This is a genomic window from Paenibacillus sp. cl6col (assembly GCF_900102125.1).
Taxonomy (GTDB): Bacteria; Bacillota; Bacilli; order Paenibacillales; family Paenibacillaceae; genus Paenibacillus_B; species Paenibacillus_B suaedae.
On the sequence record NZ_FNAZ01000006.1, the window covers coordinates 288358 to 346028 of the forward strand.

At 45.8% G+C, this 57671-nt stretch carries 46 protein-coding genes, 2 pseudogenes, 1 riboswitch and 1 other annotated feature (2 of these 50 only partly in view); of the genes and pseudogenes, 12 read left to right on the forward strand and 36 right to left on the reverse strand.

The features are described 5' to 3' along the window. The 15 genes from BLS15_RS17500 to BLS15_RS17570 all read right to left on the reverse strand — a co-directional run. A protein-coding gene (locus BLS15_RS17500) for an MFS transporter (RefSeq protein ID WP_090513005.1) crosses the window boundary here: on the reverse strand, nt 1–776 show its 5' portion. The gene continues 448 nt to the left of window position 1, outside the view; 776 of the gene's 1224 nt are visible here — the first part of the coding sequence; it begins with the start codon at nt 774–776; the stop codon falls past the left edge of the window. Beyond that, a complete protein-coding gene (locus BLS15_RS17505) occupies nt 769–1545 on the reverse strand; it encodes a DeoR/GlpR family DNA-binding transcription regulator (protein ID WP_090513010.1) in 777 nt (258 codons plus the stop codon). Before BLS15_RS17505 ends, BLS15_RS17500 begins: the two co-directional genes overlap by 8 nt. Nucleotides 1546–1712: 167 nt before the next feature. Beyond that, complete coding sequence (locus tag BLS15_RS17510) at nt 1713–3554, reverse strand: fibronectin type III domain-containing protein (RefSeq protein WP_090513015.1); 1842 nt, start codon at nt 3552–3554, stop codon at nt 1713–1715. 290 nt (nt 3555–3844) lie between these two features. Next, entirely contained in the window at nt 3845–5065 is a 1221-nt protein-coding gene (locus tag BLS15_RS17515) for a DUF4179 domain-containing protein (protein WP_090513018.1), read from the reverse strand. Next, nucleotides 5034–5630, reverse strand: a complete 597-nt coding sequence (locus BLS15_RS17520; RefSeq protein WP_021255988.1) for an RNA polymerase sigma factor — start codon at nt 5628–5630, stop codon at nt 5034–5036. Before BLS15_RS17520 ends, BLS15_RS17515 begins: the two co-directional genes overlap by 32 nt. A gap of 260 nt (nt 5631–5890) precedes the next feature. After that, nucleotides 5891–6871, reverse strand: coding sequence for a DUF4179 domain-containing protein (locus BLS15_RS17525; protein WP_021255989.1), 981 nt, complete (start codon nt 6869–6871; stop codon nt 5891–5893). A gap of 39 nt (nt 6872–6910) precedes the next feature. Then, a complete protein-coding gene (locus BLS15_RS17530; protein ID WP_021255990.1) occupies nt 6911–7885 on the reverse strand; it encodes a DUF4179 domain-containing protein in 975 nt (324 codons plus the stop codon). Nucleotides 7886–8008: 123 nt separating this feature from the next. Further along, nucleotides 8009–8554 (reverse strand): GNAT family N-acetyltransferase, encoded by a 546-nt coding sequence (locus BLS15_RS17535; protein ID WP_021255991.1) that lies wholly within the window; start codon nt 8552–8554, stop codon nt 8009–8011. A gap of 315 nt (nt 8555–8869) precedes the next feature. Then, on the reverse strand, nt 8870–9670 hold the full coding sequence (locus tag BLS15_RS17540; RefSeq protein ID WP_021255992.1) for an ABC transporter ATP-binding protein: 801 nt from the start codon (nt 9668–9670) through the stop codon (nt 8870–8872). 32 nt (nt 9671–9702) lie between these two features. After that, on the reverse strand, nt 9703–10398 hold the full coding sequence (locus BLS15_RS17545; RefSeq protein WP_021255993.1) for a FadR/GntR family transcriptional regulator: 696 nt from the start codon (nt 10396–10398) through the stop codon (nt 9703–9705). Nucleotides 10399–10532: 134 nt separating this feature from the next. Then, nucleotides 10533–11252: an SDR family NAD(P)-dependent oxidoreductase gene (locus BLS15_RS17550; protein WP_021255994.1), complete on the reverse strand. Its 720-nt coding sequence runs from the start codon at nt 11250–11252 to the stop codon at nt 10533–10535. A 27-nt stretch (nt 11253–11279) separates the two neighbouring features. Then, complete coding sequence (locus BLS15_RS17555; RefSeq protein WP_021255995.1) at nt 11280–12707, reverse strand: aminotransferase-like domain-containing protein; 1428 nt, start codon at nt 12705–12707, stop codon at nt 11280–11282. 213 nt (nt 12708–12920) lie between these two features. Continuing rightward, nucleotides 12921–13907 (reverse strand): helix-turn-helix transcriptional regulator, encoded by a 987-nt coding sequence (locus tag BLS15_RS17560; RefSeq protein WP_021255996.1) that lies wholly within the window; start codon nt 13905–13907, stop codon nt 12921–12923. Nucleotides 13908–14198: 291 nt separating this feature from the next. After that, nucleotides 14199–15395 (reverse strand): MFS transporter, encoded by a 1197-nt coding sequence (locus BLS15_RS17565; RefSeq protein WP_021255997.1) that lies wholly within the window; start codon nt 15393–15395, stop codon nt 14199–14201. A gap of 436 nt (nt 15396–15831) precedes the next feature. After that, entirely contained in the window at nt 15832–16965 is a 1134-nt protein-coding gene (locus tag BLS15_RS17570) for an exosporium glycoprotein BclB-related protein (RefSeq protein WP_090513021.1), read from the reverse strand. 349 nt (nt 16966–17314) lie between these two features. On the opposite strand from BLS15_RS17570, the gene BLS15_RS17575 reads away from it, so the two are divergent. Continuing rightward, nucleotides 17315–18250 carry a DMT family transporter gene (locus tag BLS15_RS17575; protein WP_028532751.1) on the forward strand — a complete coding sequence of 312 codons (936 nt, stop codon included), beginning with the start codon at nt 17315–17317 and terminating at the stop codon, nt 18248–18250. 221 nt (nt 18251–18471) lie between these two features. Here BLS15_RS17575 and glnS read toward each other — a convergent pair. The 3 genes and pseudogenes from glnS to BLS15_RS17590 form a co-directional block, all read right to left on the reverse strand. After that, nucleotides 18472–20126 (reverse strand): annotated as a pseudogene (gene glnS, locus BLS15_RS17580) (glutamine--tRNA ligase). 94 nt (nt 20127–20220) lie between these two features. Further along, nucleotides 20221–20476 (reverse strand) — a binding site (T-box leader). Between the two features lie 163 nt (nt 20477–20639). Then, nucleotides 20640–21782, reverse strand: a complete 1143-nt coding sequence (locus tag BLS15_RS17585) for a GerAB/ArcD/ProY family transporter (protein WP_090513025.1) — start codon at nt 21780–21782, stop codon at nt 20640–20642. A 15-nt stretch (nt 21783–21797) separates the two neighbouring features. Further along, nucleotides 21798–21971, reverse strand: coding sequence for a hypothetical protein (locus tag BLS15_RS17590; protein ID WP_231515130.1), 174 nt, complete (start codon nt 21969–21971; stop codon nt 21798–21800). 264 nt (nt 21972–22235) lie between these two features. Between BLS15_RS17590 and BLS15_RS28665 the strand changes: the two are divergent. Next, nucleotides 22236–22337, forward strand: a pseudogene (locus tag BLS15_RS28665) (ABC transporter substrate-binding protein); the annotation flags it as partial. A 66-nt stretch (nt 22338–22403) separates the two neighbouring features. After that, nucleotides 22404–22464, forward strand: a riboswitch (Fluoride riboswitch). A gap of 128 nt (nt 22465–22592) precedes the next feature. Further along, a complete protein-coding gene (locus BLS15_RS17600; RefSeq protein ID WP_051250003.1) occupies nt 22593–23858 on the forward strand; it encodes a voltage-gated chloride channel family protein in 1266 nt (421 codons plus the stop codon). A gap of 268 nt (nt 23859–24126) precedes the next feature. Here BLS15_RS17600 and BLS15_RS17605 read toward each other — a convergent pair whose 3' ends face one another. Next, entirely contained in the window at nt 24127–28686 is a 4560-nt protein-coding gene (locus BLS15_RS17605) for a non-ribosomal peptide synthetase (protein ID WP_090513028.1), read from the reverse strand. A 205-nt stretch (nt 28687–28891) separates the two neighbouring features. On the opposite strand from BLS15_RS17605, the gene BLS15_RS17610 reads away from it, so the two are divergent. Next, the gene (locus BLS15_RS17610; RefSeq protein ID WP_021256006.1) at nt 28892–29596 is read left to right on the forward strand and encodes a L,D-transpeptidase family protein; all 705 of its coding nucleotides are present in this window, start codon (nt 28892–28894) and stop codon (nt 29594–29596) included. Between the two features lie 254 nt (nt 29597–29850). On the opposite strand, the gene BLS15_RS17615 is transcribed toward BLS15_RS17610, so the two are convergent. The 9 genes from BLS15_RS17615 to BLS15_RS17655 all read right to left on the reverse strand — a co-directional run bounded on the left by BLS15_RS17615 (nt 29851) and on the right by BLS15_RS17655 (nt 40549). Beyond that, complete coding sequence (locus tag BLS15_RS17615; RefSeq protein WP_090513031.1) at nt 29851–31464, reverse strand: bifunctional metallophosphatase/5'-nucleotidase; 1614 nt, start codon at nt 31462–31464, stop codon at nt 29851–29853. Between the two features lie 140 nt (nt 31465–31604). Continuing rightward, on the reverse strand, nt 31605–33170 hold the full coding sequence (locus BLS15_RS17620) for a DNA-binding protein (protein WP_254777366.1): 1566 nt from the start codon (nt 33168–33170) through the stop codon (nt 31605–31607). A 191-nt stretch (nt 33171–33361) separates the two neighbouring features. Further along, complete coding sequence (locus tag BLS15_RS17625) at nt 33362–34228, reverse strand: NmrA family NAD(P)-binding protein (RefSeq protein ID WP_090513036.1); 867 nt, start codon at nt 34226–34228, stop codon at nt 33362–33364. A gap of 3 nt (nt 34229–34231) precedes the next feature. Then, the gene (locus BLS15_RS17630; protein ID WP_021256010.1) at nt 34232–34714 is read right to left on the reverse strand and encodes a hypothetical protein; all 483 of its coding nucleotides are present in this window, start codon (nt 34712–34714) and stop codon (nt 34232–34234) included. 131 nt (nt 34715–34845) lie between these two features. Beyond that, nucleotides 34846–35385: a MarR family winged helix-turn-helix transcriptional regulator gene (locus tag BLS15_RS17635; protein ID WP_090513040.1), complete on the reverse strand. Its 540-nt coding sequence runs from the start codon at nt 35383–35385 to the stop codon at nt 34846–34848. 129 nt (nt 35386–35514) lie between these two features. Then, nucleotides 35515–36378 (reverse strand): RNA polymerase sigma factor SigJ, encoded by an 864-nt coding sequence (gene sigJ / locus BLS15_RS17640; protein WP_090513045.1) that lies wholly within the window; start codon nt 36376–36378, stop codon nt 35515–35517. 35 nt (nt 36379–36413) lie between these two features. Continuing rightward, the gene (locus BLS15_RS17645; RefSeq protein ID WP_021256013.1) at nt 36414–37595 is read right to left on the reverse strand and encodes an NAD(P)/FAD-dependent oxidoreductase; all 1182 of its coding nucleotides are present in this window, start codon (nt 37593–37595) and stop codon (nt 36414–36416) included. 261 nt (nt 37596–37856) lie between these two features. Then, nucleotides 37857–39317: an oligosaccharide flippase family protein gene (locus BLS15_RS17650; protein WP_021256014.1), complete on the reverse strand. Its 1461-nt coding sequence runs from the start codon at nt 39315–39317 to the stop codon at nt 37857–37859. 92 nt (nt 39318–39409) lie between these two features. After that, a complete protein-coding gene (locus BLS15_RS17655) occupies nt 39410–40549 on the reverse strand; it encodes an amidase domain-containing protein (protein ID WP_028532747.1) in 1140 nt (379 codons plus the stop codon). Between the two features lie 214 nt (nt 40550–40763). Here BLS15_RS17655 and BLS15_RS17660 point away from each other — a divergent pair, with 214 nt between their 5' ends. After that, the gene (locus BLS15_RS17660; RefSeq protein ID WP_368087128.1) at nt 40764–41570 is read left to right on the forward strand and encodes a divergent polysaccharide deacetylase family protein; all 807 of its coding nucleotides are present in this window, start codon (nt 40764–40766) and stop codon (nt 41568–41570) included. A 96-nt stretch (nt 41571–41666) separates the two neighbouring features. On the opposite strand, the gene BLS15_RS17665 is transcribed toward BLS15_RS17660, so the two are convergent. Beyond that, nucleotides 41667–42320, reverse strand: coding sequence for a FusB/FusC family EF-G-binding protein (locus BLS15_RS17665; protein ID WP_021256017.1), 654 nt, complete (start codon nt 42318–42320; stop codon nt 41667–41669). Nucleotides 42321–42591: 271 nt separating this feature from the next. Beyond that, nucleotides 42592–43680, reverse strand: a complete 1089-nt coding sequence (locus tag BLS15_RS17670) for a DUF3626 domain-containing protein (protein ID WP_021256018.1) — start codon at nt 43678–43680, stop codon at nt 42592–42594. Nucleotides 43681–44088: 408 nt separating this feature from the next. Between BLS15_RS17670 and BLS15_RS17675 the strand changes: the two genes are divergently transcribed. The 3 genes from BLS15_RS17675 (at nt 44089) to BLS15_RS17685 (ending at nt 46043) form a co-directional block, all read left to right on the forward strand. Further along, nucleotides 44089–44415 carry a YkoP family protein gene (locus tag BLS15_RS17675; protein WP_235075155.1) on the forward strand — a complete coding sequence of 109 codons (327 nt, stop codon included), beginning with the start codon at nt 44089–44091 and terminating at the stop codon, nt 44413–44415. A gap of 177 nt (nt 44416–44592) precedes the next feature. Then, nucleotides 44593–44832 carry a hypothetical protein gene (locus tag BLS15_RS17680; RefSeq protein ID WP_139170685.1) on the forward strand — a complete coding sequence of 80 codons (240 nt, stop codon included), beginning with the start codon at nt 44593–44595 and terminating at the stop codon, nt 44830–44832. Continuing rightward, entirely contained in the window at nt 44829–46043 is a 1215-nt protein-coding gene (locus BLS15_RS17685) for an amidohydrolase family protein (protein WP_090513054.1), read from the forward strand. The genes BLS15_RS17680 and BLS15_RS17685 overlap by 4 nt, the downstream gene beginning before the upstream one ends. A 193-nt stretch (nt 46044–46236) precedes the next feature. Here BLS15_RS17685 and BLS15_RS17690 read toward each other — a convergent pair whose 3' ends face one another. Beyond that, a complete protein-coding gene (locus tag BLS15_RS17690) occupies nt 46237–48432 on the reverse strand; it encodes a penicillin-binding transpeptidase domain-containing protein (protein ID WP_175460796.1) in 2196 nt (731 codons plus the stop codon). 235 nt (nt 48433–48667) lie between these two features. Here BLS15_RS17690 and BLS15_RS17695 point away from each other — a divergent pair, with 235 nt between their 5' ends. Then, nucleotides 48668–48886 carry a cysteine-rich CWC family protein gene (locus tag BLS15_RS17695; protein WP_081819907.1) on the forward strand — a complete coding sequence of 73 codons (219 nt, stop codon included), beginning with the start codon at nt 48668–48670 and terminating at the stop codon, nt 48884–48886. A 113-nt stretch (nt 48887–48999) separates the two neighbouring features. Next, nucleotides 49000–49587 (forward strand): DUF421 domain-containing protein, encoded by a 588-nt coding sequence (locus BLS15_RS17700; RefSeq protein WP_021252384.1) that lies wholly within the window; start codon nt 49000–49002, stop codon nt 49585–49587. A gap of 107 nt (nt 49588–49694) precedes the next feature. On the opposite strand, the gene BLS15_RS17705 is transcribed toward BLS15_RS17700, so the two are convergent. After that, on the reverse strand, nt 49695–50306 hold the full coding sequence (locus BLS15_RS17705; protein WP_021252385.1) for a YqaA family protein: 612 nt from the start codon (nt 50304–50306) through the stop codon (nt 49695–49697). Between the two features lie 727 nt (nt 50307–51033). Here BLS15_RS17705 and BLS15_RS17710 point away from each other — a divergent pair. Then, nucleotides 51034–51804, forward strand: a complete 771-nt coding sequence (locus BLS15_RS17710; protein WP_090513063.1) for a hypothetical protein — start codon at nt 51034–51036, stop codon at nt 51802–51804. A 195-nt stretch (nt 51805–51999) separates the two neighbouring features. Here the strand turns inward: BLS15_RS17710 and uvrA are convergent, their stop codons facing one another. Continuing rightward, nucleotides 52000–54441, reverse strand: a complete 2442-nt coding sequence (gene uvrA / locus BLS15_RS17715) for an excinuclease ABC subunit UvrA (RefSeq protein ID WP_090513068.1) — start codon at nt 54439–54441, stop codon at nt 52000–52002. 220 nt (nt 54442–54661) lie between these two features. Here uvrA and BLS15_RS17720 point away from each other — a divergent pair, with 220 nt between their 5' ends. Beyond that, nucleotides 54662–55366 carry a MerR family DNA-binding transcriptional regulator gene (locus tag BLS15_RS17720; protein ID WP_021252388.1) on the forward strand — a complete coding sequence of 235 codons (705 nt, stop codon included), beginning with the start codon at nt 54662–54664 and terminating at the stop codon, nt 55364–55366. Between the two features lie 55 nt (nt 55367–55421). On the opposite strand, the gene BLS15_RS17725 is transcribed toward BLS15_RS17720, so the two are convergent. The 3 genes from BLS15_RS17725 to rpoD all read right to left on the reverse strand — a co-directional run. Then, nucleotides 55422–55982 (reverse strand): GNAT family N-acetyltransferase, encoded by a 561-nt coding sequence (locus BLS15_RS17725; protein ID WP_021252389.1) that lies wholly within the window; start codon nt 55980–55982, stop codon nt 55422–55424. A 157-nt stretch (nt 55983–56139) separates the two neighbouring features. Beyond that, nucleotides 56140–56724 carry an RNA polymerase sigma factor gene (locus tag BLS15_RS17730; protein WP_028532741.1) on the reverse strand — a complete coding sequence of 195 codons (585 nt, stop codon included), beginning with the start codon at nt 56722–56724 and terminating at the stop codon, nt 56140–56142. A gap of 275 nt (nt 56725–56999) precedes the next feature. Next, a protein-coding gene (gene rpoD, locus BLS15_RS17735) for an RNA polymerase sigma factor RpoD (protein ID WP_021252391.1) crosses the window boundary here: on the reverse strand, nt 57000–57671 show its 3' portion. The gene runs 225 nt beyond the window's last position; only the last 672 of its 897 coding nucleotides appear in the window; its start codon lies off the right edge, out of view; its stop codon occupies nt 57000–57002.

The following is a 57671-nucleotide window of genomic DNA, read 5'->3' on the forward strand; positions in this document are numbered from 1 at the left end:
CGGCCGATAACCATCGCCGTCCAATATACCGTAACCGTCAATGTTGCATCAGAGGTTGCGACGCCCCATCTCTCGATAAACAGGGATGGGAAGAAGTGCACAACAGACACTTCGCTTCCTCCATAGAGCATGAAGAAGAAGGCACATAGTACAAGGAAAGGAATGGACTTCCCCGAATAAGATTCGCGCTTGGTTTCGGATCCCTTAGTTACTGTGCGCGTCAACATCGTATCGACATGACCGAATGACATCCGCTGCCAGGCGATTGCCGTGAGAAGTGCGCTTATGCCGAGCAGCAGGAAAGAGTATGTCCATATCCCACGTGCGATTAAGAAGCTTGCCACGAATGGTATCATCAAGGCGCCGAGGCCAAAAGTAACCTCCAGCTTGCTCATCGCGATGGCTTGCTTCTCTTTGACAGCGACAAGAATAATGGTACCGATCCCTGACTCCACAAGCCCCGCTCCTGCCCCCGCAAATCCGGCTATCAAAATAACGACTGGCCATGGCGGGAGGAAAAACAGCAGCAGCTCGGCGCTAATCATCAGCAATCCGATCATAACTCCTCGTTTCCGACTGAATCTTCGAGAAATAGCAGGCATACTGAGAACGCCGAGCAACATGCCGACGAATTGGACGAAGACAAGTATTCCACCGTCCGTATAATTCAAGTCATAGTTCTGAAGCAGTTCAGGGAGCACTGCACCCATAATGACAAGTGTTACCCCAGTTACAATGTAGGATAGACAACCCATCCAAATTAGTCTGTTAATCATGGTGCACCTCTCTGTCAGCAATGATGATCTCAACGCCTATTTCATTTACATAACGCTGCCACTCCGCATCTGGCTCACGATCTGTGACGATAAAGTCTATATCTTCTAAGCCTGCAACACGATGGAACATCGTCTTGCCGAACTTGGAGTGGTCAGCAAGGACAATGACTTGGTCTGCGCTGCGAATCACCTGACGGATGACATATGTCTCTTCTTCAAAGTCGGTCGTCAGTCCATTCATGGATAATCCACAAGTGCCTAGGAAGGCCTTGTCAAAATGATAGTCGCTTAGCATCTCAATCGCCCGCGATCCATAAATCATGCGTTGATCATTGTTTAATAGGCCGCCAAGCAGCTGAATGCGAGCTTCATTCCTTGCCGCCATCATACCAGCCATGTCGATGGAATTCGTAACGATGACATTCCCCTTGGTCTTCATATGTTCTCCCACACACCGTACCGTCGTGGATGAGTCCATGTATAAGTAATCTTCGTCGTGAAGGAGAGCAGCGGCAACCTGACCGATCATCTGCTTGGACGTCGTCTCCTTCTGTAACCGTTGGCCGTAATTGGGCATTTCCTTCGATATGGTAGGCAGGACGGCTCCACCTCGTGTGCGAACGATACATCCTTGTTCCTCAAGCTTGATAATGTCCCTGCGTGCCGTATCTCGTGATATAGACAGCAGGTTGCATACTTCTTCCACTTCAATGCGCTTGTTTCTCTTCAGGTGCTCTAATATAGCTGCCAAGCGTTCCTCTTGAAACATGGATTCTCCCCTGTTCTGTTAAGTAAAGTTAAGTGTTAATAAGTAAATCTAAGTATTAATCATGATTATAAGCCATAAATGGGAAGTGTCAATAGGAGAAGCGACACAGTTTACCTACATGAAAAAAGGAGTTCTGATCGATTCAGAACTCCCCTACTTCCGTTCTATTAGGATTTGAGCTGCCACAGAGCTGGAACGTTAGACGGTTCCCAACCGAGCAATGAAGTATGAGCTTGCCGGCATACATAAGTCTTTTCGCCATAAGTGACTTCGTCGTTTGCCTTATAGCTGACATTTGGAGCCCATGGCTGAGCTCCGCCTTGTACATCTGTCGTTACTTGAACACTAGTCCCAGTGGAAACATTCCCGGCTGCATCCTTAGCAATTACGGTAAATGCGTAGTTTGTATTGGGCGTTAATCCCGTAATGGTTACGGTTGTGTCCGTCACATTGACAGCATTCGTTCCATAAGACACGGTATAGCCAGACACGCCGACATTGTCCGTAGAAGCCGACCAGCTGAGTGTTACTGAAGTTGCGGATTTTCCAGTTACCTGTAAATTACTCGGGGAGGTTGGAGGTGTTGTATCTCCACCTGATCCCGCTGGAGCTGTCTTCACCGTTAGCGGTGCGCTTGCAGCGGATTGGTTCCCCTTCGCATCCTTCGCAGTAATCGTGAAGGTATAATTCGTATCTGGCGTCAATCCCGAGATGACAGCATTCGGATTCGAAACGCTCACAGATTGAGTCCCATAGGAGACGGTATATCCCGTCACCCCAACATTATCTGTGGAGGCCGTCCAGCTGAGGCTCACACTGGTGGATGTCTTAGCTGTAACGATTACGTTTGTTGGTACGGAAGGAGGTTCCGTATCGGGAATAGGCGGAGTTAATGCATCCAGATAAGCACGATGACTGTTTGAGAATTCAAAGTTATTGAATTTATCCCAGTTCACTGACCATGTCATCAACCCACGGAAGTTCGGGTATCCAGTGGAGCTGCCGCGCGTTTTGTAGCTAGACAACTGTACGCCTTTCATGAGCGCATCAAGTGCTTTATGCACTTCTGCAACCGTAGTGAACCCGCCCCCCGCATTCGCATTTGCAGGCAATCCGAGCATAACTTGATCCTGACGCAGTGCCGGGAAGAAGTTGTTTGGATTTTTGGCAACAGGGAATCCGGTCAAGAGCATGTCGGCCATTGCCACATGGAAGTCAGCATTCCCCATCGTGTGATACTGATCATCCAGTCCTGTAATCGGGCCTGAGTTGTAGTTCTGCACTTGTAGCCAATCCAGAATATCGCGGGTTGCATGGATGACGGGCAAATAAGCTCCTGCGCGGTTGTCGCAGCTAATACAGCTGCCGCCATAGAAGGTATAGCCTAATTGAACGAAGAAGGTTTCAGGAGCCATGGTCAGGTAGAAGTTATCGGTTCCAAAGTGGTTATTAATCGTACGGAGTGCTGCAATGAGGTTGACGATAACTGGAGTGGTGGGATTTTTGAAATCACTGTCGCCAGCGTTCAAATAGAGGGAATGTCCTTCGAAGTCCACATCAAGTCCGTTGAAGCCATATTTTTCAATGATCGCAATGACTGAATTGACGAAATTATCTCGGGCTCCGGCATCCGGCAGTTGCACCTGCCCATTCTGGCCCCCGATCGAGATGATGACTTTCTTGCCTTGGCTCTGTAAGTAAGCGACATCAGTCTTGAAGTCGGCATCCGTATAATTGTAAGGCGTGAAGCCGATTGTACCATTCGTGACGCCAGAGGTTGGTTCTGCGAAGGAGACGTTAATGACATCGAACTTAGGAGATACGTCACGGAGCTTGATGAACCCGGAGCCATTATCGAAGTTGTGCCAGTACCCTACAATCGTCTTACTGGATACGGCAGCTTGAGCTTGCGGCACCCAGAGTACCAGACCTTGTAGGAGCATCAATGCTAGAGCTGCATGTAAGACAACCATCCATTTGTGGCGGGATGTATTCCCTGTACGTAACATACGTAATCATCCTCCTTTAATCCATAATGATAGCGCTTGCGAAATGTTGATAACAGAATTGGTTATCCCTCCTACTTCATGACCAGACATATGAGACAACACCTGCATGAGCATCTGCACTGGCGTTCCGTGCAGCTCAGCCTTACACCATCATTATCAAGAAAAGAAGGACTGATCATAAGGGATAAATTCCAATAAAAGGGGGAGAAATACCTCTCTATATAAAAATGAGACAGGGCCAACTTCTTCCCCATGATTTCATGGTTCGCAGAGTCGGCCCTGACTATTTATTATTTGAATTGCGGAATTTCGATCGTCATCTCAAGGTTTTTCCAGTATGTTCGATCTCCAAAAGCGTTCTTATTGGTTCGTTTCATTTCAAAGTTCTTGTTGCTAATTGTATAGTTGTAAGGCTTGATTGTGATGGATTTCGATTTCATCCCTACTGGCGCATACCAATCGTTGAGGTGATACTCGGTTGTTGGCAGAACAGGTGTATAGATAAGTTTGGATGGTCTTAGTACACGTCCCTGATCATCCACAATCTCATAGTACATTCTACTTGCATGATAATCCCCCGTTTGTTCCGCAGAGGCCGGAACTGGACCCTTGCTGTCCAATACGATACGAGTGGAAACAGGTGAGATATCAAGCTGCTTAACTGTATACGAGAACTTGCCGTCCGACTTGGTTGCATTCGGTTTCAAAATCATGGCTCTGTTCTCAACCTTCACAGGAATTTTTAATTCATACGTTTCCTTAACCTGTGTCACTTTTGTCCGCACAGTCAGTTCAAATTCATCCGGTAAGGTTGCGACATGTCTAAATTCCAGCATATACATCGGCTTATCATCCATCATATAGCTGCTGAGTTGGCCAGAGGATTTGATAGGCTCACCGTTGATTAGAACTTCCGGGCTTCGAATATACCCTCTCTCCTGTTTCTCATCAGGAGTGCCGAAGGATTCCGCCATACTTTTGTTTGTCTCGTAGAATTTATTATAGAGCGCAACTCTTTCCTCATTCGAATAGCCTTCTACATATGGAGAAGCCAGATACTGAGGCAAATCTTTGCCCTCACGTTCTATGCGGAATGACAAGCGAGTACCGTCAAATAATACTTCAGTTACCTTTAACGTAATTCCATCATGCGTATCGCTAACGTTTGGCGTGGATATAATCCCGCGCTCAATCGCCTTCTGAACTGCGTCTTCGCTCGCCTCATAGAATAGCAGTCCGATTACCGGCACTTTCTTCAAAGCTTCCGCCATCGTTGGGGATACATATCCAACTCCGACCATTCCTACTCCGAGAATGACTGCGGCAGAAGCAGCGAATAAGGTTCTTTTTAGTATACTCGGCTTACGATGGAATGGTAATGAGCTTGTCCATTCCATTTGTTCGATTCGATCCATGATTTTATCGGTTCGAATGGGAGGCGGTGAGGATTGACGAATCATTTGTTCGATCCCGTCCATCTCAGCGTATTCCGTGCGCTGCATATGTCCCATGGGCCTTCTCTCCTTTTTCACTAATTCGATCCATTAATTTTGCACGTAATCTTTCATACTTCTTGCGCAGCGTTGCTGATTTCAGGCCCATAATTTCACTAATCTCTTCAAATGTATACTGCTCCACAGCCTTCAAGAGCAAAATATGCCTCTCTTCTGCAGTAAGATAGGTTAGGAGATCGCTTACTACCGTTTCATGCTGGGAAAAGGCAATCTCTTGTTGTTCTGTCTCCTTCTCCACCTGCTTAATCAAATTAAGCCAACGGCTCTTCTTCTTCTTCAAATTTATCAGATGATGATAGGCGACTTTATATAACCATGCAGAGAAAGAAACCTGCCTATTATATTGATGTAAATTCTCGTAGGCACGGATAAATATTTCCTGAACAGCATCTTCCGTTTCCGCATGATTTTTTAAAATATAGTAGCAGTATGTATACATTTGGCGTTCGAAATTGTGTAGGATCGTTCGGTAAGCTTGTTTATCACCAGCTTGTACTCGCGTAACGATTTCTTCAACATTAATAGGCTGCACTACTGACTCCCCGGGGCTGGTAGATTGCAAGTGCTCAACTCCTTTCTTGTTGTCTTATTATATATAACAATCTGAACCGTTCATTTTGTGACACGTTCAATGAAATTTTTTATTCTATTGCTCTGTAAAATAAGCGACCGTTTTATGTTAGCATAATACTACTGTGCATAGTAGATACAAATTCGAAGATGTGCGTAATAATCGCCTCAGACGACGACTTGTTACCGCATGGAAAAAGGGCAGCCCAGCCATGCCTACATGGTTCTGGAGCAACCCTTGTGTTGTATCTATTATCGATTGATCGGAATCGTAACTTGCAAATCCTTCAGATAGGTTCTCTTTCCTTCACTGCCCTTTTTCGCTCCGAAGATGCTCCAATCCTTGCTGTTTACCGTGTATGTATACGGCTTGATCGTAATAGATGTCGTCTTGTCGTCAATCGGATAGTAGAATTGATCAACATGGTATTTGGTTTCCGGTTTTTTATTAAAGAATCCGATCTCTTCTTGATTTATTTCCTTCCCTTTGTTATCCATAAGCTCATAGTAGACCTTGCTTGCATGGTATTTCCCAGATTGCTCGGCAGAAGCAGGCACTGGACCTTGACTGTCTAGAATGAGTCGGGTCGAGAATGGCGTCAGTTCGAGTTGCTTGACGGTATAGCTGAATTTCCCAGACGTTTTGGATGCTTCTGGCTTGATAACGAGCGGTTTGCTTTTCAACTCGATCGGAACCTTGAGCTCAAATGGTTCACTAACTTTTGTAACTTCAGCCCTAATGGTAAGCTCGAATTTCTCGGGCGCTTTGACTCCTTTTGCGACATAATAAAAATTATTCTGAGGACCAGAGAAACTGGCACTGTTCAATTTTATCGGCTCTCCATCAACTAATACCTTCGGGCTTAGAATGTAACCCTTTAGCTGATCCTGCTCAGGGACGGCATTTTTTTTGATAAATTCATTGTTCGGATTTTCTTTTAGATCCTCCATGCTGAAATATGGGGATACCGTACCGTCCAGATTTGCTCCTTCTCGCTTGACTAAGATGGATAATGTAGAACCGTCGTACTCCACTTCTTCCAGCTTCAAGGTAATCCCGTCATGCTTCACACTCAAATTAGGCTTGTACAGGTACCCCTGCTCGATAGCCGTCTTTTCATTGATGCCGTCTAGTTTCGGCGCTGCTGCTGCGGGCAAATTCGAACCGAGTGCCCCCGTCCCAAGCAGTGCTGCCACAGATATTGCGATTGCCGTTTTTTTGATTGACTTCATTTGTATCTGTCATCCCTTCTGTTGGAAATCATTTTTGTGTTATCGCTTGATTGGAATCGTGAGCTCCAAGCCTTTCAAATACGTTTTCTTATGAGTCATTTTCCCGTTGCTCCCCTTCTCCTCGAGGATAGCCCAGTTTTTGCTATTAATGGTATACGTATATGGCTTAATCGTGATGGAGGTCGCCTTGTCGTCCGTTGGATAGTAGAATTTATCAACATGGTACTTGGTTTCCGGCATTTTATGGAAGAATCCAATCATTTCAGGCCCTATCTCGTTGCCGTTGTTGTCGAATAACTCATAATAAACTGGACTTGCATGGTACTTCCCGGATTGCTCGGCTGAAGCAGGGGGCAAACCTTCGCTGTCCAGGATGAGCCGTGTAGAGAACGGCGATAGAATAATCTGCTTAACGGTATAGCTGAATTTTCCGGAAGTTTTGGATGCATTATTTGGCTTCACAACGAGCGGTTTGCTTTTCAACTTCACCGGCACTTTGAAATCATAAGTTTCCTTCACTTTCGTCACTCCGGCCTTAATCGAGAGCTCGAATTCGTCAGGGAGCTTCACCCCTTTTGCATAGTATTGATAGCTCTTATTTTCTCCAAAGGTCTCAGAGCTGCTTATGGTGATGGGTTTGCCATCGGCAAGCACCTCACACTCTGACTTGATGTAACCTTTGAGTTTCTCTTTCTCCGGGTTGATGGTAAAGGGAAAATCAAGATTCGCTCCTTCCGGACGCAATGCGAAGGATAATATCGTTCCATCGTAGCGAACATCGGTCAAAGTTAGGGTAATTCCATCATGCTTGACACTCAAATTAGGCTTGTATAGGTACCCCTGCTTGATAGCCGTCTTTTCATTGAAGCCATCTATCCTCAGTGCTGCTGTAGCTGGCATGCTGGAACTGAATGCTCCAATGCCAAGCAGTGCTGCAGTGGAAGTGACAATGATGGTTTTTTTGATCAAGCTGAACTTGTTTTTCGAATTAGGATTGCTCTCTACATGATTCATACGAATTCACCATTCCAATCTCTCTTGTTCTACTCTATATAACAATTTAAGTTGGCTCTTTTGTGACAGAAGGCATGATTATTTATAAGAACTGTGAAATCTGGCAACAAAAAAACGAGCCAGTTAGCTCGTTCTTTGTCCATATTCCTCTCTTAATAACCCGTAGAATGCCAAATCGTAATGCTGACCGAATCGATACACATGTTGTTTCAGTGTTCCCTCATAAGCGAGACCGATCTTCTCCATGATTCTCCACGATCCAGGATTAGAGGTGTATGCTTCAGCGAATATTTTATGAAGCCCTAGTTCTTCGAACCCATAAGATAGAATCGCTTGAGCTGCTTCGGTGCCATACCCTTTGCCCCAATAAGGCTTCCCAATCCAGTATGCTAATTCTCCTCGGTTATGCATTGCTGAGATGCTGATATTCATAATGCCGATTAAGTCTTCAGATGATTTCTCGCAGATTGCGAAAATAACCACCCTATCATTCTTCTCAGCTTCCAGCATGCTGTTGATAAATGGCTCGGCTGCACCGCTCGGATATGGATACGGAATATTCAACGTCGTCTTGGCGACGTCATAATCTCCAGCTAATTGTTCAATTCTCGCAGCATCGCTCAAATTCAGAGGTCTTAATGATAATCTATTCGTTTCAAGTTGTGGCATACTGATGTCCCCCATGTTCCTTCATGATTCATGATTTTAATAACAAGAAATTGTTCGAATTCTACCATATTGAACCGGAATATACTAGTCTCCACAAAAAAAACCATGGGGATATGAGTATCCTCATGGCAAATTGCATGGTCTGTGCTGCAAATAAACAGCGTTAGACAGCTCTACTAATTTCATTCCAATTAGACATGCTGAACAGCAAGTTTCTCTGCTTATATGAAAATAAGGATGTCGTCTCCCGGATCGCACTAGCTAAGGAGGTGGAAGTTGATTCGCTAAAGCGGGTACTCTCGCCCGCTTCCGTCATTACTTATGATAATGTGGTTCATTTGACAGCAATTGAAGGGAATAACGTTGTCCCAACTCTTTCCGCACCTCGATAGCCGAATCGAAAAATTCGCTCAGATGAGCCGAGGTCAGCTGAGCGGCTGTATTGCCTGATGAAAATACAGATCCCTGTTTAATAAGCAGCGTTTTGTTGAAGCAGGGCATGATCTCTTCAACATGATGCGTAACATAGATGAGTGTTGGCGCTTCAGGCTCGCGTGCAATTGCTTGAATCATGTGGAGCAGTTGATCACGCGCGAAGATATCGAGTCCCGTGCACGGTTCATCGAGGATCAGAAGCTTCGGGGAAGCCATTAACGCACGCCCGATGAGCACACGCTGCCGCTCGCCCTGGGATAATGTATCATAAGTGCGGCCTAGCAGTCGCTCGCAGCCGAGCAGCTTAATTAAGGTTAATGCCTTGTCCTCATCAGACTCTTCGATGTTATCGTATAGTCCGATTGAAGCGAACTTTCCGCTAAGAACGATCTTCTGAACTGTTTCGTGTCCATGGAGTCTCTGCTGCAGCGAGGTGCTTACCCAACCGATCTGCTTCCGCAATTCGCGAAGATCGAATGTGCCGAATTTCTTTCCGAGGACGGATACGCTGCCTGACGTCGGCCAGATATAGCCGTTAATCATATTCAGCAAGGTTGTCTTCCCCGAGCCATTAAGCCCGAGCAAGCACCAATGCTCTCCCTGCTTCACCTCCCAAGAGACCTGTTCCAGAATCATCTTGTTATCCCTATTCCAAGTTACATCGCGAACATCAATAACCATAACGTCTCTCCTCTCCCTTGTGTGTTCGGCAGTTATTTGCTGTTTCTGCGGCCGCCTTGCGGCTCCAGATTGGCAAGCGACAAGCGAACGGCGGTATCGGCGTCTCTATTCGCAATCGCCTGCAGCAGCTGATCATGCAGCTCCGACCGGTCTTCATAATGCTGCGTGTCGACGATGAGGTGGCTTAGTTCACCGCGAAGCGCGCTGCAGAAAGCACGGTACAGATCAATCAGCACAGGATTGTGGCTCGCCTCTGCAATCGAACAGTGGAATTCCACATCATAATCTACATAGGCAGCGTAATTGCCAACCTCCAGTGCCTTTTTTCGTTCTTCAAGAAGCTGCTTCATTCGCTCAAGATCCGTATCCGTGCGGCGCTCTGATGCCAAGCGTGCTGCCTGAGCATCCATCATGCTTCTCACTTCGGTAATGTGCACGGTCTCCGCTCTAAGCAGCCGCTGTTCCAACGAATCTGAATCAGAGGGGCGTGAACGAACATACGTCCCGTCCCCCTGTCGCACTTCCAGCACACCAGCATGCACCAGAATCTTGACTGCTTCGCGGATCGTCGAACGTCCTACGCCGAACATCTCCATCAGCTCCGGCTCAGTCGGCATACGATCGCCAGGACGATAGTGGTGGTTAAGCGCATCATGGAGTTGTTCTAGCACTTGATCCACCAGCTTGCGGCGAGGGACAGCAGTGAATTTAGGTGTATTCAAATTCATCAGATCATCTCCTGTTATAAAGGAGTATATTCCTTTTTTTACAAATGTCAATCCAATAGTTAGGTGTAACTCGAATCCTGCGTATGAAAAGCAAAAAACCGTGCATCGCACGGTTTTAGATAGTAAATTCGAATTTATGCATTCATATCCTGCATCGCAGGAATATTGATTTCTTTGACACAGGCTGCTTTGGATAGTCCGATTACGCATGTGACGAGTGATAAGATATCTTGCACTGGGATGCGGGTACTGTCATAGGCAGAGAGCGCCTTTTCTGCTCCCTCTTCATAAGGAATTTCAGCGGCGAGCTCGCCTGGATTAATGCAGGTAACGGCTATCTGATCTTGGCGAACATGCTCACGCAGCGCATTCGTTATTCCCCGCAGCCCGAACTTAGATGCAACGAACGAAACTTGTGAATTGTTCGTATGATCTAGCCCAGCCGTCGAACCAATGAAGATGATCTTGCCTGCTTCTGACTTGCGAATATTCGGAAGCAGCGACTGGATACACATTATTGTTGATGTAATGTTGACATGAATGATTCTAGCAATTTCCGCAGGATCATCATTGTCGAAACTGTAATCGTCTTCAAAACCGTCCTGTTCCCAAATGCCCACGTTGTATATGATTACATCAATCACATCCTCTGCAACTGCATTCGCTATACGAGAGGAAGCCTCATGCTGCGACAGATCAGCCTGAATCCAGATTCGCTTGACCCCATCTTTCAGATCTATGCTGGTTGGACGATTACGGGAGACAACCCACACTTGATCTCCTTGCTTGGGCAGACCTTTTACGAACGCATCACCTAGTCCCTTACTTGCACCGAAAATAATGTATTTTTTCATTATTCCATTCCCCTTTCAGGATTCGGATTATTTCGGATTAACCATCGGTTGTGAATCGGTTATTGCTACTCGCTGGGCGATTTGCGCTAACTGCTGAATTCCCTCTCGTATTTGGATCTCGTTCATAAGTGAGTAGCTTAGACGAATCCATGATTGCATGTCGTTCTGCGGATCACATATATGACCGGGGACAAAGGAAATGGATTGCTGGAAGCAGTTGTGTAAGAGTGCGCCACAGGAAATGTCGCTTGGCAGACGAAGCCATATGTTCAATCCGCCTTGCGGCGTTGTCCATCTCCAATCAATGGGGGCTGCCGATAGTTCCTCTTCCATTACGTCCCGTCTAATTTGCAGCGCGATCCGCAACTTCTCTAGGTGCTGCTGCATCCGTTCAGATTGATAATAATGAAGAAATATTTTTTGCGTGACGAGTGGTGTTCCGTTATCTGCAAGCGATTTGGCTGTAATCAGCGGATCGATCATCGATTTGCGAGCGAACACCGCGCATATGCGCAAACCAGGAGCAACGTACTTGCTGAAGCTTCGCAGATAGACAACCCATCCATAGGTATCGTACATGAATAAAGGCTGCGGCGGCCCCTCATCGAAATAAATATCATGAAATGCATCATCTTCCACAAGCATGCAACGATACCGCTCAGCCAATTCTACAAGCTGCTTGCGCTGGGACGGAGGAAGCGTATAACCCGTCGGATTATGGAACGTTGGGTTCATATAGAACATTCGTGGACGATGCTGCTTCATCAGCTTCTCTATCGCTTCCAAATCGTACCCCTCCGGCGTGAACTCCACCGGTATCAATCGGGCGCCATGCCCTCGGAAGATGTCAATCGCAGCGCTGTATGTTGGCCGCTCTACGAGAATGGCATCGAGCGGTCTAATTAGGATTCTGGCTAGGAGATCAATCGCCTGCTGTGCACCCGTTGTGATCAGAATTTCGTCAATAGTCAGATCGACTCGATATTGCCGCATGAAATATTGACACAGCACATCACGCAGTTCCTCATCCCCTTGCGGTGTGGAATAGCTTCCCATGAGCTTGGGGTACTTATCGAATACTTTCTTTACGTATTCGGACAGGAACAGATTAGGCAGTAAATTCGGATCGATTATAGCTTGAGAAAATTGATAGTTAGCCGCAACTCGGTGAATATCGGACAGATTGCTTGTTAACTGTATGGCTGTTGAGCTGTTCTTACTATTGAAATAATCCAGTTCAACTGCTGACTTCGATGGGCTTACGTAGTAGCCGGATTTCTCCTTGACATAGGCCACACCGTGCTGCTTCAACAATTTGTAGACTTTGAATACGGTCAATCGATTCACGCCGAGTTCAGCGGCAAGGGATCGCACCGAAGGGAGCTTATCATGAGCCCCCCACTCTCCTCGTTCAATATTCGTCAATATGTAATCGTATATTTGCTTGGATCGCATCGGCACGCCTCCTCTCCCATCTGAACTTATATTGTACTACACCCATCTTCAATCTGTTCTATTTGGAGCAATCTGTTCTAGTTAAGCACATGTACGACCATACCATAGGGAGTTACAGCAATCGTGATCCAGCCAGTAATGAACCAGGCATATCAGACATGAATCCTAAAAACCTTCAATAATTATTCCGAACCAATACCTAGTCATTCTACCTCAAATCTGGTGCAGTTCATGCCGTGAAGTTGATGCGATTAATCCGCATTCACTTGGGTTGTAGCCATAGGTTTTCCGGAAGAGAGAAGCAAAATGGCTGACATTATGATACCCAACCATCATTGCCGTCTGGCTTACATTGGCTTCCCCTCGTTCCAGCACTCGTCTTGCTTCATTCATGCGCAGTTCCCGTACGTAACCAAATACAGTAGTCCCGAATAATGTCTTGAAACCTAGCTTCAACTTATAATCATTAAGTCCTGTTAAGCGCGCAAGCCCAAGCAGGCTGGGCGGCTGCTTCCACGTTCTTGTCAAGATATCCTTCGCTTCATACAGACATTGAATGTCTTCGGCAGTCAGCTTGGAAGTGGTCTGTTGCACTGGCTCCTCTTCTTCCAAGGCAGCTAAATGAAGCGCCAGCAGCTCAAGCGCTTTTCCTTCCAAATATAGCTTTTGGAGCGCGCCTTGGTAAGGGCACTGCTTCATCTGTTCTACAAGCAATGAGATCTGGGCTGAGCCAGCCGTTTGCTTACAGAAGACGGAGCTGCGAGTCAATCGTTCAAGCTCAGGAAGATCGTTGTCGAAATACCTGAGATCAATCCGGAGCTCCATATGCTGCATCCGTTCATTAGGGTGCAGCTGCGCAATCATGTTGGCCTCTTTGACATAGATGAGCGAGGACATCCCCGGGATCATTGCATATTCTTGCGATGACGCTGACCAGCTGCCGCTGCCTGAAGTCGTATATGAAATTTCAAGATGAGGATAATGGATATCGACGTCCATCGTTACCGGACGATGAAATTCTGCGTTGAAGAAGTTGATTTCTAGCCCTTTTCTTAAGAGAAACCGCTGTAGTTGCCCTGTTCCGCTAGGTGTAGGAATGGAATAGATGCGCTTCTGGTCATTTGGCCGAAGTGAAGGAGTGATATCTATGAAATCTCTGAATGTATCACTTAAGTCGCGGGAATCGATGTGCAGTTTCAAGACCTTCTCCTCCACTCCATGTCTATATAAGTTTCTGTATGGTACATGAACAAAGCAATCCTGTGTCGGTATATTCCCATGAAACCTAGCAGGCTTAGTTGTGACGCTCCTGTTGTGCCGTCCCCCAATGTTAGTCCAAATCGAGCATATCCATGTATTTATCTCCATATTAAAGCAAATGATTATCATTATCAATGAATGAAAATAAAAAACTCTTTTTAACATTTCACTTATCTTCTTGCTGTTCTTGTTATTTTTAGATGCTTATTAGTCTACGGTTAGAGTCTTATTTTATTTCTCGATAGCTGAATTGCTAATGGTCGGCTTATTCAGTACAGCAACCATAGTAATGCTCAATATAAGAACGAGTACACCCATGATTGCAAATGGAACATGCTTATCCAGCCGATACAGCATCGTGCTTAGAATAGGTGCAATTACCGCAGAAATTCCTTGTACGGCCGCAATAAGTCCTGCAACCCCTCCCTGTTGTTCACTGGATACCGCAAGCGATGCGCCTGTCATGAAGCCGGGCATCAACAATCCAGCCCCTACTCCGAACAGGGAGAATGCGATATAGTAGCTGAGCAAGCTATTTATAAACAGGAACAGTGCGATACTGCATAGAAGGAGCAGCGATCCGACGAGCAGCAGCTGCTTGGGATGCAGCTTCGATGATTTCATTTGAATGCCCTGCGTCAAAATCATTGCGATTCCTGTCAGCATTAATCCCATGGATACCATGCGGGCTGTTTCTTGCGTAGTGAGTGCAAGCTGGTCTTGAAAATAGAAGCCGCCAACTACCTGCAGCGTAATGATACTGAGCATGGTAATCATCCCGGCTAGTAAGTTAAGGGGAATCCCTCTCTGGAACGGACTCACTTTGGGCGGCTTGGTGTGATTCAACTGCTTATGAGTAGGAATTAACATGAGCACGACAAAGAATGCGATAATCGGTAGTAATGCCCCAATGTACAGCGGCCATATCAGCCCAATAAATGCGAATACAGCAGCTATTGCAGGGCCGAGCACAAGGCCAAGCCCATTTGCTGCCCCTATAAGGGCCATGCCTGAAGAACGCCCCTTCTCATCGGTTACATCAGCCATATACGCCTGTGCGGATGAAGGTACAGCTGGAATGAACATGCCAACCATAGCTCGTGCAGCGATTAGAAGTCCAAGGAGCAGCCCCCCTTCTATTGCTCCATATAATCCGGCATACATCGTTGCAGTGAAAATGACATAACTGACGAACATTCCGATGAAGCCCATTAAGATAACCGGCTTTCTCCCTTTGAGATCACTGAGTCGTCCCCATACAGGAGCCATAACGGCCATGGCGACAGAGCCTAATGAAATGATGATGCCTGAATGCACCTCACTTAATCCCAATTCACGAATGAGCGGCGGCATGACCGGCGCAATGATCATTAACGCAACCATCGAGACAAATACACTGAAAAATACGCTAAATCGAATTCTAGCCATCTTAAATGGCCCTCCTCTCCCATACCTCTTCTTCGGATGATTCCCTCTAAATGGTATAAGAAAAAGGATTGATCCTGCTACCGCAAAACGGATTGATTATGCCGGTAAACGGATTTTCCTTGATCCAGAGAGAGAAATAGTTGCGGTTGAGGAAGCCAACAATATTTTTTGTTGCTCCTGATCAATATGTAGGTTCAGAACGAATTAACACAATTCGATATTGAATTGCTGATAGATTCTGACATGTTACTTAATTTAGTAGAGTAGGCAGCTTACCTTTACAAGAATATAGCAGAAGAAATGTGAACCATTGATCGAACTTGAAATCGATTCATATGAACAAAGCAAAGAATCGGCAGCTTCCACACCTTTACATGAAAAGTGTATTGCTGCCGATTCAATCGTGATGTTAATTATTTCTTCCTAATGATCGTGATTACGTAATTGCTACACCAGCACTTGCATATCCTGCAACCGTAGTACCCAGTGTCAAACCTGTTGTTGTAACCGAGAAGACCATTAACAAGCGAGTCTCTGTTGTTACAGGTATAGCTAGTCCAGTCGTTACTCCATGGGAGATTGCACCAATTGCTAGTATTCCAGTAAGAGCTGGTGCTAATGTAACGATAGCTCCTGGAATTGGAGTGAATGTGTTGTTCGGCGTAGTCGATTGCCACAATTGGGCCTGTATCGTTGCAGTTGCTCCAATTAGGCTAAGGGCTATTGTCGTACTAAAGTAAGCAGAAATAGACGTAATTATGCCATTACGTGGCATCGAGAATGCCATGTTCAGAAGCAAACCTGCCGCTCCTGTCAGATCAATTGTTGCACCTAATGCACTTACGGTCGGCGCAGAGTTACCAAATCCAATTAGTCCGCCTGTTCCTACCAATCCGCCTGCGAGCGTGGTCAATAGTACAGGTACACCGGAAGCAAATGGGATAATGGCTCCTGTACCAGGAGCTCCAGTTACGCCAGTTACGCCAGTAGCACCTGTAGCTCCAGTAGCGCCGATAGCACCTGTTGCACCTGTAACACCAGCAGCTCCAGTAGCGCCTGTTGCACCTGTAACACCAGCGGCTCCAGTAGCGCCTGTTGCACCTGTAACACCAGCAGCTCCAGTAGCGCCTGTTGCACCTGTAACACCAGCGGCTCCAGTAGCGCCTGTTGCACCTGTAACACCAGCAGCTCCAGTAGCGCCTGTTGCACCTGTAGTACCAGTAACGCCAGTACTAGGGCCGGTAGGGCCTGTCGGCCCTGTTGGACCTACAGATATCGGTGTAGACAAGATGCTATCTAGTTTATTCTGCAGAAGAAATTCTTTTTTGGTTAAGTCTTGAATTGTATTTCTTACACTTTGGTTTACAAGCAAAATGTCACTAATTGTAGCAGGTGGAGAAGTAACACCTGGTAAAGTACCTAAAGCAAACTGAATTTTTTCACCTTCAGCATTAATAATGTGGCTTAATCCGAGCTCTTCCAAAGCAATAGAAGATAACAATAAATTGATTGCATCGTCTCTAGTTACAGAAATAATAGGAGTAATGTTGGGGATATTAGATTGTGACAAATGAACCCCTCCCGCAAGTTGTATTTTCAATTACCCTATAATTATATGAACATATGAAAGAAATGATTGGGTAAAAAACGCAAGGTAAAGACATAAAGTATGTTCCGTTTCTACGCGTCATAACAAATGTGTACTCCTATGATGACGAGGGGAAACCAACATCGTGTTTGCATCCAATGAAACAACAAGAAGCTGGATACTACTCATTAATACACTTGCTTTCATCGTATGGACATGTATACAAATCTTTCTTCTTCCCATTGTTAACCGTGCCGAAGTAATCTGTTCTATTTGTAGTAATCTGTCCTATCCCATAGCGTGTATGATCAATCCAAAAGGAGGAGAAACCATGGTTATCTTCAATTATGTGCTCGTTTGTCTCATCTTCAGCACAACCTTCCTGGCGGTGAAAATTGGTGTGGACGCCTCTGCCCCGCCTTTCCTGTCAGGGGGGCTTCGATTTTTCATTGCTGGAATCCTATTGTTCAGTTGGATGCTATGGAGGAAGAAAGCAAGCCTGTCCTTGTTATTGCACAAAGATTCGCTCCTTACAGGGATAGGTCTTACATTCGGAACTTTTGCTGCTCTATATTGGGGAGAACAATTTGTTGCTTCGGGGATCGCAGCGATTCTGTCAGCTACAGCGCCTATTCTAGTACTTGTGCTGCAGATGATCTTCATGCGCCACAAACCCACCATTCACGCTTTACTAGGTTGTGTCATAGGATTCCTAGGAGTTGTTCTTATGCTAGTACCTGGGATCTCAGTATCGGCAAGTATATGGGTTATTGTCGGCAGCATCGTTATAATCTTAGGTCAATTGTTCTATGCAGGGGGTGCAATTTACTCCAAACGGGTTGCGAAGCGCTTTGCAACTACGTCACCATTTGCACTTAATGCGGTTCAGATGATATATGGAGGAGCTCTACTGCTTACTCTATCCGCCTTTACGGAGGATTGGAACTTTGGGAGTATACTAACTGAACGCGCACTTGGCTCATTGCTTTATTTAATTGTGATTGGTTCGATGATTGGGCATAGTCTGTTCTATTGGCTTGTCGCCAAGACGACGCCAATATTTGCTTCTACTTGGCTGTACGTATCTCCGATGCTCGCGCTTGTAGTTGGCGTACTGTTCTATGGGGAGAGGATCACATGGGTATCGGCTGTTGGCGCAGTAATCATTATTGTCGGTACAGCCTTTATCAATTACGACAGCTTGAAGCAATTGTTCCAGCGGCCTAAGAAAAGCCATACTGATCTCCAAGGAGTACAGTCTGGGTGAATCACAGCAATAAAATAAGCTCTCCCGAATGTGTTGCATCGAGAGAGCTCTTTCTCCATTTTCGTTCATATTCTCCAAAGAAAATGATACATTTTCGCAGAAAGCAAAGATCTATCATGTTATTTCGCCAAAACTTCCACAACAAACGTCTTCACAGCAATGAAATGACAAGCAGATTATACAGCACGAGTGGCATCCAAATGATTCGCTCCATACAGAGTTTATTTCTTGACCCAGGAATCCTTCAACAGTACGATCCGATGAAATTCGAGATGTGTGCCCTCCCTACCTTGCTCCCTGGCAAAATAACCATGTCTGATAAACTGGAATCGCTGTTCTGTTAGAGCTTGTGCTGCCCAAGGCTCCAACATAACGTTAGAGATACGAGTATGTGAGTCTCGGCAGATTCGGTCAGTCCAGATGATGTCGTTATCCTTCGGTACAGACTCTTCTAGCAAGAGGTTCTCGTACAAATGTACGACGGCCTCCACCGCATGAGCTGCTGACACCCAGTGAATGGTTCCCTTCACTTTCCTTCCAGTAAAGCCTGTGCCGCTCTTCGTGACCGGATCATAAGTGCATCGAAGTTCTGTAATTTCGTCGGTTGCTGGATCTTTGATAACTTCATCACACCGGATAAAATAAGCACCCTTCAATCGAACCTCGCCATTGGGACGTAGTCGGTGGAACTGGCCTGGTGGCTGCTCCAGAAAATCATCCCGCTCGATATAAATGGTTCTCGAAAAGGGAACATCCCGTTGGCCCAGCGGCTCATTATGAGGATTGTTCTCCAAGTGCAGCCATTCTACCTTATCCTCTGGATAGTTTGTTATGACAACCTTTAACGGGTGCAGTACTGCCATGATGCCGCATGTTCGGTCTTGAAGATCTTGTCTTGCGCAATGATCCAGCAGCGAGATATTCGCGGTGCTCTCGATCCGAATGCTGCCGATCTCTTCGATGAATGCGCGTATACTCTCTGACGTGTACCCTCTTCTACGAAGGCCCCGAATCGTTGGCAATCTTGGATCGTCCCAGCCCTCAACGAGTCTCTCCTCGACTAACTGACGCAAGTAACGCTTGCTTGTTACGACACCCGTAAGATTCAATCGTCCGAATTCGCGCTGCCTTGGAGGCTCTGGAACTTCGAGTTCGCGAAGAACCCACTCGTACAATGGACGATGGTCTTTGAATTCAATCGAGCATAACGAGTACGTGATGCCTTCGATGGAGTCTTGAATCGGATGTGCAAAATCATACATCGGGTATATACACCAGTTATCCTTTGTTCGATAGTGCGCAGCATGAATAATTCGATATTCATGTTCGGCGAGCTCATATCGATCTTGGCGCGAAGCACTTTAGATGCGGTAGGAAAGACTCCTTGTCTCATGTTGGTAAATAGCTCCAAGTTCTCTTCTATCGTGCGGCTGCGATAAGGGCTGTTTCGGCCAGGCTCTGTCAACGTCCCCCGATATTTCGCTACTTCGTCTGGCGTAAGATCGCAAACATAGGCCTTCCCTTTCTTAATCAAGGTCACAGCTGCTTGGTAAATTTGCTCCGAATAGTCCGATCCATAATAAATATAATCGGGGTCATATCCAAGCCATTTCATATCCTCAATGATGGAGTGAACGTAATGGATGTCCTCCTTCAGAGGATTCGTGTCGTCGAATCGCAGATGAAATGAGCCTCCATACTGCTTCGCAAGCATATAGCTTGTGTGAATGGCATAGGCGCTCCCAATGTGAAGATAGCCATTCGGCTCTGGGGGGAACCGCGTGCACATGCTTCGACTGAACGGCGAAGCTTCCTGTTCCTCATGTATGAGTCTGTATAAATAATGGTCAGTTGAATAGGCAGTATCTTGATTCATGGTGACGCCTCCTCATGAACTTGTGGGGTGAATCGAGTGTTAACACATATCTAAAAAACGCAATAAAAAAAACCTCACCTCCAAGACGTTAAGTCTTGGGGACGAAGTTATCGTGGTACCACCCCGGGTTCATTAATATGTCGCCATATTAATCTCATCAAGTACGGCATAAGAAGCATGCTTATACTCTAGCTCTGTAACGGGAGCTCCCGTCATGCCATCCCACGGTTGAACGGATCCGGCATGCTGCTCAGAGGCTTGGTTCGGGAAATGGCTCATTGCTCCTTCTCAGCTGCAGGAGCTCTCTGTATATGGGCATATTTCCTTACTCTTCTCATCATCGCGTTTCTATTATTGGGATAGATAATAACAAATCATTCCACCAATGTAAAGTCGGATGTTAGACAGGCTTCTTCTCCTTCACCGATGGATTGTACAATTCGTAGTTTCATATCAGAAAATGGATGCGAATACATAATGGGAACGGCGCATGACATAACATGACCGTTTTGCCTATTCCTTACTCCCCTCTTGTTGACATGATTCCTGTCTCGATTGTGCCCGCTTGTGTCGAATAGAAACAGCGAGCAGCAGAAGCGGGACTAAGATTCCGAACGTAGCAACGAACGGAATCCAGGTTGTCTTGTTATAATCGCTGTAGTGCACCGAGCTCGGATGAACAATTATGGAGAAGATGACTAATAGAAGACCTAACGGATATACAAGTATTCGGTAATCGTGCAGTCGCAATGTCTGTGACAGACCTACACACGAGACGTAAAAATACATCGACATTTTGAAGTAAATGGTAATGAACCACATGACAGCTACAACTACTTCGACATGCTGAAAAAAAGTCCCCACCATAATTCTTTTAGCCAGCGCATAGCTCGGATATAATTGCCGTGAAGTTGTCTCTGCTCCGAGAACCAGGATCGTACAGGCGATAATGATTGTCAACACAATACCGGCCAGAAGCACTCCGATATAGAACGCTTTTGTTGCTTTGCTCACTTCTGGAGTGGATGACGGATAGATCATTAAGAAGACGACAGCTGGAAACAAGTATATACTGCTGAACAATAATGTCGCACGGATCATCGGTTTCATACTCGACTCGAAGATAGGCTGAATCTTATGTATATCGATCTGTGGTGCAATGCATAACAGAAGAATGAGGAGCAAGAGTATGAAGTATGGAAATAGAATCTCTGCAGATCTTGCCAGCACCTCTAAGCCTAAGCGCACACCCATAACAACGATGAATGCGAATATGATATTCGTAGCGATCATAGGAGTATTGGGCAATATCTGAGTTGTCATGAAGAAGCCCATATAGTTTAGCAGCTCCGATGAAGTGATTAATGCAAAGAAAACGAAGAACCACGAAATAGCTGTTCCAAGCCATTTGCCTAAGCGCTTCTCAATCATTTCAACGAGTGTCATTCTCGGATGATGCTGTGCGACGATGCTATACATCTTCACAAGAAGCATGCTTATTCCAATGCTAATAATTGAAGCAATCCATGCATCCTGCTTCACTTCTTCTGCCAAGCTTGAAGGGATAACTAAGATCGCCGTTCCAACGGAATATAAGAAGACGAGAATTGTAAACTGACGAACGCTGATATTATTCTGTTCCCCTTTTCCCATCATGATTGCTCCTCTCGTTCATCCCTTCAAGAATGTTGAAATCAGGCTTGTAATTGGTTTATAGATGGCTGCAACCATGTCAAGCGGACTTGGTACTTTAACATGAAATGCCAGAGCGATGCCAAGTACTGTGCCGAGTGTAAGCAGTGTACCGAATGCGACAGCTTCTTGTTTACTTCCGCTCTTCGACAATGCTGGGTATTCCATGATAATAATGGTGACTGCAATAATGAGGATCCCTAAACTAGCTAAAATATGTCGTAATCCTCCATTTCCTATATTGTGGATATTTGTGATCAATCTATTTCAATTATCGTCGTTGAGCATTTTTTTAAACGAATTGGGAAAAATTTTTCAATGCAAGGAGCTCATCATCATTGTAAGGAGCTCTTGTGCAATGTACGAAGCTGATCGCTCCTTAATATGTCCTTAACAGGCGGAACGGGCGGTGCAATGCCGAATGAGACTGCATCCGAATTTACGATGTATCCCGGCAACCGCTTGTTCATTATGATTTCGACAGGCTTACCGCAATTGCTGTACGGAGAATTAGGTTTTAAGCGCGTCTTACTTCGGATTAGAATTGACTATGCGGATGAAATGAAATAAAATACATCTATATTAAGTTGAATAGGCGATGGAGTTCGCCATAACCGCCGTCTAGGCTAATGACTCCTACCAGAGAATAACTTCCCTGGTAGGAGTCTGTTTTTTTGTCCAGAATGGTAATGACAGAAAGGATGATGAGATGTTGTGAAGAAATGGAGAGGGTTGCTCATACCTGTCTTACAGAAATCTACATACGCCGCTATTATGGCTTCTTTATTGAAGTGGATTGTACTTGGGAGTATCGTCGGGCTATTGACTGGTTCTGCCTCTGCGATATTTCTCATCAGCTTGGACTATGTTACGGGGACGAGAATCGAGCATCCTTGGTTGTTGTACCTGTTACCGCTGGGCGGTGCTGTGGTCAGTTACATGTATTTGAAATTCGGTAAGAACAGCGCGAAAGGCAATAATCTTATTATTGAACAGATTCATGATGGCAAAGAAGTGATTCCACTGCGTATGGCGCCCCTAGTCTTATTCGGTACGCTCGTTACGCATCTGTTCGGAGGCTCCGCAGGCCGCGAAGGTACGGCAGTCCAGATGGGCGGCAGCTTATCCGAATGGCTTGGCAAAATGCTGCGAGTCGATCAAACTGATCGTAGAATTCTTCTCATTTGCGGCATTAGCGGTGGGTTCGGTTCCATATTCGGCACCCCGCTTGCGGGTACAGTATTTGGACTTGAAGTGCTGGCCATCGGACTCATCCGTCACGAGGCCCTGGTTCCTGCATTCGTAGCGAGTTTTGTGGGGAATATTGTCACCTCGTCAGTATGGGGAGTATCACATGTCCATTACGTCGTCAATGAATTTCCTGAGTTATCGCTGCTTGTACTGGGAAAGGTTGTGCTGGCCTCCATCTTGTTCGGACTCACGAGCCGGCTGTTCAGTCAACTGACCCACTATTTGAAAAAAGGGTATGCCAAGCTATTCGCAAATCCGATGCTTAAAAGTGCGGTAGGCGGGCTAGTTATAATCGTATTCGTGTATTTTGTTGGATCACGCGATTATCTTGGCTTAGGTATTCCGCTTATTCAGAGCTCATTTACGGAGGACGTATCTCCATTTGCCTTTCTTGGGAAGCTCATTTTCACTTCCTTTACGTTGGGTGCAGGCTTTCAGGGCGGTGAGGTCACGCCGTTATTTGCCATCGGAGCCACATTAGGCAATGCATTGTCGGGCATTTTGCAGTTGTATGCCCCCTTCTTGGCTGCACTAGGATTTATTGCCGTATTTTGTGGAGCAACGAATACACCGATCGCCTGCTTCCTGATGGGAATTGAGTTGTTCGGTTCTGAGGGAGCGATTTATATGTTTATTGCCTGCTTGATCAGCTATTTATTTTCAGGTCATACCGGTATCTATACTTCACAACAAATTGGAGTATCTAAGGCGAAATTGATACGGATTGCAGCAGGAAGTACGATTGGCGCAGTCAAAACGGAGCAGCGGCAACAGGATCGTACTGAGTAATATGACGATAACCACGGAATGAGGCTGTCCAATTCGTTAGCTTACCTTCTGCGGGATCCTATCTAATAAGAGAAAGGTCGAGTTCAGGGTAATAAGGCGCCCTGCTCTCGACCTTTTTTCACTATCCGATTTAATTGTGGATTGCGTCACATTCAATGGAAAATAGGAGGACTTTCCCATCTTACTTGTGATGACTCAGGCTATCTCATTCCTACTTATTCGGATGAAGATACGGATATAGTCGAAGCAGCATCGGTCTCTGTTACGCTTAGACGGTTAGACTGGAACTCGGCCATGATGCATATCCGTGCTTGTGTAATTCAAGCAATGCTTCGAGACGGGCCTTATATCGATTGACGAGCACCTGAATATTGGATTGCTCATAGTCCCGTGTGTTGTACACGAACCGAACGACAAGCTGCCCTGCTACAATCATGGCAACCGCCTCTAATTGATACATTCGTCCATTGTCCAGTCCTATCGTATCACCTGGCGGCATCGCTGAGAACGTAAATTTTTCATTATTCAGCTCGTTACCGAATTGACCCATATAATTGAAATTTATATTTGCCTTCCTCTCCAAAATTGCTGTACCGCTTCCTGACACATGCTTGGTCAAATACTTCAGCACCCCATAATTCATTCCCTTGTTCGGAATGCTGCGCAGCATTTGCCGAGTCTGTTCGACAGCTGCGGGAAGGGAATCGGCTCGTGACATATCGAGAATGATTGGATACATCGTCATGAACCAGCCGATCGTACGCGACACCTCGATCTCTTCCCCGATTGCTTCTCTTCCATGGCCTTCAACATCCAAGCGAAATGTGCGTCCGCCACTCCAATCCGCAAGCGCCATTCCGAATGCAGTTAGCATGAGGTCATATGCATCCGGGCTTGCTGGCGTATTATTGCTCCGAAGCAGTGTGTCGGTTGCTTCCGAAGAGAATTCAATCGTAATCATGCCATTATCGCTCCATACACCAAGATCGGCAGCTTGCACATCGCTGCGTAATCCGAGTGGCAATGGATCCCCTGAATATTGTTCAAGCGCAAGCCAATAAGGAAGTTCCTGAATAACCTCATCCTGCTGAGCATAGGTGAGTAATCTCTCTGCCCACTGCTTCAGAGAAGTTGACTTTGGCCTAACTCGCAGTGGATGTCCGTTCACAAGCTGATCGTATCCATCAGCAAAATCTTCGAGGAGCACACGCCAAGCATATCCGTCTACAATCAGATGATGAATCGTGAGCAGCAGGTGATCCCCACCCTTCGTACGGAATAGACCAAGCTTGACAATTGGGCCCTTGTAGAGATTCATACTCTGCTGCAGTTGAGTTGCAATCTGTTCCATTTCTCGCTCAGGATGGTCAGCATCTTCTAGATCGTATGATACGAAATGATAGAAGGGCCCTTCATCCGGCTGGCGGATGGTTTGAACGATCAACTTCCCTTCTGGGCGATAGGTCATTCGCAATGCATCATGGTGAAGAACAAGATGGTCAAATACATGTTCGATGTGCTCTTGCACAAATCTCGTCTTACTGAATAGGACGAATGACTGGTTCCAATGATGCGGGTTCGCGAACCGCTGCTCCCAGAACCACTGTTGAATAGGTGTAAATGGAACGACTCCAGTGATGATTTCGTTCTGGGGGCGCTTGTCTGTAAATCTCATGCGGGCGGCTGCCTCACCCAACGTTGGATATGAATGAAGTTCCTTTACTGTCAAGGTATACCCGAACTGATGCAATCGCCCCATGAGTTGAAGCGCTTTGATGGAATCACCGCCGAGTTCCCAGAAGCTGTGGTGTAACCCGATTGGGTGCCTATTTAGCGTCTCTGCCCACAGCTCCGCTAGCAGCTGCTCACGTTCGGTAGCAGGCGCAATATACGGTTGATTGCCAGAAGACAGTTCGGTCATGTGAAGCAGTGCCTTGCGGTCAATCTTGCCATTGTGTGTTAGCGGCATGCTGTCAATCTTCATGAAGTGTGCAGGAACCATATAGCTAGGAAGCTGATTCAGCAGCTGAGTGCGAATGTCTGAGATCACGAGTTCTTGATCCGTGACAATATAGGCAGATAGCGTCGAGTCGGAAGTATCTTGCTTGATCATAAGCACGGCAGCTTCTTGAATGCCTGGCAAGCGCTGCAGCTGCGATTCAATTTCACCAATTTCAATTCGATAACCACGAATTTTCACTTGGTCGTCTGTTCGTCCAATGAATTCGAGCTCCCCGTTAGGAAGCCATCTGGCATAATCACCGGTCAAGTACATTCGCTTCCATCCATCCGAGTCGAAGAAGGGATTCGCTATGAAGCGCTGCTCTGATTGCTCCGGTAGATTGAGATATCCGCGAGCAAGTCCTATTCCGGTGATACATATCTGTCCTTGTGCCCCAATTGGCTGCAGCTGAAGATGCTCATTCACGATATATACGAAGCTATTCGCTAACGGTCTGCCAATGCTATAGGCTCCTCCCGCTTGCGCGTCTTTCTTGATTGACGTGACAACGCTGTTCTCGGAAGGGCCGTATTCAATTACAATTTCAGTGTCGGACTGAAGCTGCTTGCTTCTCTCTATCACCGCATCACTGACCCGCTCGCCTGCTAAGGTAACAATCCGAAGACTCGACATATCTTCTGTTGATAATCCTGTGAGTAAAGACCCATATAGGCTTGGTGTGGAAATAATATGATAGACCTTCTCTTGTATAATCAAGTTACGTAGGGCATAGAAGTCTTTCATCGCCTCCTCAACTGCCAGCACAACTGTCGCTCCCGTAATAAGCGGTGACCAGCACGTCGCCACAAAACCATCGAACGCGAAGGAAATCAACGGGAGCACGGTGTCTCCTACCCTTGTCTTGTATTCTTGGTTCCGATAATGCAGAGTGCTGCCGAATGATTGATGCTCGATCATCACCCCCTTCGGATTGCCGGTCGACCCGGAGGTATAGATGATATATGCAAGGCTGTTTGGAGCAGGGTGAGTGACTTGAATGTTATCTTTTGAAATGTCATTTAATAGCTGGCTTTCTTGCCTACTTTCTTGCTTGTCGCTGTCTGCGGTGCATTTATCTAGATCCAACCATTCATATGCTCTATCGATATGGAAACGCCTTTCTAGGCCTCGATGCGTAACGATGACTTTGACACTGCTGTCTGTAAGCATAAATGAGATTCGTTCATGAGGGAGTGCAGGGTCTAGCGGAATGTAGGCCGCTCCAGCTCTCCATATCCCGAGCATGCTGACAATGGTATCGATAGATCGCTCCATCAGGATGCCTACGACATCGTCCTGCCCGATACCTTTATTCCTTAGATGCGCACTCAATCGGTCAGCTCTGGTACCTAATTCTCGATAAGTGATGGATTTCTGGTCGCATCGAATGGCTATAGCTTCAGGGGTTCGTTCGCACTGCTCATTGAACGCTTGGACGACTAAGAGAGTGGGATTGGACTCTTGTGTTTTCGCTGCCTGAAAGGAAGTCATCAGCTCTGCACGCTGCTCAGGCGTGCAAATTTCGGTTGAGTCGATAGAGCGTTCAGGCTGTGCAAGCACTTCTTCGATTACATATACATACTGTTCAATCTGCCGCTGAATTTCTTCTGAACTGAACTTAGCTATCTGATAATCAAAGTGCAGGGACAATTCATTCGTCGCTGCGACTCGCTGTACCCGGAGCAGGAAGTCATTTTCCTCATAGCCACAATGGATGTGCTCCCATTCATATTGAACGTGCTCATTGCTGTTTACATTCGACGTATCCGTCTCTCGATATTCAATGGATGCGTGAAAGAGAGGCGAGCTGTCGCCTGTCTTAGAGCGAATGTCCTGTACAAGCTGATTGAATGGATATTTCTGATGCCTTGCCGCTGAGAATTGCTTTTTGTTCACTTGCTTAATGAAGGAGATCCTGTCTTGTTCCCCTTCTATCTGGAGACGGAGTGGCACGGTGCTGACGAACATACCTAACATGTTTTTCTCTGCTCTATTCGTTCGATTGCTTAATGTCGTGCCGATGACTTGATTTTGGTTACCATTCCACTTGTATAAATAAATGGCGAGTAGTGCGGTGAATAACGTAAATAGACTTACTTGATGCTTCTCGCAGAATTGATATACGTGCTGCTGCATGGATGCAGACAACGGATAAGATATACGATTGGATTTACAGGTAGGATCATGCAGTTGGAGTGGCGAGATTGTATGTACGCTGTCAGAGCGATGTGCTTCAAATTCCTGCAGCCAATATTGTCGGTCTTTCTCCCGGCGCTCAGATTGCTCGTATTCCAGCTCACTAGCGATGAACTGCAAGTAGGAAGGTCGATGTGACTCAGGCAAGGCTGCGCCTTGTACAAGGCAACTGTAATAGGCAAGAATATCATCAATGATAAGCTGCTGGGAGATTCCATCGTGAATGAAATGATGAAAACGCTGGTATAATACACAATCCGTAGCATTTATCCGCAACAGAATGAACTTAAATAGATCGGCATCCTTCCACGGCATTGGCATCTGAGCTCTCGCCTTCTCCCATGATTGTACGTCAATACCGACAGCATCAATGACTGGAACCTCATAGTTTTGATACTTGCTGATGTATTGTCTTGGTCCCTGTCCGTCCCTCTCTACGATACGAAGACGCAGAACTTCATTTCGTCTTAAGAGCTCATTTACAGCTTGCTGCAGGAAAGGAATCTCCAGATTGCCTTGTTTCGACTTCAGCCGCAACGATACTGAAATAATGCCTAAGCTTGTATTCGGCTGCATATTCTCCACGTACCAAATTCTAAGTTGAGGATGTGTAAGTGACCAATCATTCATCAGCCTCGCCCTTCCCTGTCAAATTCATCTACTAGCACATTGAAACATGTCATTGGAAAGAGGGTCAATCAAATATTTTCTAAAGAGAATTGTTCATTTGATAATTTCTTGTAAATACCAAGAATGCAGCTATAATTGTATAAATTTCGCAATAACGGAGAAACTATCCCCAGCGTAGTGTAAAACCTTATGGAGAAATAAATCGATGAATTTACATGCTTATGTACTTTTATGTCGGCTGTTGCTGTTAAGTATATCCATTCCATTTGTAATGGTCGCCCTTGTTCCAGATATGGTTGAAGCAAAACCTTTGAATACCGTTGAATCGAAGCGAGATGACTACTCGATCATCATCTTCCCCCACCTTCACCGCCTTGTTGTGCAACAGCATAACAAGACAATCAAGTCTTATCATATCGCAGTTGGTGATCCCGCTACCCCAACTCCCACGGGTGAATTCCGTATCATATTTAAGGGGGAGAACTGGGGTCCATCATTCGGACCTCGTTGGCTCGGCTTGAATGTCACATGGGGGAATTATGGTATCCATGGTACAAATAAGCCCTATTCCATTGGACGTCATGCGAGTCATGGTTGTATTCGTATGCGCAATAAAGATGTTATTGAATTGTATGAGATGATTCCGATCGGCACGAAAGTAACGATTATGGGACATGCACTGGGTGATTTGAGGCATAATCCACGCGATTTAGCGGAAGGTGATGTTGGCGGAGATGTGCAATTGATTCAGTCGAGGCTGCAAAGTGCAGGATATTACACAGGAAGGTGTGACGGCAAGTTCAGATCAAGCACGACGCAGGCCCTCAAGCGTTATCAACGCGATCACCATCTAGAGCCAAATGGCGTTGTTTCCTTCCCTATTTATGTACATCTTGGATTGGTAGAATGACCGTGGGTCTGCACTCTTCACATTAGCTGTTTTAGGATGCTTCCAAGATACTGCTTATGCACCCTGTCGTCATTCTGAGACGATAGGGTGCATGCTGTTTCTTTAACATGTCGGCGAATATCCGAATGTGCGGTTGCGAAATGCTTCTAAGTGAGTGAATCCCAAAAAAACAAGGGAAACTGTTCAATCAGCCTCCCTTAGTTCGTAGTCATAACCTTTGTTCGGATTTGAAAGATTGTATTTTGCTTCAAATCCTACAAGACAACTCTCCAATTATGACTGTACTCGGCTGTAATGGTTCCCCGCTTCCTAATATAATCCACGATTAATTCAGCCATATCTGTCGGCAGATCAAGCACAATTGGCTTATTGGCGAACATGACATAATTCCCCCCGCCCCCCGCTCGATAATTGTTCATGGCCACATCATATTCAGCGTTCATCTCAATTGACGCGCCACCAACGTTTAGCGTAGTAACGCGCTGTCCTATCGGTCGTGAGACTTGAATCTCATATTCAATGCCTGACCACATATCATAATTATAATGCTGGGGCTTCGGATATAAGAACGCTTCACTAACCTGTATCTGATTCCCTTGTTCCGATAATGCAAAATAAGAGGCAGATTGCTCCAAGGCGTCCTTAATATCTTGACCCGAGACGCGAATGACTCTTAGCGTATTCGGATACATATAGTTGGCCAGCACCTGTCGCATCGTAATCTCTCCATAGAATCCTGGCGCACTATCATCGAAGAGAGCGGTATTCGATATTTCGGCACATCCGTATTCCATTTGAACCCGATTAATGAATGCGATCAACGGATGGTCTGCAAGCCGGACTTGCGACGGATCATCGACCAACATATTGCCTTCCATAGTACCAATCGGTTGATCCAGCCAGTGTTGAACCTTCTGTTCGATGTCATGGATCGCTTCCAAGATACGTTCGTCCGGGACTGTTCCCTCTACAGAAATGAACTGAGATTGACATTGTTCTAGTGCCCATTTCCCCTCAAGCTTGGTCATACCGATCTCCATGAATCCGATTCCTTGCCCATGGGAGCTCGGTTGCGCGATCCATACCCCGTTCACCTGCTCATCTACAATCATTCGGTGCTGATGACCGGTTAACAAGATGTCGATTCCGGGAACGTCCATGCAAATTCGATAGCCTTGATTTTCCCCTGTATCTGCCTCTGTCAATTCGCCAGTACGCATGTCCCGCTCGAATCCGCCGTGATAGGATACGACAACGAGATCAACCTGCTCTTCATTTCGAAGAATGTTCACCCAGCGCTTCGCCTCATCAACCGCGTCTTCGAAGCATATTCCTGCAATATGCTGCGGCAATTCCCAGTTCGGAATATACGGGGTTGTTAAGCCCAGTATGCCGATCTTAAGTCCATTCGCATACTCCTTTACAATATAGGGCTTGCCAAAGTAAGGCTCTCCGTCTTCTTCCCGAAGTAGATTTGCGCTGAGCCATGGGAACTGAGACTCCTTAATCGCCTGCTTCAAATAGGGAAGCCCGTAGTTAAATTCATGGTTCCCGATGACGGCAGCATCCGCCTTGATCTGGTTCATGCAGGCGACCATTGGATTAGGCAGTTCTGGTTGTATACGGGCATGATAATAGGTTAGCGGTGTGCCTTGAAGCAGATCACCATTGTCGATCAGTACAGATTCCTTATACTGATGGCGCAGAGTGTCAATAGCTGTCGCCATTCTGGCTAACCCTGCTTCAATATGCTGCTGATCCGCATAACGATAAGGCATAACGGTTCCGTGAATGTCACTAGTATGTATAATGGCTACTGTGCAAGAATCACTGTTTTCGTGAAGAGGTACTGCTGTTTCATGGCCCATATGGATTCTCCTCATCTGTGCTGGACGCATCTATCCTATCTTGGCTGTCTTTCGAAATAAAGGATAGAGAAGCCCTGGCAACCGCGCCGGGACTTCTCTACACGATCTTGCCATGTCAGACAATTCATGACATTTATAGCTTAAGGTGCAATTGTAATTGGATTAGTCTGATATACATTGCTGCTATCCTTGCGGAGACGAATGCTGGCTGCCCCGCTCTTGCCTGATTGTGTTCGCACCTGGATTGTCTTCACGGCAGTACCAGTGCTATCCGCTGTAAGTGTGAAGCTATTATAGCCATATCCGGTAGGCCAACTGCCATTATCTTGCTGCACTTGACCGACTTGCTGCCCGCCCGTTAAGTATACGCCGATTTGAAGCGTAATGCTGCTGTTCGGCGCTAAGCCGCCTGCTGTAATCGTTACATTGAATGGCGTGGCTGCAGTTACCGTTGCAGGATGTGTCATCGCAGGATTGCCAGATGGGTTCTGTCCCCCACTTGGAGCGCCATATGAGCCTTTCTTAAATGTGGAAGAATCCCACCATTTGTAGCCCGCTGCAGGTGCCGCCCACGGCTCAGGCTGCGGCTCTGTACTGAGCTGCGGTGTCTCGAACGGCAGCAATGCAGTTGGTGTGTCAAGCTGCAGTCCTGGCACCTGTGTGAAGCTTGTGTATGACTCCTGCTCGGCAAGCCAGTCGATAAGGTTCATGAGCAGTGCGGCATCATCCTGCTCTTTGTAGCCATCATATGTTTTTTTCGTCTGTCCATTCTCTTCGCGCAAATATTTCGGTGTTGCATCTTCTACTGGAGAGGAATCACCAATGACAGCGGCTTTCCCTAACCCGACCTTCGAGATGGATACGTAAGCCCCTTCTGCGACGCCGCCTCCGTTATATACGCCTTGATCTACTGCATTTGGCCATTTCTGGCTGCTGCTTACCGCAGGCAAGTACACGATGCCTTTCGCAATTTGCGGATTTGTAATTGCAACCGTTGAACCCGCATGCATGGCAACACTGCTTACTTGATTCGTAATGCCGAATGCTTGCTGTGGATCGACAATCACGTTAGCATTAATGTCACCGAGTGCATTGTAGCGAATACGAACACCGAAGTTGTCGGACAGCCAATCGGAGCTTGCAACATCCTGCATAGGAGCTGAGTTGGCCTCCTCTGTGCTCATCCCTTGTGCTGGGTTGCTCCATGCTCCACGGCGGTAGCCGTTAAATGCTTCAGAAGCGTCCCAGCGGTTCTTGTTGCGATCCGCATTGTAATGGTCTGCGATGAAGAAGATGCTGCCCCCACTGTTGACATACTGCAACATTGCTGCTTGCTCGGATGTCTTATACGGAATGTTGGCCTCGCCAATAACAAACACTTGATAATCTTTCAGATCATCATAAGTGATTGGCGTAGACTTGCGCAATTCCTTAACCTCATAGCCTTTGTCTGCAATGCCGTTAGCGAAATCTGAGAAGCCGCCATCAATTACCCAGTCTGCTGCGCCAGCCGTTTGACCGTGAGTGTTATCGAACAATACTTTCTTGCCGTTCGGTGTACCCTTTGCCGTGATATACGGCGCCGGATCGGCTGGCCCCTCCGCATAAGCGTTAGACCCTGCTCCCAAGGACAACGTGGGCAGTGCGATTAATGCAGCAAGTACAACTTTGAACCATTTGCGTTTCAACACAGTTAGCATATTCATTCTTCTTCGCCTCCTCATTTTGTGATGCGGGGGATTGCACCTCTCCGTTCAACATTATTATGGGGCTCGTATGTTAAGGGAAACTTATGTTCATGCGAAGATTATGTTAATCGATCAATTTTTATGAATTATATAGAAAATATTACAACTGGTATAAGTAAGAAATCAAAAGCGGCGAAATGCATCTACTACTACTGGAATAGGACGATATGTTCTTCGAGAAAGCTATCGAGCGTTCTCGGTGCTTGGCCGAGCAATCGAGCAACTGTATCAGTAGGATGCTCCGGAATGGCTGCAGACATGGCTTGAATCTCTACAACGTGATTCGCAAGCCATAGCGGCATATGATCTTGTTCCATTAAGGAACGGCGCTGTGTGTTCGAATCCATGTTGATATACGTAATAGGACGACCGAGCATTGCTGTGAATTTGGCCGCAATTTGTTCATAATTGAACACTTCTGAACCAGTGAGTGTATAGATGCGTCCTGCTTTCTTGTGATTCGTTAGTACTTCTGCGGCGACATCCGCAATATCTCGGCAATCGATGTAGTTGCATGCTGAGTTCCCCATTGAGCCGTAGAAGGCATTGTGCTTGCGAATCGGCCCAGTCAATCGAAGTAAGTTCTGCATAAAAGCATAGGGTCGCAGTACGGTATGCAATATACCTGAATCGTTGAGCAAGGTTTCAATTTCCAGATGCCATCTGGCAATCTCCACTGGAACAAGAGCGTTATACAGCGGGCTAGAAATCTTTACAATATGCTCAATGCCGGCCTCGATAGCCGTTCGGATGACCGAGCTCTCTAATTCCACTTGTCTTGGACTATTCGACATGGACAGAAAAAGTTGGCTCGCCCCTTGAAATGCAGAGCGCAATGCTGATGCGCCGGATGCATCTGCCTGGACAATCTCCACCTGTCTATGGTCACCCGCACCCAATTGAATCCGGAGTTTGTCCGGCTCTCTGCTGATGGCCCGTACGGGTACGTTTGCTTGAATCAGACTGTTTAGCAGTTCTCTGCCGATGGTTCCTGTTGCACCGATTACTACGATCATTTCTTACACGCTCCTGTTCGATGTATGTTTGTGTGTTGCCTTATACCAGCGGCATACTGTAGTTGTGCTCGCTATCGTGACAGATAGAGGAAAGTCTATCCACACCCGATCCAACCATGCAATCTCTTGTGAAAATGCATAAATCGACAGTTCTGTAACAACCAAAGCTATCAGCAGCCCTGTTGCTACTCCTAAAAAGGCGAATATCGTTGCAATGACAAGAAGATGCGACCTGTTCAACCATTGTGTATGTAATCCCCAATCTTGCAGCCAACGACCAATGATCCATGCTGTTACGGCAGATGTCCCTCCTATCGAAGTAAAGGCGGCAATGAACAGGATCTGGTCACCGATCACCACTCCTCCAATCCCGGCCATCAACGCCGGCGCAGCATAAGCTATCATGATATCGCGCCAGAGAACAGAAGGCTTAGATATCCTATTACTACCATCCTTGGTCTCACTTGCATCATTTGATCTGTTCAATGTTTGTCTTCACCCTTTCTGTTAAAAAAATTGCTCACTCCTACACCCCATATAATTAGGTTCCTAACTATATGGGTGGAAAGGAGGGCTAGTCAAGACTAGCCCCTTTCACGATCATCCACTGTCCCTGTTTAGACGATAGATTCCGCGGTAAGTGCTGAAATTCCTTCGGTAACCCTTCCGAGTAGGTCGAGAAATACGGTGCGCTCTTCAGCAGTAAGCAGTCCTACCATGGCTTCCAGCCTTGCAAAATGTTCCGGTGCCATCTCACGAAGCTTATTAGCTCCTTGATCTGTGAGAACAACTGACTTTTGCCTACCGTCTGATGCACTAGTACGCCGAGTGACGAGACCATCGCGTTCTAAGGTATCGATTAAGCCCGTGACAGTCGCACGAGTCACACCGAGGTTGTTGGCTAATTGCGATGGCGGCTCCTCTCCCCCATTGTCCTCCAAATCGGCTAACAAGCGATATCGACCTGTTGATAGTCCGAATCTGGAGAAATGAACTTCTGCCGCATGTCCTAGCTTCGCACCAGCCTCCATTAACCGAGCAGCAACAAGAATGGCTTGTGCGTCGACGTCGAGGTTGTAGCGATCAATCTGCCGCTTGGATTGAATGAGTGTAGGTGCGGTTTCATTGCTCTTAGTAAATAATGGTTGATTGGTCATACAAATAGTATGGCTCCTAACTATATAATTGTCAAGTCCTCATTATTTTAGAGCCGAATCAACTACTTGTAGATTCTTTAACAACGGTCGATCGGCTCTCAGTCTGATTTTATGAGGGGTCATCCACTATTAGAGTCGTACAAGCTTATCTGGGTTGCGTACGAAATAGATATTGCGAATGGCAGCCCCCTCCGAATGAAGCAGGATAACGGTGTCGGGTCGTCCATCGGTATGAACGATCACTCCCGCTTGCCCATTAATAGAGGTAATTTCATAATGCAACAGGTTCTCTTGTTGGACAGTCTTCTTCATAAGTCCGATGAGGAATTGTGCGACTCGTTCTGGCGTTGTAATTGGATGTGCAGCAGCCGACACCTTGCCGCCTCCATCAGACAGAACAACGATATCTTCATGCAGCATAGACACGACGGCATCCACGCTATTCGACCTCAGTGCTTGTAATAAACGCATTACCCATTCCTCACTAGCCAGCTCATGAGGGATAGGCTCCTCCTCCGAAATTCCCATCTTATTGCGGGCTCGGCTTAACAACTTGCGGCAATTCACCTCATTTTTATTCACAATTTGTGCAATTGCGGGATAGTCGAACCCGAGCGCTTCACGCAAGATGAAGATCGTGCGTTCCACAGGCGCTAATCGTTCAAGCAGCACAAGCATCGCGTAGGATAGCAAATCAGAACGTACAATTGAATTCATCGGATCCTCGTAGGTTGTCGCAACAGGCTCTGGCAGCCAAGTACCGAAATATTGCTCTCGTCGGCGCTGAGCCGATTTTAGCAAATCATAGCACTGATTCGTAACCATTTTGCACAAATATGCCTTCGGTTGTTCAAGCTCATTTCCGTTCAACTTATGGATTTTGACGAATACCTCTTGCACAACATCTTCTGCGTCAACAGTTGAACCAGTCAACTGATAGGCAAGTGTGAACAGCAGTGCTTTATATTGATGATAAAGTTCTGTCGTATCCATATTGTCCTTCTCCCTTGTAATCACAATTGATGCCATTATTTTATCAAACTAGCAGAATCCCAGGTGAACTTTCGTATCTTCCATCCGAGCTTGCCTGTCAGTACGAAATCTATTCCCCATTGCCGGCACCACACCAATCCACTTTCTGGACCTAGGCCAATACAAAATAACTCCATATAAGACTGGTGTAATGGCGCAGGACGATGGGCAATGTCTGCTGCTATGATTTTGGCTAGCCGATTTGCTTGTGGAATAGCTTCCTTGCATGTCATACGATCTGGACTACCATTCTTCGGATCAACGATATGCGCACAATCACCGATACTATATACTCCCGGGAGGCCATGAACTCGATAGCTTGCATCTACGATGACTTTCCCTTCTTCAGTTACGGGTAAACCAAGTGAACGAAGGACTGGATTAGGCTGAAGTCCCAGTGTCCAAATACATAAGCCAACTGGCAGCGGATCACAGCCATCAAGGTGCAGCATACCATCCCTTGCATGACTTGCTCGACTGTGGTGAATTACAGCAACACCTAACTCGTTCAGTGCAGCTTCCAACTTGGCAGCTACCTTCAAGGGGCCTTCGGTGAATAACCGCTCCTGCGCATTTATTAAAGAAACTCGAACGTCATTCGCAGCTAATCCGAGCTCAATAGCCTCCATCCGCATTGCGTAAGCTAATTCGGCAGCAGTCTCAATGCCACTAATTCCTGCTCCTACTACAGCAACCGACATGAGACGCTTGCGTTCGAGCTGATCTTGTATTCCTGCTGCCTTCTGTATATTGCTTCGCCATTGCTGTTGGATCTGCAATGCTGCATGTTCATGAGTAAGTGCAATTCCTCCTTGTTCTTCAACCGGTTTACGAATAGTACTCCCAAGAGCAACAATGAGAAAGTCATAGGAGATACGATGTAATTGGCCATCCCGGCCTTCGTATAGTACATGCTTGTTGGCTCCTTGTATGGAAGTAACACTCCCTTGAATGAATGTAACTCTGCTCGGCAATACATCCGACCATGGAACCGTAATGGTCGAGTCTGTGGCGGTAGGCTTGAAAAGGAGTACTTTACGCAAATGATGTGCTTGCTGGTCAATAAGAAAAATATGAAGGGAGGAGTCTTTCATGCCCTTCATACTACTTGACATCGCGTGTGCAGCATTTAATCCGGCATAGCCGCCTCCAATAATGATGCATGTCTGTTCTCTCATGTGCTTCTCTCCTTAAGATCGATTTGCACATAGAACGACATAGCACAGCTGTTTGTGACAGAAGAAAATGGATTTGTTTTGTTTCTATCGAATTTGGGATATAGCCGTGAGCATTATAGGGATTCGCGGATAGACTGATGCTGAGATGACTGATATATACAAGGAGGCACTTATGTAGTCCTGATGATAACCCCCTGTGTAAATTTCTAACATGATTTGGAACACAGGGGGCTCCCTATCTCGCTATCATTCTGCAAATTTCTACTTGCGGTATCTTATAACGATAAGGAAAGCTGCGCTTATCCAATAGAAAAGTGCACTTAGAACAATCAATGTTAGTTGCCCTTCCTTAATAAGGGGTGAGATGAGGACAAACAGGATACAAGAAAACAATATGAGATCCCATCCTACCCACTTAATTGTGAATAAGGTTACGTTAGCATTCCGAAGCGCATGCAAATTCCAAAGAACGGCTACCGTTTCCATAAGAAGAATTCCAATCGCAGCTCCTCTGTACCCAAACCCTGGAATTGCAACAATAAAGAATTGAAGCAAGACGGATAGGCCGATTCCCAGTGCAAGTCCCGTTAATGGAGTCCGCTTGCGCTCTTGGGCCCACAGGATACTCGTGGTAAGTTCACGCAACCCAACAATAAGAGGGATTGCACATAGGTATCGAATAGGCTCAGCTGCAGCTTCCACGCCGAATAGGAGTATTGCCGCTTCCTTCGCATACAGGAAAATAAAAAGTCCGCTAATGATTCCCCATGTCCAGACAAATCGGAGAATTCGTTCGATATCTCGCCCGCTCTCCATGCCTGCTTCGTGTTTAGCTGCTATCTTCATCGTTACCGTATAAGAGACAGATGCCGTTATCATCGTCGGCATATAGACGATGACAGCAGCCATTCCTGTAATAATGCCATACATTGCGATTGAATCTGATATAGAATACCCTGCAGCCTGCAATCTGTTCGGAATAAGGATGGAGTCAATGAAGTCTGAAAGTGGTACAAGCATTCGCGTGCAACCGATAACGAAGGAGGATCTTAGAAAAAGGCCTAACCCTTCTTTGCTCAATGGGGAATATGTGATCATTATCGCCGCACGCCGTGTGGAAGATGCATATATCGTCAAAAACAAAAACGCAGCAATAGCTGCAATTGTCGTGCCATACAACCCGTAACCTATGGCTCGACCTACTCCTTGAGCCGCGTACAGGCTTACGAAAGTAATCAGTACCGTAATCCGCACTGCTTGCTCCGTTAATTCGGACAAGGAAATCGCTTCGTAGCTGCGGATTCCCTGCATATAACCGCGTGCTAATTGGAGAAGTGGTACAGCGATTAATGCCGGGGCTAGGGCTCGCAGCGCCCATGCAAGTTCAATATCTCCAATTAGCACAGCAATGTTGTTCGCATAGTATTGTGTCCAAAATGCGAGACCCATCCCAATCAATGCAGTATAAACGGATAAAAGCTGGAATACCCTCCAACCTCGATCAGTCTGCTTCGCTGTGAATAAGGCGAGCGTAGTAGGCAACCCTCCGGAAATAACCATCAAGGCCATGCCAAAGAAGGAATAGGCAATCTGGTATAACCCAATGCCTTCTGCACCGAGCATTCTTGTTATGGCTACTCTGCCTGCAAGGCCTATTCCTTTACCAATGACGAGAACTGCACTTCGAAGTGCAGTTTGCTTTACGAGTGATGACAACAACATTCGTTCACCTTCCGACCACTCCTTCTTGTCCTCATCATTGTATGATCGGAGTGGACGAGGTATGTGCCGAAGTGTTGACCAGTACTGCCAAGCTAATCACGGATATGGATGAGCCAGTACATCGTATATTTATCCCAGCCTAGGTCAAAAGGCACTCGGTAACGATCGGCAGTGTGTGAATTCACGAGTGGATAACCTTGAGCATCAAAGCCAACTACAATCGAAAAATGATCGATATCGCCATTAAGCTCGTACCCAATCAGGTCTCCCGCCTTAAGACCAGCCCAAGCGCCATTTGGATGCTGATTGCTGGTCTGGACAATTGTAGTGTAGGTTCCTTTTTTGATGACTTTGCCGTACCCGCTATATATGAGGAAGTTTTTGAAAGCATCGGTCTGTACCCATGCTTTACTGCCGCCTGAGCGATAGTGATGCCATCCACCCTTCATGCGCAATCCACCGCCTTCTTGATCGCCAATACATTGGGAAGCAAAATTGGTACAATCCCCTCCTTGCCCGGTATAATCCCGATATCTAGGATTGTAGCGATGATTGTTACCAGCCCCCCAAGCTATTCCTGCGTATTTATTCGCATAATCAATAGCCTTATCACGGTTGTAGCGAGTTGAAGTTGAATGTAGACCCGATGCTTGGTTTGTCTTGGCATTAACCCGATTAGACGCTGAATTGCGCGGTAACTCGGTTAATTTCGGGATTAGATCAGGATTCTCTTCCAGAGGGTCTAAATACCATTCTCGCAGTACCTTCCACGATCCATTCTTCCTTATCAGGGTAAGCGCATGCCGCGTACCTATCCCGAAGTGCTCGACTTGACTTGACGGTTGATTGTACGTATATCCGAGACGCAATGAATCTACAGCGGAGACAAATACCTGATCATTACGTTTTTTCGCCCGAATTACTCTTGGGCTGCTAGCAGCATCCGCCAATTGAAGTTGCCTATGCTTCACCCACATTTGTACATATTGTGCACGCATCTGTTCATGCTTCATCGCCCTCATGCTTGATGCGCGTTCAGGCATATAAAAATCGCGGAGCAGCCCATCTTCCTGACGAAGTAAATATTTGGCTCGATTCGCAAATAATTGCTGAATAAATGTTGTAAGCTCATTATCTACTGTTTGCTGTTCTGCGGAGAATGCGTATTGCGGTATGGAGGATACAGCAACACAAACGATAACGAATATAGGGATAACAAACCATCTATACATGTTAACGACAAACTCCTCCCTCTTTTTCCTTTTGTCACTTCGACCACATAAACTTCGCACCCTGCTCGTGAAATACATAAATACAGCACCCTTTTACTATGCCCTGCATCGAATAACTGATTCTGCTAAAAAATAATAAGCATGGTTTGTACGTTTTCGATGAACAATGATAAGCAAGGATATCATTGAAGCAAGCAAGAAAGCAGGTGCTGATGTGAAAGATGTAAATAAACGCTTGTCATGCCGGATTGCCCTTAGCCTTATAGTGGCATTCCTTAGCTTGCCGTTATTCCCTGTTGACGTACAATCCTTATCCGATCGGCAGCACGGAGAAAAAACGGCAATGATCATTATTGATGATTTCGGGAATAACGCCAAGGGTACTACAGAGATTATGGAGCTGCCCTATAAAGTAACTGTCGCTGTTATGCCCTTCATGCCAAGTACAGAAAGAGACGCGAAGCGTGCGCATGCTGCTGGTCATGATGTTATCGTTCATATGCCGATGGAAGCATTGTCAGGCAAGAAACATTGGCTTGGGCCTGGAGCAATAACAACGGATCTGAGCGATGCTGAAATTCAGAAACGGGTACATGCAGCTATCGATAATGTCCCCCACGCCATAGGCATGAACAATCATATGGGTTCTAAGGCAACTGTTGATGAGCGTGTTATGCGAAATGTGTTGAAAGTATGCAAAGAACGTGGGCTTTTCTTCGTGGACAGCCATACTAATTTTCGCAGCATTGTTGGCAAGATCGCAAACGAGGTGCAGGTTCCCAGCTTAGAGAATCACATCTTCCTAGATGATGTACATACGAAGGCGGCTGTTCATAAGCAGTTCATGCTAATGCGCGAGCATTTCCGCCGTCATGATGTATGTATTGCAATTGGCCATGTCGGTGCTGGCGGGAGAATTACAGCTGAGGTTCTTAAAGATCAGATGGTCAAAATGAACCAAGAAAATATCCAGTTCAAAAAAGTAGCCTCTGTATTAAAGAGTAATGCACCGCGGAAATAACAAGTGTGTTAACCCAAGAATAGGGCGATTTCCAACATGCAGAATAGACGAAGAGGATGTCCGAATGGACATCCTCCTCCTCTTTATCTCGTAAACTTAACCAATAATGCTGCGAATGAACATTTCCAACGCTGTCTTATCAGTAATGTTCTGATTGCAGGTATGGCTGTTCACGCACATATAATTACCAATGGCCTTGTAATAATCAGGCGTAGCATTCGCTGGTTTGGTTTTCGTTTCTGCTGTAAATAAGGCCACTTCTTCCTGTCGATTGCATAGGAAGCACGTACCCTTCTTCTTTGCTTGGGTGAATTTCCCCTCAATACCGACAAGTCGTCCGTCTAACTGATAGATCAGATACATGCGATTCGTTCCAATGTCCGTCCATCCAAGATACGTCGTATGCCGGAGATCCAGTCCCTCCATATTCGGAAGCTTCAGCTTCTTACTCTTCGGATAGAGCTTCTTCAGCTGCTTGTCAGTTACCTGTTCGAACTCAATCAGGTAAGGTTCAAGAGAAAGCAGAAATTGAGAGAATTCTTCCGTTTTGTCGAGTGTCGTAATCCGCTCAAGCAGACGAAGCTGCTGCTCTTCTGCACTCTGGAACGCCTCTGTAATCTTGGTGAACGCGCTGTATCGTACTGTATCAACAATCTTGTGATCCGCTACTGTCTGACAAGTATGTTGAAGCAAAGTCGCTTGCTTTTTAATCAAATTATATTGGTGGTTTCTAATAAATGGTGTTGTCATGCTTTACAGCTCCTTATTTTGAATAGTTAAAGAAATAAGGTGCAAAGCCCATTATTAGAAACGATATAAGCGATCTTGGGCGACAATCATTCCTTCGTATTGTCCAGCCCCATGCAAAGTATCGCCCCTAAATCAGGCTTTGCATGAGTCGTTGCTGATTCTGGCAAAGTTTTTTGCCATCCCTTGCCACCTCCCCTGTTACTTAATAGTATAAAGAAAACCGATAGTTGTTGCAACTCATCTCTTTCCGTCGAACAAAAAACAGGTAGCGCTACAGCATGGGCTCCCCATATCTCACAAGTACATGCCACAGCAATTTCAACTCCTGAAGTACTTCCTTATCGCTGCCACGATCCATCCATTTAGTCGGGTCGCTCCTTAATTCCATGACTGCATCGCCTATCACGCTGGCATCTACCCTGCCCTCACGAGCAATGCGCATTGCTAATGATGGCATTGCCGATCCTCTAAAGTCACTAGGCACCTCATGTGCCAACAACGAGAATCCCCTATGCCAGTAAAGCGCAATTGCATACTTACGGCATATTTCCTCCAGTGTCCTGCCGATGTGGGTATGTATGTAGGAGGGATCAGCGACTAGTATATCAACGTCATCCTGTAGTGAAAGGTCGCCATGAATCTGCGCTTCAATATATTCATCCAGATTGCGACTCGGTTCTCTGCAGCAAGGATTGGGAAATGAACATGCCAGCCTGCATCGTAATTGATTAATTAGTTTGCTTGGACTAAGATTTTTGTCCCCAATGGCACAGTTATTGTGATATGCATCTGTTAAGAGAGCCGCCAATATATCATCAAGCTCGTCATAGGTTCCCATTTCCAACGGATCTAGATGGGAATCCATATATGTGAAGGTACACCGCGTTGATACTTTGGGTGACAAGAGGAAATAACACGAGCCAAATCGAGGAGCGGGCCCGTCAGAATGAAGCATAAGGTTAAGCGCCCCATATTTGGGACGCTCGCTATTGCTCGTGCCTTCGCACTGATAGGCGCCGCCAAACAACTTTTTCTCCCAAAGATCGCGTTCACCTCCAGGATAAGCAGATACACTTCCATTGGATAGAAGCGTTTCAAATTGGCTTTTGTACAATCCTTGTACCAAAAGAGCTTCAGCAACACTTTTCATGTTCAGGTCAGGTCTGTCCGGGTGGAAGTGTAGGGCAACTCTAGCATATGACTTTATCATTCGTACAGCTTGGTCATATTCGGATTGTGAAATGGCGGCACCTTGTAATATGCTCGCTATCGTATGCTGTGCGTTCATTTTTCGGCCTCTCGCATAGGTAGCCACAAAATGCAGCGCGGCTCGCTGCGAATTCGATAATTCTGCAGCCATTCGCTCCCCTCCTTATTAAGTTCCATATCATCATCTCACAATACTAATTAATCCTATTACCTGGCACATGATATGCATCAAGTAAAGTCCTAAATTCGCTGCAACTTCAACCTGTGGATAAAATCCTTTTGTTTAATCCAAATTATCATTAACTACGTTAAGGGGAAATTAGACCATATGAAACTAAAAATGCTGATATTATTCGTATGGAGTATGTTAGATCCGTTATATTTTTCGTTAACCCGACTGACCTTTCCTGAGCAATCACGTTCGAATATCTTCAGGGTAAGATTACTCCGGTATCGAGGCAAGACAATCATACTGTCTGATGGGACACGCATCGAACATAGCGATCTATTGGTAAAAATACATCTTCATAATGTTCGTTTACTTACGGAAATTTTTTATATGGAGAATGGTGTAAAGAAGGGGCGAATTATTTATCGCACGGTAGAGCAGTCCTTGCCTGGGGTGTGTCGGCACATTCAAGCCCATCCAAAATTCCGTGAAATTAAGGCCATTATCGGTATTACGATGCTGCATCGAGGATGCACGCATTTGGGATTCGATATCGTACAGATCCATAATCCGTTATATCGTGCTTTTAAATGGATCGGCCAAATGCCTATTCATTTTTTGTCCGTATCCAATCCGCTTAAGACCTGTACAAAGCAAAATCCTAGATTTTTACTGATGTCTACAGACTTGTTAATGGATAAATACGGAAGTGTATGACAATAAAGAAAGGGAGAGTTTTGGGAATTTATATTATTTTGGATGGAGACGAGATAACATAATATGATGAAATGTCATATGACATTTCGTCACTATGCCGGATGACAAATGAACGAGTATATTCACCTTGAGCCATCTGTTAGGTGTGCTACACATTGGAGTAAAGGGTGATTGTATTTGCTCAAGAACAGTGTCATCATGTTGATTGTGATCGTTCTATCGGGAATGCTGGCTCGGCCTGCCTTTTCTTTAATAGAACCACCAAATCCAAGTAATAAGAATCGTTTAATGGTGCAGGACGTCATCATAGTGGATGTGAAGACAGGCAAGCTTAAACCAAATCAGTCGGTAGTCATTCAGGGCAACCAAATTACAGCAATACGACTGACGTTGATGTTCCTGACGATGCCCATGTGATCAAAGCTAATGGGAAATATCTTATCCCTGGTTTATGGGATATGCACGTCCACATGGAAAATTACATGGATAGTGCAGTCCCCCACTTGTTAGCAAACGGAGTGACAGGTGTTAGGGAGATGGGCTCCAGCCTCCACCATGTTCAAGAGACGCGCAGCATTAATAATCAGGAAAAGTTGACTCCGCGCATTGTACAATCCGGTAAAGTTATTAATCAATTTCCAAATAATGAGGTACCTTCGCATCACTATAATTTAAAAAATGAAGCAGCGGTTCGCAAAGCTGTACAACAGTTGAAAACATATCAGGTCGATCAAATTAAAATGTACTCCCTCATGCCTAAAGACCTGTATGCTGTGGCTATGGAGGAAGCGAGGAAGCTACAGCTTCCGGTAAGTGGCCATTTACCATTTACTGTACGCGCAGATGAAGCTTCTAACGACGGTATGAGAAGCTTCGAGCATTTGCATGGGATGCATATTGCTACAGCATCAAAAAAATCAGGTATTTTCAACAGCCTTGTTAAGGATACAGAAGCGGGTATTATTAACAAGGATCAGTTGTTGTATCTCGAATACGAAAATAAAGCTGCAAAGCATTATGATGCAAATGAAGCCGGAAAGTTGTTTGAGATCTTTAAACGGAACGAAACTTGGCAGGTTCCTACACTTGTAACGATGACGAGCTTAAATAAGCAGGTACCTGATGAAAGAGTGCGCTTCTTAGAACCTGCTGTTCAGAAGAAGTGGGCAGCATTAATAGAAAATTGGCACAAGGATAAAAGAGGGGCTGCTATCCATCAGGAGCTGGAACAGAACAATTTGCAATTAGTTCGCAAAATGAATGAAGCTGGGGTACCGATTATGGCTGGCACTGATTCTACTTACTTGATGCCAAATCTATATTACGGCTTTAGCCTGCATGAAGAACTTCAACTGCTAGTCAAAGCAGGACTAAGTCCGCTGCAAGCCCTTCAGGCTGCCACGATTAATCCGGCTCGCTATTTAGAAAATGAGGATAAGCAGGGCACGGTAGAGGTAGGAAAGCTAGCCGATCTCGTCCTGCTAGACGCGAATCCGCTCGCAGATATCCGCAACACAACCCAAATCCATGCGGTCATCATGAATGGGCATCTAATCGATCGGACAGAGATTCTCAAAAAGCTAAAAACATACCCGATTATTAAGGAGTTCTCTCGCAAGCAGAAGTAAACTGTGGTAAGAGATACGTCACGTACAACTATCGCTATGTTCAACTTGTAGAGCCTGAACCTACAAGGATTCAGGCTCTACAAGTTGTTTTTTGTGGATTCATTACCCAAACCAATTTACACTTTTACATGATTTAATCCCGGAGCGTTTGTTCCTGGATCCCAGAACACGGTGGCGTAATTCCGTTTTCACATCATCCTCCCGGATACTTCGGTTCCAGCTTCACATGAAGGACGTGCACGCCGTTTTCACTGCTTTCCTTCTGTTCTACTACATATCCTTCGCCATCGACGCGTACCTTCCATCCGAGAAGCGAAGTAATTTCCATCACTTCACGCAGCGATTTGTCCTTAAAGTCCGGAAGTAGCAGCTTCTCAGGGTCATCCGTAAGCAAATATATGCGCTGTCTGACAGCCATCGGATCACCCGGCTTTGGATATTGGCGTTTCACTGTATCTCCTGCGCCAATCGTATCGAATACCATACCTTGTTCTGCAAGCTGCTGCTTCGCATCGCGCACCTTCATGTTTTGCATATCGGGTGTCGGTACGGTCGGCCGCGAGCCGAGCTTGTTACCACTAAACTTCGGATTCGACTGCAAAGAGGAGGGTACCCCCATGTAGCGCAAGGATTGGGATACAATATCCTTAAACATATAAGGAGCGACGAAGCCGCCGCCTTGGTAAAAATCTTTGGGATCATCGACCACGACGAGCAGAACAATCCGCGGATCCTCTACGGGTGCGAAGCCGATAAACGATACGACCGCGCGGTCATTATTATACTCCCCGTTAATAACCTTGATCGCGGTACCCGTCTTGCCTGCGACGCGATATCCGTCGATATAGGCATGTCTACCTGTACCGATCTCTTGATCGGCAACCACCTGCTCTAAATATTCACTTACTTGTTTGGCTACATTTTGATCGATAACCTCGCGCACGATTTCCGGCTTGCGCTCCGACACCTCACCGCTTACGGTATCTTCGATTTTACGAATAAGATGCGGCTTCATCAGATTTCCGCCATTCGCCACTGCAGATACGGCCATAACCTGCTGGATCGGCGTCACCAGCACCTGCCCGTGGCCGTATGAAGCAGCGACCACATCTGCCGCATATTCAAAGCGAATCAGTCCGCTGTTCTCACCAAGCATTTCAATCTCAGTCTTCTTGCCGAAGCCGAATTTCTCGATGTACGATTTCAATTTCTCTTCCTTCAATTTCTCGTAGCCTAGCTTGACGAATGCCACGTTGCTGGATCGCTTCAAACCCTCTAAATAAGTGATCGTTCCCCATGTCTGATTCACGTCGCCAATGGGTACTCCGCCGGCTATGATTTTGCCAGACACGAACTTTTCATCCGGATTGAAGATGCCCTCCTGTACGGCTGCCGACAGCGTCACGATTTTGAACGTCGACCCAGGCTCATAACGCGATTGGACTGCATGGTTATAAAAAGCGGATAGGTCCTTGGCTTTCCAATAGGAATTCGGATCAAAATCCGGCATATTGGCCAGTCCCAGGATGTCGCCCGTTTTCGGATCGGCCGCGATGACTGTCATGCTTTTGGGCGTATATTTGTTATACACCTCGCGCATCGAATTCACGATATATTGCTGGATCGTGCTATCTATCGTCAAGTAGATGTTGCTGCCGTCCCGGGAAGGCTGAAATACTTCCGATGCTGTGGGAAGCTTATTTCCTAACCGATCCTTCTCATATTGTAGGAAACCGACAGTGCCTCGAAGCTGTTCATCGTACATTTTCTCAATCCCGCCGATGGGATTGTTCTGCTTATCCATATATCCAAGAACGTGTGAGGCCAGCGCATTCTTCGCATAGAACCGCTTGACCTCGGGCAGCAGGTAAAGTCCGACGTCGCGCAATTTCGTCATATCTTTTAATTCCTCGATAAATTCGCGCAATTTCTTGGCTGTTTCGTCGTCCAACTTCCATCCTTCATTGCGCACCTCGACCTGAGGATAATATTCGTCTTTGCCGTCCTTTGTTCTCATTTTTCGTGTAAGCTCAAAGAGTTCATTCTCAGGCTTTTTCAGTACGGCATGCAACTTGTCTACGATGATGCGCTCCATATCAATCCGTTTCTCGATCAGATCCCCCTTCTTGCGGAGCTCCTGAATCACCTTGGGGCTTATCGCTACGGTATAAGTACGGGCATCCATGGCCAATACGTCGCCATTCTGATCATAGATCGTTCCCCTGATGGGAGTCAGCTCCTTCCTCACGGACCACGAATCTCTCGCTTGCTCCATCCAGAACGATTGATTGATAACCTGATACCAGAACAGCCGAATGAAAATGACCCCGAAAAAGATCGTAAAGATGGCTCCAATCAATAATGTGCGCAACTTTATTCGCTTGATCACCTTATCCCTCTTTCTAAAAGTAATTGCCATGATTATATAAACGTGGTACGTTTACGAGTTAGCAAGCGCAGCTCGGGCTTTCTATCAAATTAGATGTTTCAACACAGGAAACAGTTTCATTTTTTTTATGAAATTGTGCGCTGTGATGAAATATATTGGGTTAATGCTCACTGATACGCTATTATCTTGTATAGCATCAATTTCGCTATTAAACTTACAAAAGCAGGTGTTTACCATGTCTGAGGTAGTAATCGATCCGAAAATATGTCCCTTGTGCGGCAATGAGAACCACTGCGCATACCAGGCAGGCCGCCCCCATCAGGAATGCTGGTGTATGACTCTATCGGTGCCGAAAGCATTGCTGGAAAAGATTCCGTCAGAAATGCGCAGAAAGGCATGTGTCTGCGAGCATTGTGTCCGTGCATTTCTCCAATCAACGCAAATGAATGAGTGACATCAACCTTACGAGTAAAATTTGAACAAATATGCATACTACTCATGTCTGGAACACAGTGGAACGCACGATGTTGCCTTCCCATCATTGACAGGGTCTGGAGGTAGTATGCTATGGATTTCTCATTCATTGGGGAAGCAGTCATTGTTCTCAGCTTTGGCTATTGTCTGCTTCGCGTTCTCGGTAAAAAAACGGTCGGAGAAATGACAGGCGTTGAGATCATTACGCTGCTCGCGATGGCCTCCATGATTGGACATGCTGTCAAAGGGGACGGTCTATTGCGAACATTGATAACCTTATGCATCTTTGTCAGTCTTCTCCTCACTATTCAATTCCTTGCCATTAAGTTCAATTGGGTCGAGAAGTGGTTCGTGGGGAGATCAACGGTAGTAATTGAGGATGGGGTTATTGTTGAGAAGAGTCTCAAAAAGCTGCGGCTAACCGTCGATCAGCTAGAAGCAAAATTAAGAACAAAGGGAATTACTGCGTTGTCGGAAGTGAAAACGGCGACAATCGAGATGAGCGGTCATATCGGTTACGAGTTAGCACGACATGCTAAGCCTGTGACGATCGGAGAATTAGAAAGGATCATGAAAGCATGGAACAAGACTGTTCCGAAGCAGCCCCAGAAAGAAGAGAATTTATTCGATGAAGTTAAGCAGGATGGACACCGGAAAAAGATTGCTCCCCATTTGGAATGAAGCCAACTGGATTTACGCTATATGCAACCTACTATGTAAGGTACTCTCATACGACTGATGAAAATAACAAAAGGCCGACCCATAGGGTCGACCTTTTTACAAGCTGTTTAATCGCTGATTGAGGTTGTATTGGCTTCAGTCTGTTCTAGTTTTGCTGCAGCTTTGTTTCTTCTTCTCTTGCGAATAATCAAGAAGATAACCAAGATTGGAACAGCAATGAGGAAGATATACAGCGAGACGTGCTTAACCATTCCTTCCGCAGATCTACCATATAAATAAAACAGCAGACCTACTGCATAGAACTTAACTGCTCTTCCGATTGCTGCATATCCGATAAGTCTCCATAGCGGAAAATTCATGCAGCCGGATAGTATCGTAAATACTTTGAACGGAATTGGAGTAAAAGAGCCGATAAGAATCGTAGTTTCCCCATTTTTCTTAAACATTTGATTGGCGCCGTCAATCCATGATTTTTTAAGGATTTTCTCCAAGACGGAGTGGCCTAACAGCTTACCGATCATGTAGCCTACTGGTGTACCGAGCAGACATGCGATATATCCTGCTGTTGCTAGCCATAAGGCATTGGATGGATCCAGTAAGCTTAATGGCACCTGCAAGAAGAAGGCTGGTACAGGAAAAATAACTGCATCTGCGAAAGCGTGGATGACTAGCCCCCAAATCCCGTAGTCCATTAGAAAATCAATGATGTTTTGAAACATAATCTACTCCTATCCGGAAAAATTCTTTCTATAAATTGATTGGTAAATCTCATTTTACCTTATTTCGTGTTGCGAATGATTACACTTTGGTAATGTTGACATTTGCTGTTTGGAAGCAGCTACTGAAGAAATGTACTCATTCCACTCTCAGGTATAGACGTTTTTTTGTTGCCGCGTCCCTTCACACGAAATGGTGGGATCTCAATATTCGTTTCATTGGCCAATGCGCTAGGTAATATCCCCTGCTGTTGTTAGTACGGGGCTAAAGTCCTATCGTTTCAGGTAAAATAAGCATACTGATTTTTCATGCAACTTACCAATGTTATTTTTATTCCAACCATCAGCTGAATCTCGCCTTCCTCTCATTCCAAAGGTTTGCAATGACAATTATCCTACTACGTTTATATGTCTTTTTCTATTTTAACATGTCACTCAAGAATTTTGGCAGAAAATGACGAAGACCGCTCCATGGGCGTAAGCGTTCATTCAATTGTGTTTATAGATAATAATCGCTTGAAAAATGTCATTGATGCCGATTCCAAAGGGGCAAAACAAAGTGTGATTTTCATCACGCATTGTTATTGTTTCTGATATTGTTCGAAATAGTGAACCAAATTTTCCTGAGCTGTGTTTATATCACTGAAGCTGGCACAAAGGGATCCCAATCGATAGCGTCCGGTCTTCACAAAAAAATAAAACTTGTATAAATGAGAGGAGTATTATTCACATGAAATACGTAAAGAAGGCAGCCGTTGTCGCAACGGGTATCGCGTTGTTGTTTGGCACCGCAAATATGACGGAGGCATTTGCAAACCAAACAAACTCCGTACAGGAGTTGGAATCGAAAACGCCGGCGGTTGGTAAGGAAGCTGTTGAAGCGGCAAAAGCCGAACTCTCCCAGAAAGTAAATGGGGAGATTGGAAAGAATACAGGGGATACGTACCTCTTGTACGTAAGTGACCCAAGTCTCAATGGCGGATCTGCATTCTTGTATTATCTGGATATGTTCAAATTCACAAATTATGATGATTATTTAAACCAGGCAGGCAAACTGCAGGGTCCTGTGCTTCAAAAGCCGGAAGGTCTGCCTGAAGGTTATAAATTTGAGAATGGAAACATCCAACCCCCGATTGCAAAGCATCATAAGGAGTTTCAAAGAGAAGTGAAAGCGGAAGCGGAAGCTCAAGGAAAAGGCGTCTATTACAAAAAATTCGACTGGAACGAAATGGGCGAAATCAATCTTACATTCGTAAACGGAAAAGACAATTTAGAAATGCAAGTAGCGCACAGTCTTGGCAGAAAAACGGCAAACAACGGATACCGGTACATTAAATCAACTGAAGTCGATGCCGAACAAGGCAAGAAGATACCTGGCTTGGTTCGAAACAAGCTGATATGGTCAGATCAGGATCATATTTATAGCATCACAACCAATCCGGGCAACCCGCTCACCAAAGAAGATTTGATAAAGTTTGCTGAAACGGCTGTAAAGAAATAAGAAGGATTGTCCTAGCCTGGTGACGTAAGCAGGTATACAAGCAGGCGACCCAAGGAATAAATGCAGACAAACTTAACTCGGGTTCAAAAGAACGCCGGCCAGATCACATCATGGATCTGGCCGGCTTTTTTCGCATCCAATTGAAATGCATTGACTGCGTATATGTTATATGACACTACCCTAGCGCAGTTATATCTATATCGATAAATAGGTTCCTGTACAAGACGCTTCAGAGCTAACGATTTGCTCCGGTGTACCTGCCGCTATAACCTGACCTCCAGAGTTGCCTCCGCCTGGCCCCATATCAATGACCCAATCTGATGCCGCAATCAGATCGGTATTATGTTCGACCAAGATTACGGTATTTCCGGCATCTACAAGCTTATCCAATAATACATACAGCTTGTGTACATCGAGCGGATGCAAGCCTGAAGACGGTTCGTCCAACAGATACAGGGTGTGACCGTTAGCAGGTGCACTCAGTTCCCTAGCAAGCTTTAAGCGCTGCCCTTCCCCACCGGAAAGCGTTGTTACAGATTGTCCCCATTGGAGATAGCCAATACCAACATCACACAACAGCTTAAGCAGCTTCGCCATTTTTGGGTGGCCCTTAAATAGTGATAAACTCTCTTCAATACTGAGCTCTAAGATGTCAGCTATGGTGTAGTCTTCATACGTAACGGCCAGGACTTCCGGAATAAACCGCTTGCCATGACAAGCTGGACATTGCACACGCAGATGCGGGAGGAAGTGCATATCAACTTCAACGATTCCGAGTCCTTCGCACTGCTCACATCTTCCGCCCGGTGAATTGAAGGAAAAATATTTCTCGTTCAAGCCACGTGCCTTCGCTGCTGGAAGTGAGGCAAACACCTTGCGAAGCAAGGTATACAGGTCTGTATAAGTTGCCACACTCGAGCGCTGCATTCGTGATATGGGAGATTGATCTACAGTAATGATGCTGTTAACTTTATTCAGCCCTGTGACTTCCCGGCATCCTTCGACTCGGCCTCCAGTGCCGCTGGCATTTGCCAACAGATCGAATACGAGTGTCGACTTGCCAGAACCTGAGGCTCCAGATACCGAGATCAGACTGCCTAATGGGAATGACACGGATACCTGCTTCAAGTTATGAAGGGTTGCCTCATGAATGGAGATGACATCCCCATTGCCTTGTCGGCATTTGAATTGAAGACGTGATTGCGCTCTAACATAATGTCCAGTCACGGATGAAGTCTGTTCCATAAGTTGCTTAAGCGTACCTTGCCCAACAATCTCTCCTCCGAACCGACCTGACCCTGGACCGATATCGATGATGTGATCCGCCTGCTGCATCACACGTGTATCATGCTCGATCATAAGTACAGTATTACCCATATCGCGCAATTCCTTCATCACCTCGATCAGACCATCTGTATCCTTTGGATGAAGGCCGGTGGTCGGCTCATCAAGGACATACAGTACACCAGTTAACCCAGAGCCAAGGATCGATGCTAGCCGTAGTCGCTGCGCTTCTCCGCCTGATAATGTGATCATCTGTCTGTCGAGCGATAAGTAGCCAAGTCCTACAAGAATGACGCGCTTTATTTTACCAAGGAGTTCTTCGAGTACGGCTAGAAGGATCATATCGCCTTCCATTCGAGACTTCGCATGAACGGCAAGCAACCAATCATTCAGCTCTTCTAACGAGCATCTCGCCAGGCTAGGCAGGGTACGGCCTTCGACGGTAACTGTCCTGCTCTCGGGCTTCAGACGATCTCCCCTGCAATCGGGACATGATTGAGTCGTAAAATAAGCCGCCTCGCTTGACTGCCCATCCCGCTCCTTGTACTTCTGCCACATTGCAGTCAGTACACCTTTAAATCGGCCTTTGCCAACTGTTTTGGGCGGATCAATATTCGGGAAGTGACATGCAAATGCTTCGCTCTCCACCCCATGCTTCAATAATTCCCATTGTACAGGGCTAAAACTGTGCAGCGGCCCACTCATATCCAAGCCATAATGCTTCCCTGCCGCCTCAATAATGTTGGCTTGATAATCAGTTAGGGATTCGTACCAGAAGGTTACGGCTCCTTCACGAATCGTTTTCTCCTTGTTGAATACAGCCTCAACTTGAATATCGACTACGGTTCCTAAGCCACTGCATGTGGAACACGCACCGCTTGGTGTATTGAAAGAGAAATCCGCCTTCGTCAGTGGTGTATGTGGCTGTGAGCATGCTGGGCACTTTATTGACTCACCCGCAACGTCTACGGGAGAAGGAGTTATGCTCTCTCCACAGAACTTACATGTCCTAACTCCCTTTTTCTCATAAACTGTCCGCAAATACGTGTACATATCCGTAATCGTCCCAACAGTTGAGCGAGGATTGCGGTTCGTCACATGCTGTCCAATCGAGATTGACGGTGCAAGTCCAGTAATCGAATCGACATTAGGCTTGGCAATGGATTCGGCTGATATCCCACTAGACTCCACATACTGCCGCTGGCATTCCCGCTGCAATATGTCCATAGCAAGTGTTGATTTACCCGAGCCGGAAGGACCCGTAACCACGATAAGCTGATGCTTTGGAATGTCTAATGTCACATTTTTAAAATTATTTTCCCTTGCGCCTTGAATACGGATAACGTCTTTCATGCAGCACCCTCCATCGTTCTAAAGTGACGGTGAAATACGAGTTACATGATCCACTTTACAACATTCATGCAAGTGCTAAAGTTTTATAAAAAAATGTGTTGATAGACGCATATTTATCGTGCAATACTTTAGCACGGTGCTTTAAGGTTTTACTAGAAGATTTGATTTTATGGGAAACGATCTGATACAGTGAGGTCATTACTAGCTGAGGAGGAAAGACATGCAGTATTACAAACCTGTGGATATCGCAAGGGTACTTCATATCAGTACGAGTGCTCTGCGGCATTATGAATCATGGGGAGTGGTTCCTGCACCGGATCGGGAAGCGAATGGATACAGGTTGTACACCGACGTACATCTTGCTTATTTTCGATGTCTTCGTGCGATGTTCCCTGGCTTTGGGGTGGGGCTAACTTGTACAGTTCTCAAACATTTGCAGAAAGAAGAGGTGGACGAAGCCTTCTGGCTTGTCAATGAGGAACAGGCTAACTTGCATCAGGAGAAGGTTGTGGCGGATCAATTATTAACGGTATTGGAGCAGATTGACCTCCCGACTATAGGGAACAAGACCTTCAAGAGCCCAATGACTATCGGCGAAGCTGCTGAATATACAGGGGTTGCCGCATCCGCCATCCGGCACTGGGAGAAGGAAGGGTTAATCATCCCGGAACGCAATCCCGAGAACGGGTATCGGATGTTCAACGCGCTGCATATCCGCAAAATATTGCTGCTTCGCACCTTGCGCAGTACGTTATATTTTCTCAAAAGCATGAAAGAAATTGTAAATGCTCTTGACCATCACAGCATCGAGCAGGCCAAAAAAGTGACGGAAAATGCTATCCGCAGCCTCCATGATCGAAATCGCCAGCAATTCCGAGGAGTACATGAACTTGTTAAACTGTGCAAGGTGCTGCAGCTGATGTAAGTTATCTTAAAGTGACTGCAACTAAGTTGTCGCTTCTTCTGCATTCGTGTATACGTTACTGTACCTTTTTCACCATATGTTCATAATCTTCCCCTGCAATTGTTATGATCTTGCCATCTGCTGTATACCCTTGTGCTTCATACAATTGCTTCGCTCGCGTGTTCGCAACGTTCACTAACAGCGAGGCGATGCTGAACCCGAATTGAGCTGCTTCTAATTCGAACGCCTTCATGAGCTTCGTTCCGATCCCTAATCCACGCTGAGAAGAATCTACAGCCAATGAATCCAAGTAGTACTCTTCCCCTTCTGTTTCTTTGATAAGTTGAACAGGATTGCCTTGAAGAGTAGATAAACGTTCCTCCAATGGGCGATCCAATTCGACCAGCTTGTACCCCGCATAAGCCAATGCATAGCCGACAGGTACATCTTCTTGCAACCAGACCATACTGTTCTTCCAGCTCAAGCGGTTGTCGGGCTGCTTATAGAATTGCTCGAGTATGCGCATCGTCTCATCTCTGTTCGTAGTTCCAGATAGTTCATAGGCGATGGTGCCGATCGCCTCCATCATCAATGGGATAATGTACTTGCTGTCTTCTGGTGTAGCTTTGCGAATCATGAATGATACCTCCTGAAGAGTAATGACAGCTGATCATCCTCTAGTATTGCCCTCCTGAGGGATGAGAGTCATCTGTAATAGCTGTCATCTATTATTGTACACATGTCCAATGATGAATGGTCAATGATAAATAAGTTGTAATTATTTACATAATTGGTCAGGAGCAAATATGACCACTGTCAACCTGTTTGCGTAAATATTTTTTTCCTCGAAACAGTCTGGATTTCACCGTATTGATTTCAAGGGACAAGACATTCGATATTTCTGCAAGCGAATATTCCGATAAGTAACGCAGCCGGAACACATCTCGATATGCATCGGGCATATCATTCACGATGTTAATTACGTTGTGTTGAACTTCTTGTTCAAGAATTTGCTGTTCAGGTCCTTGAGCCTGATCCTGCAGGGTTTCGATTAATGCTTGTTCTTGATTGTCGTAGGCAATGTTCTCCGTAAAATGTACGGCAGGTTTACGACTACGCTGCCGTATGAGATCAATGCATAGATTTTTTACAATAAGCTTCATCCAGCTGCATATTTTGCAAGAGAAGTTGTACCGATGCAAATTTCGGAATATGCGAATATACGCCTCTTGTACAACATCCTCTGCGTCTTGTTGATTGCGGACATATCGATAAGCGTGCTGAACTAGCAAGCTACGATATTCGATATATAATTTCGTATATACGCGTTCATCTCCGGCGAGTACGAGTTGTTGAATCTGATCTATGCTGGTGTTCATTGTTCCTCCAAATATCCTTACCCCAACGCGCAAACGCAATATGTGTATACTTGCTTGGGTACGTTATCGTGCTCTATCGAACATACAATAACATAAACTTATGAAGATAATATGAAGTTCAGATGAAAAATAAATGATATTCCCCAAATCATTGTTACAAATTGTTGCTTTTCATGCTTGTTAGTGAAAACCTGTACGCCTGCACGAAAAAAAGCCGCATTACACTCCAATCCGTTGAAGTGTAACGCAGCTTCATTCATTTGCATATCATTTCATTATTCGATGTAGTCCTTCAAGCGTTTGCTGCGGCTCGGATGTCTTAACTTACGCAAAGCCTTCGCCTCGATTTGGCGAATCCGCTCACGCGTAACACCAAATACTTGGCCTACTTCTTCCAATGTCCGAGTACGACCATCATCGAGTCCGAAGCGCAAGCGAAGAACGTTCTCTTCACGTTCAGTGAGCGTATCAAGGACGTCACCAAGCTGTGTCTTCAAGGACTCATAAGCTGCTGATTCTACTGGAGATTGGGCGTCCTGATCCTCGATGAAGTCGCCAAGCTTGGTATCGTGCTCTTCCCCGATTGGTGTTTCCAGTGAGATTGGATCTTGAGAGATCTTCATAATCTCGCGAACCTTCTCTACACTCAATTCCATTTCCTTAGCAATCTCTTCTACCTCAGGCTCTCTTCCAAGCTCCTGCACCAGCTGTCTGGAGACACGAACAAGCTTATTGATCGTTTCAATCATATGAACAGGAATACGGATCGTTCTTGCCTGGTCAGCGATTGCGCGTGTAATTGCTTGTCGAATCCACCATGTGGCATAAGTACTGAATTTAAAGCCTTTTGTATAATCAAATTTATCTACAGCTTTAATCAGACCCATGTTGCCCTCTTGAATAAGATCTAAGAGTGACATGCCTCGCCCGGCATACCGTCTTGCAAT

What these genes read in the sequence shown, in the direction of transcription:
- BLS15_RS17505 (WP_090513010.1), bottom strand. Translation starts at nt 1,545, where the DNA reads ATGTTTCAAGAGGAACGCTTGGCAGCTATATTAGAGCACCTGAAGAGA.
- BLS15_RS17510 (WP_090513015.1), bottom strand. Translation starts at nt 3,554, where the DNA reads ATGTTACGTACAGGGAATACATCCCGCCACAAATGGATGGTTGTCTTA.
- BLS15_RS17515 (WP_090513018.1), bottom strand. Translation starts at nt 5,065, where the DNA reads ATGGGACATATGCAGCGCACGGAATACGCTGAGATGGACGGGATCGAA.
- BLS15_RS17525 (WP_021255989.1), bottom strand. Translation starts at nt 6,871, where the DNA reads ATGAAGTCAATCAAAAAAACGGCAATCGCAATATCTGTGGCAGCACTG.
- BLS15_RS17530 (WP_021255990.1), bottom strand. Translation starts at nt 7,885, where the DNA reads ATGAATCATGTAGAGAGCAATCCTAATTCGAAAAACAAGTTCAGCTTG.
- BLS15_RS17535 (WP_021255991.1), bottom strand. Translation starts at nt 8,554, where the DNA reads ATGCCACAACTTGAAACGAATAGATTATCATTAAGACCTCTGAATTTG.
- BLS15_RS17540 (WP_021255992.1), bottom strand. Translation starts at nt 9,670, where the DNA reads ATGGTTATTGATGTTCGCGATGTAACTTGGAATAGGGATAACAAGATG.
- BLS15_RS17545 (WP_021255993.1), bottom strand. Translation starts at nt 10,398, where the DNA reads ATGAATTTGAATACACCTAAATTCACTGCTGTCCCTCGCCGCAAGCTG.
- BLS15_RS17550 (WP_021255994.1), bottom strand. Translation starts at nt 11,252, where the DNA reads ATGAAAAAATACATTATTTTCGGTGCAAGTAAGGGACTAGGTGATGCG.
- BLS15_RS17555 (WP_021255995.1), bottom strand. Translation starts at nt 12,707, where the DNA reads ATGCGATCCAAGCAAATATACGATTACATATTGACGAATATTGAACGA.
- BLS15_RS17565 (WP_021255997.1), bottom strand. Translation starts at nt 15,395, where the DNA reads ATGGCTAGAATTCGATTTAGCGTATTTTTCAGTGTATTTGTCTCGATG.
- BLS15_RS17575 (WP_028532751.1), top strand. Translation starts at nt 17,315, where the DNA reads ATGGTTATCTTCAATTATGTGCTCGTTTGTCTCATCTTCAGCACAACC.
- BLS15_RS17585 (WP_090513025.1), bottom strand. Translation starts at nt 21,782, where the DNA reads ATGATGGGAAAAGGGGAACAGAATAATATCAGCGTTCGTCAGTTTACA.
- BLS15_RS17600 (WP_051250003.1), top strand. Translation starts at nt 22,593, where the DNA reads ATGGCTTCTTTATTGAAGTGGATTGTACTTGGGAGTATCGTCGGGCTA.
- BLS15_RS17605 (WP_090513028.1), bottom strand. Translation starts at nt 28,686, where the DNA reads ATGAATGATTGGTCACTTACACATCCTCAACTTAGAATTTGGTACGTG.
- BLS15_RS17610 (WP_021256006.1), top strand. Translation starts at nt 28,892, where the DNA reads ATGAATTTACATGCTTATGTACTTTTATGTCGGCTGTTGCTGTTAAGT.
- BLS15_RS17615 (WP_090513031.1), bottom strand. Translation starts at nt 31,464, where the DNA reads ATGGGCCATGAAACAGCAGTACCTCTTCACGAAAACAGTGATTCTTGC.
- BLS15_RS17620 (WP_254777366.1), bottom strand. Translation starts at nt 33,170, where the DNA reads ATGAATATGCTAACTGTGTTGAAACGCAAATGGTTCAAAGTTGTACTT.
- BLS15_RS17625 (WP_090513036.1), bottom strand. Translation starts at nt 34,228, where the DNA reads ATGATCGTAGTAATCGGTGCAACAGGAACCATCGGCAGAGAACTGCTA.
- BLS15_RS17635 (WP_090513040.1), bottom strand. Translation starts at nt 35,385, where the DNA reads ATGACCAATCAACCATTATTTACTAAGAGCAATGAAACCGCACCTACA.
- sigJ (WP_090513045.1), bottom strand. Translation starts at nt 36,378, where the DNA reads ATGGATACGACAGAACTTTATCATCAATATAAAGCACTGCTGTTCACA.
- BLS15_RS17645 (WP_021256013.1), bottom strand. Translation starts at nt 37,595, where the DNA reads ATGAGAGAACAGACATGCATCATTATTGGAGGCGGCTATGCCGGATTA.
- BLS15_RS17650 (WP_021256014.1), bottom strand. Translation starts at nt 39,317, where the DNA reads ATGTTGTTGTCATCACTCGTAAAGCAAACTGCACTTCGAAGTGCAGTT.
- BLS15_RS17655 (WP_028532747.1), bottom strand. Translation starts at nt 40,549, where the DNA reads ATGTATAGATGGTTTGTTATCCCTATATTCGTTATCGTTTGTGTTGCT.
- BLS15_RS17665 (WP_021256017.1), bottom strand. Translation starts at nt 42,320, where the DNA reads ATGACAACACCATTTATTAGAAACCACCAATATAATTTGATTAAAAAG.
- BLS15_RS17670 (WP_021256018.1), bottom strand. Translation starts at nt 43,680, where the DNA reads ATGGCTGCAGAATTATCGAATTCGCAGCGAGCCGCGCTGCATTTTGTG.
- BLS15_RS17675 (WP_235075155.1), top strand. Translation starts at nt 44,089, where the DNA reads ATGGAGAATGGTGTAAAGAAGGGGCGAATTATTTATCGCACGGTAGAG.
- BLS15_RS17695 (WP_081819907.1), top strand. Translation starts at nt 48,668, where the DNA reads ATGTCTGAGGTAGTAATCGATCCGAAAATATGTCCCTTGTGCGGCAAT.
- BLS15_RS17700 (WP_021252384.1), top strand. Translation starts at nt 49,000, where the DNA reads ATGGATTTCTCATTCATTGGGGAAGCAGTCATTGTTCTCAGCTTTGGC.
- BLS15_RS17705 (WP_021252385.1), bottom strand. Translation starts at nt 50,306, where the DNA reads ATGTTTCAAAACATCATTGATTTTCTAATGGACTACGGGATTTGGGGG.
- BLS15_RS17710 (WP_090513063.1), top strand. Translation starts at nt 51,034, where the DNA reads ATGAAATACGTAAAGAAGGCAGCCGTTGTCGCAACGGGTATCGCGTTG.
- uvrA (WP_090513068.1), bottom strand. Translation starts at nt 54,441, where the DNA reads ATGAAAGACGTTATCCGTATTCAAGGCGCAAGGGAAAATAATTTTAAA.
- BLS15_RS17720 (WP_021252388.1), top strand. Translation starts at nt 54,662, where the DNA reads ATGCAGTATTACAAACCTGTGGATATCGCAAGGGTACTTCATATCAGT.
- BLS15_RS17725 (WP_021252389.1), bottom strand. Translation starts at nt 55,982, where the DNA reads ATGATTCGCAAAGCTACACCAGAAGACAGCAAGTACATTATCCCATTG.
- BLS15_RS17730 (WP_028532741.1), bottom strand. Translation starts at nt 56,724, where the DNA reads ATGAACACCAGCATAGATCAGATTCAACAACTCGTACTCGCCGGAGAT.